55 protein-coding genes, 3 tRNA genes and 2 pseudogenes (1 of these 60 running past the window's edge) are annotated in these 57,671 nt (G+C 36.1%); 27 read left to right on the top strand and 33 right to left on the bottom strand.

The window, feature by feature from the left end:
- Both ACZ2M0_RS05800 and ACZ2M0_RS05795 read left to right on the top strand, forming a co-directional pair.
- Window positions 1-226, top strand: partial view of an ATP-binding cassette domain-containing protein gene (locus tag ACZ2M0_RS05800; RefSeq protein WP_490058828.1) — the 3' end only. 1,133 nt of this gene lie to the left of the window's left edge; 226 of the gene's 1,359 nt are visible here — the last part of the coding sequence; the start codon falls outside the window, past its left edge; the stop codon is at window positions 224-226.
- 9 nt (window positions 227-235) lie between these two features.
- On the top strand, window positions 236-889 hold the full coding sequence (locus tag ACZ2M0_RS05795) for an energy-coupling factor transporter transmembrane component T family protein (RefSeq protein WP_265893523.1): 654 nt from the start codon (window positions 236-238) through the stop codon (window positions 887-889).
- Window positions 890-928: 39 nt separating this feature from the next.
- Here the strand turns inward: ACZ2M0_RS05795 and ACZ2M0_RS05790 are convergent, their stop codons facing one another.
- The 12 genes and pseudogenes from ACZ2M0_RS05790 to yycF all read right to left on the bottom strand — a co-directional run bounded on the left by ACZ2M0_RS05790 (window position 929) and on the right by yycF (window position 14,724).
- Complete coding sequence (locus ACZ2M0_RS05790) at window positions 929-2,344, bottom strand: glycoside hydrolase family 32 protein (RefSeq protein ID WP_490058827.1); 1,416 nt, start codon at window positions 2,342-2,344, stop codon at window positions 929-931.
- Window positions 2,345-2,381: 37 nt separating this feature from the next.
- Window positions 2,382-2,813, bottom strand: a pseudogene (locus ACZ2M0_RS05785) (PTS sugar transporter subunit IIA); the annotation flags it as partial.
- Between the two features lie 57 nt (window positions 2,814-2,870).
- Window positions 2,871-4,289, bottom strand: a pseudogene (locus tag ACZ2M0_RS05780) (PTS transporter subunit EIIC); the annotation flags it as partial.
- A 19-nt stretch (window positions 4,290-4,308) separates the two neighbouring features.
- A complete protein-coding gene (locus ACZ2M0_RS05775; protein WP_223902753.1) occupies window positions 4,309-5,721 on the bottom strand; it encodes a family 43 glycosylhydrolase in 1,413 nt (470 codons plus the stop codon).
- A gap of 115 nt (window positions 5,722-5,836) precedes the next feature.
- Window positions 5,837-6,817: a LacI family DNA-binding transcriptional regulator gene (locus ACZ2M0_RS05770; RefSeq protein WP_490058826.1), complete on the bottom strand. Its 981-nt coding sequence runs from the start codon at window positions 6,815-6,817 to the stop codon at window positions 5,837-5,839.
- Between the two features lie 67 nt (window positions 6,818-6,884).
- Entirely contained in the window at window positions 6,885-7,364 is a 480-nt protein-coding gene (gene rlmH / locus ACZ2M0_RS05765; protein WP_223902751.1) for a 23S rRNA (pseudouridine(1915)-N(3))-methyltransferase RlmH, read from the bottom strand.
- 491 nt (window positions 7,365-7,855) lie between these two features.
- Window positions 7,856-9,064 (bottom strand): S1C family serine protease, encoded by a 1,209-nt coding sequence (locus ACZ2M0_RS05760; RefSeq protein ID WP_198180153.1) that lies wholly within the window; start codon window positions 9,062-9,064, stop codon window positions 7,856-7,858.
- Between the two features lie 63 nt (window positions 9,065-9,127).
- Window positions 9,128-9,925 carry an MBL fold metallo-hydrolase gene (locus ACZ2M0_RS05755; RefSeq protein WP_223902749.1) on the bottom strand — a complete coding sequence of 266 codons (798 nt, stop codon included), beginning with the start codon at window positions 9,923-9,925 and terminating at the stop codon, window positions 9,128-9,130.
- A 14-nt stretch (window positions 9,926-9,939) separates the two neighbouring features.
- Window positions 9,940-10,767, bottom strand: a complete 828-nt coding sequence (locus ACZ2M0_RS05750; RefSeq protein ID WP_223902748.1) for a two-component system regulatory protein YycI — start codon at window positions 10,765-10,767, stop codon at window positions 9,940-9,942.
- A 1-nt stretch (window position 10,768) separates the two neighbouring features.
- Window positions 10,769-12,103: a hypothetical protein gene (locus ACZ2M0_RS05745; protein ID WP_373868657.1), complete on the bottom strand. Its 1,335-nt coding sequence runs from the start codon at window positions 12,101-12,103 to the stop codon at window positions 10,769-10,771.
- Window positions 12,093-13,946: a cell wall metabolism sensor histidine kinase WalK gene (gene walK, locus ACZ2M0_RS05740; RefSeq protein WP_490058825.1), complete on the bottom strand. Its 1,854-nt coding sequence runs from the start codon at window positions 13,944-13,946 to the stop codon at window positions 12,093-12,095. The genes ACZ2M0_RS05745 and walK overlap by 11 nt, the downstream gene beginning before the upstream one ends.
- Before the next feature lie 61 nt (window positions 13,947-14,007).
- Window positions 14,008-14,724, bottom strand: a complete 717-nt coding sequence (gene yycF, locus ACZ2M0_RS05735; RefSeq protein ID WP_045927377.1) for a response regulator YycF — start codon at window positions 14,722-14,724, stop codon at window positions 14,008-14,010.
- A gap of 140 nt (window positions 14,725-14,864) precedes the next feature.
- Here yycF and ACZ2M0_RS05730 point away from each other — a divergent pair.
- Window positions 14,865-14,937: transfer RNA gene (locus ACZ2M0_RS05730), tRNA-Lys, on the top strand.
- Between the two features lie 360 nt (window positions 14,938-15,297).
- Window positions 15,298-15,373: transfer RNA gene (locus ACZ2M0_RS05725), tRNA-Lys, on the top strand.
- 73 nt (window positions 15,374-15,446) lie between these two features.
- Here ACZ2M0_RS05725 and ACZ2M0_RS05720 read toward each other — a convergent pair.
- Window positions 15,447-15,956, bottom strand: coding sequence for a zeta toxin family protein (locus tag ACZ2M0_RS05720; RefSeq protein WP_122051780.1), 510 nt, complete (start codon window positions 15,954-15,956; stop codon window positions 15,447-15,449).
- Window positions 15,957-16,099: 143 nt separating this feature from the next.
- On the opposite strand from ACZ2M0_RS05720, the gene ACZ2M0_RS05715 reads away from it, so the two are divergent.
- The 7 genes from ACZ2M0_RS05715 (at window position 16,100) to ACZ2M0_RS05685 (ending at window position 21,994) form a co-directional block, all read left to right on the top strand.
- A complete protein-coding gene (locus ACZ2M0_RS05715; RefSeq protein WP_223896765.1) occupies window positions 16,100-16,978 on the top strand; it encodes an alpha/beta hydrolase in 879 nt (292 codons plus the stop codon).
- 94 nt (window positions 16,979-17,072) lie between these two features.
- Window positions 17,073-18,158 carry a DUF4097 family beta strand repeat-containing protein gene (locus tag ACZ2M0_RS05710; RefSeq protein ID WP_490058824.1) on the top strand — a complete coding sequence of 362 codons (1,086 nt, stop codon included), beginning with the start codon at window positions 17,073-17,075 and terminating at the stop codon, window positions 18,156-18,158.
- Between the two features lie 154 nt (window positions 18,159-18,312).
- Complete coding sequence (locus ACZ2M0_RS05705; protein WP_122051777.1) at window positions 18,313-18,636, top strand: PadR family transcriptional regulator; 324 nt, start codon at window positions 18,313-18,315, stop codon at window positions 18,634-18,636.
- Complete coding sequence (locus ACZ2M0_RS05700; RefSeq protein WP_490058823.1) at window positions 18,620-19,264, top strand: DUF1700 domain-containing protein; 645 nt, start codon at window positions 18,620-18,622, stop codon at window positions 19,262-19,264. Before ACZ2M0_RS05705 ends, ACZ2M0_RS05700 begins: the two co-directional genes overlap by 17 nt.
- A gap of 2 nt (window positions 19,265-19,266) precedes the next feature.
- Window positions 19,267-20,076 (top strand): DUF4097 family beta strand repeat-containing protein, encoded by an 810-nt coding sequence (locus tag ACZ2M0_RS05695; protein ID WP_490058822.1) that lies wholly within the window; start codon window positions 19,267-19,269, stop codon window positions 20,074-20,076.
- Window positions 20,077-20,163: 87 nt separating this feature from the next.
- Window positions 20,164-21,054: a DUF4097 family beta strand repeat-containing protein gene (locus tag ACZ2M0_RS05690; protein ID WP_490058821.1), complete on the top strand. Its 891-nt coding sequence runs from the start codon at window positions 20,164-20,166 to the stop codon at window positions 21,052-21,054.
- 205 nt (window positions 21,055-21,259) lie between these two features.
- Window positions 21,260-21,994 (top strand): DUF4097 family beta strand repeat-containing protein, encoded by a 735-nt coding sequence (locus tag ACZ2M0_RS05685; protein WP_490058820.1) that lies wholly within the window; start codon window positions 21,260-21,262, stop codon window positions 21,992-21,994.
- A gap of 55 nt (window positions 21,995-22,049) precedes the next feature.
- Here the strand turns inward: ACZ2M0_RS05685 and ACZ2M0_RS05680 are convergent, their stop codons facing one another.
- Together ACZ2M0_RS05680 and deoC are read right to left on the bottom strand one after the other, a co-directional pair.
- Entirely contained in the window at window positions 22,050-22,769 is a 720-nt protein-coding gene (locus ACZ2M0_RS05680) for a GntR family transcriptional regulator (RefSeq protein ID WP_122051772.1), read from the bottom strand.
- A gap of 128 nt (window positions 22,770-22,897) precedes the next feature.
- Entirely contained in the window at window positions 22,898-23,605 is a 708-nt protein-coding gene (gene deoC / locus ACZ2M0_RS05675) for a deoxyribose-phosphate aldolase (protein WP_045927370.1), read from the bottom strand.
- A 160-nt stretch (window positions 23,606-23,765) separates the two neighbouring features.
- Here deoC and ACZ2M0_RS05670 point away from each other — a divergent pair, with 160 nt between their 5' ends.
- The 9 genes from ACZ2M0_RS05670 (at window position 23,766) to ACZ2M0_RS05630 (ending at window position 30,412) form a co-directional block, all read left to right on the top strand.
- Window positions 23,766-24,179 (top strand): PTS sugar transporter subunit IIA, encoded by a 414-nt coding sequence (locus tag ACZ2M0_RS05670; RefSeq protein ID WP_490058819.1) that lies wholly within the window; start codon window positions 23,766-23,768, stop codon window positions 24,177-24,179.
- Window positions 24,180-24,203: 24 nt separating this feature from the next.
- Complete coding sequence (locus ACZ2M0_RS05665; RefSeq protein WP_490058818.1) at window positions 24,204-24,698, top strand: PTS sugar transporter subunit IIB; 495 nt, start codon at window positions 24,204-24,206, stop codon at window positions 24,696-24,698.
- A gap of 18 nt (window positions 24,699-24,716) precedes the next feature.
- Window positions 24,717-25,562 (top strand): PTS mannose/fructose/sorbose/N-acetylgalactosamine transporter subunit IIC, encoded by an 846-nt coding sequence (locus tag ACZ2M0_RS05660; RefSeq protein WP_490058817.1) that lies wholly within the window; start codon window positions 24,717-24,719, stop codon window positions 25,560-25,562.
- A 15-nt stretch (window positions 25,563-25,577) separates the two neighbouring features.
- The gene (locus ACZ2M0_RS05655) at window positions 25,578-26,414 is read left to right on the top strand and encodes a PTS system mannose/fructose/sorbose family transporter subunit IID (protein WP_198180124.1); all 837 of its coding nucleotides are present in this window, start codon (window positions 25,578-25,580) and stop codon (window positions 26,412-26,414) included.
- 229 nt (window positions 26,415-26,643) lie between these two features.
- Entirely contained in the window at window positions 26,644-27,408 is a 765-nt protein-coding gene (locus ACZ2M0_RS05650) for a lysophospholipid acyltransferase family protein (protein ID WP_490058816.1), read from the top strand.
- 10 nt (window positions 27,409-27,418) lie between these two features.
- Entirely contained in the window at window positions 27,419-28,258 is an 840-nt protein-coding gene (locus ACZ2M0_RS05645; protein ID WP_490058815.1) for a glycosyltransferase, read from the top strand.
- A gap of 20 nt (window positions 28,259-28,278) precedes the next feature.
- Window positions 28,279-29,226, top strand: a complete 948-nt coding sequence (locus tag ACZ2M0_RS05640) for a glycosyltransferase family 8 protein (protein WP_490058814.1) — start codon at window positions 28,279-28,281, stop codon at window positions 29,224-29,226.
- Complete coding sequence (locus ACZ2M0_RS05635) at window positions 29,223-30,104, top strand: lysophospholipid acyltransferase family protein (RefSeq protein WP_490058813.1); 882 nt, start codon at window positions 29,223-29,225, stop codon at window positions 30,102-30,104. Before ACZ2M0_RS05640 ends, ACZ2M0_RS05635 begins: the two co-directional genes overlap by 4 nt.
- A 77-nt stretch (window positions 30,105-30,181) precedes the next feature.
- Complete coding sequence (locus ACZ2M0_RS05630; RefSeq protein WP_034981697.1) at window positions 30,182-30,412, top strand: cytochrome b5 domain-containing protein; 231 nt, start codon at window positions 30,182-30,184, stop codon at window positions 30,410-30,412.
- Between the two features lie 60 nt (window positions 30,413-30,472).
- Here ACZ2M0_RS05630 and ACZ2M0_RS05625 read toward each other — a convergent pair whose 3' ends face one another.
- The 4 genes from ACZ2M0_RS05625 to ACZ2M0_RS05610 are packed head-to-tail and all read right to left on the bottom strand — an operon-like array spanning window position 30,473 to window position 35,636.
- Window positions 30,473-31,936, bottom strand: coding sequence for a glycoside hydrolase family 1 protein (locus tag ACZ2M0_RS05625; RefSeq protein WP_490058812.1), 1,464 nt, complete (start codon window positions 31,934-31,936; stop codon window positions 30,473-30,475).
- Window positions 31,926-32,840, bottom strand: coding sequence for an ROK family protein (locus tag ACZ2M0_RS05620; RefSeq protein ID WP_490058811.1), 915 nt, complete (start codon window positions 32,838-32,840; stop codon window positions 31,926-31,928). Before ACZ2M0_RS05620 ends, ACZ2M0_RS05625 begins: the two co-directional genes overlap by 11 nt.
- 21 nt (window positions 32,841-32,861) lie before the next feature.
- The gene (locus tag ACZ2M0_RS05615) at window positions 32,862-34,430 is read right to left on the bottom strand and encodes an alpha-L-rhamnosidase-related protein (protein WP_490058810.1); all 1,569 of its coding nucleotides are present in this window, start codon (window positions 34,428-34,430) and stop codon (window positions 32,862-32,864) included.
- Window positions 34,431-34,448: 18 nt separating this feature from the next.
- Window positions 34,449-35,636, bottom strand: a complete 1,188-nt coding sequence (locus ACZ2M0_RS05610; protein WP_490058864.1) for an MFS transporter — start codon at window positions 35,634-35,636, stop codon at window positions 34,449-34,451.
- A 138-nt stretch (window positions 35,637-35,774) separates the two neighbouring features.
- On the opposite strand from ACZ2M0_RS05610, the gene ACZ2M0_RS05605 reads away from it, so the two are divergent.
- From ACZ2M0_RS05605 to ACZ2M0_RS05595, 3 genes are all read left to right on the top strand, one after another.
- Complete coding sequence (locus ACZ2M0_RS05605) at window positions 35,775-36,902, top strand: AraC family transcriptional regulator (protein WP_490058809.1); 1,128 nt, start codon at window positions 35,775-35,777, stop codon at window positions 36,900-36,902.
- 187 nt (window positions 36,903-37,089) lie between these two features.
- Window positions 37,090-37,323 (top strand): type II toxin-antitoxin system prevent-host-death family antitoxin, encoded by a 234-nt coding sequence (locus ACZ2M0_RS05600; protein ID WP_490058808.1) that lies wholly within the window; start codon window positions 37,090-37,092, stop codon window positions 37,321-37,323.
- A gap of 96 nt (window positions 37,324-37,419) precedes the next feature.
- A complete protein-coding gene (locus ACZ2M0_RS05595) occupies window positions 37,420-37,641 on the top strand; it encodes a hypothetical protein (protein WP_490058807.1) in 222 nt (73 codons plus the stop codon).
- A gap of 108 nt (window positions 37,642-37,749) precedes the next feature.
- Here ACZ2M0_RS05595 and ACZ2M0_RS05590 read toward each other — a convergent pair whose 3' ends face one another.
- From ACZ2M0_RS05590 to ACZ2M0_RS05535, 12 genes are all read right to left on the bottom strand, one after another.
- The gene (locus tag ACZ2M0_RS05590; RefSeq protein ID WP_490058806.1) at window positions 37,750-38,775 is read right to left on the bottom strand and encodes an alpha-L-fucosidase; all 1,026 of its coding nucleotides are present in this window, start codon (window positions 38,773-38,775) and stop codon (window positions 37,750-37,752) included.
- Between the two features lie 150 nt (window positions 38,776-38,925).
- Complete coding sequence (aroD, locus tag ACZ2M0_RS05585; protein ID WP_490058805.1) at window positions 38,926-39,684, bottom strand: type I 3-dehydroquinate dehydratase; 759 nt, start codon at window positions 39,682-39,684, stop codon at window positions 38,926-38,928.
- A 15-nt stretch (window positions 39,685-39,699) separates the two neighbouring features.
- The gene (locus ACZ2M0_RS05580) at window positions 39,700-40,614 is read right to left on the bottom strand and encodes a shikimate dehydrogenase (RefSeq protein WP_490058804.1); all 915 of its coding nucleotides are present in this window, start codon (window positions 40,612-40,614) and stop codon (window positions 39,700-39,702) included.
- 46 nt (window positions 40,615-40,660) lie between these two features.
- On the bottom strand, window positions 40,661-42,430 hold the full coding sequence (locus ACZ2M0_RS05575) for an FAD-dependent oxidoreductase (RefSeq protein WP_490058803.1): 1,770 nt from the start codon (window positions 42,428-42,430) through the stop codon (window positions 40,661-40,663).
- A 21-nt stretch (window positions 42,431-42,451) separates the two neighbouring features.
- Window positions 42,452-43,651, bottom strand: coding sequence for an MFS transporter (locus ACZ2M0_RS05570; RefSeq protein WP_490058802.1), 1,200 nt, complete (start codon window positions 43,649-43,651; stop codon window positions 42,452-42,454).
- Window positions 43,652-43,951: 300 nt separating this feature from the next.
- Window positions 43,952-44,401 (bottom strand): acyl-CoA thioesterase, encoded by a 450-nt coding sequence (locus ACZ2M0_RS05565; RefSeq protein WP_122051762.1) that lies wholly within the window; start codon window positions 44,399-44,401, stop codon window positions 43,952-43,954.
- Complete coding sequence (locus ACZ2M0_RS05560; protein WP_490058801.1) at window positions 44,391-45,920, bottom strand: AMP-binding protein; 1,530 nt, start codon at window positions 45,918-45,920, stop codon at window positions 44,391-44,393. Before ACZ2M0_RS05560 ends, ACZ2M0_RS05565 begins: the two co-directional genes overlap by 11 nt.
- Window positions 45,921-45,930: 10 nt before the next feature.
- The gene (locus ACZ2M0_RS05555; protein WP_490058800.1) at window positions 45,931-46,854 is read right to left on the bottom strand and encodes an electron transfer flavoprotein subunit alpha/FixB family protein; all 924 of its coding nucleotides are present in this window, start codon (window positions 46,852-46,854) and stop codon (window positions 45,931-45,933) included.
- A 4-nt stretch (window positions 46,855-46,858) separates the two neighbouring features.
- Window positions 46,859-47,599, bottom strand: a complete 741-nt coding sequence (locus ACZ2M0_RS05550; RefSeq protein WP_490058799.1) for an adenine nucleotide alpha hydrolase family protein — start codon at window positions 47,597-47,599, stop codon at window positions 46,859-46,861.
- A gap of 12 nt (window positions 47,600-47,611) precedes the next feature.
- The gene (locus ACZ2M0_RS05545; protein ID WP_187160793.1) at window positions 47,612-48,757 is read right to left on the bottom strand and encodes an acyl-CoA dehydrogenase family protein; all 1,146 of its coding nucleotides are present in this window, start codon (window positions 48,755-48,757) and stop codon (window positions 47,612-47,614) included.
- 8 nt (window positions 48,758-48,765) lie between these two features.
- Window positions 48,766-50,010, bottom strand: coding sequence for a CaiB/BaiF CoA transferase family protein (locus tag ACZ2M0_RS05540; RefSeq protein WP_122051757.1), 1,245 nt, complete (start codon window positions 50,008-50,010; stop codon window positions 48,766-48,768).
- Window positions 50,011-50,112: 102 nt separating this feature from the next.
- Window positions 50,113-51,363: an acyl-CoA dehydrogenase family protein gene (locus ACZ2M0_RS05535; protein WP_490058798.1), complete on the bottom strand. Its 1,251-nt coding sequence runs from the start codon at window positions 51,361-51,363 to the stop codon at window positions 50,113-50,115.
- A 361-nt stretch (window positions 51,364-51,724) separates the two neighbouring features.
- Here ACZ2M0_RS05535 and ACZ2M0_RS05530 point away from each other — a divergent pair, with 361 nt between their 5' ends.
- Genes ACZ2M0_RS05530 through ACZ2M0_RS05520 form a run of 3 tightly spaced genes read left to right on the top strand, consistent with a single transcriptional unit; the run spans window position 51,725 to window position 54,490 of the window.
- Window positions 51,725-52,639 carry a LysR family transcriptional regulator gene (locus tag ACZ2M0_RS05530; RefSeq protein WP_490058797.1) on the top strand — a complete coding sequence of 305 codons (915 nt, stop codon included), beginning with the start codon at window positions 51,725-51,727 and terminating at the stop codon, window positions 52,637-52,639.
- Window positions 52,640-52,662: 23 nt separating this feature from the next.
- Window positions 52,663-53,658: a nitronate monooxygenase gene (locus ACZ2M0_RS05525; protein ID WP_490058796.1), complete on the top strand. Its 996-nt coding sequence runs from the start codon at window positions 52,663-52,665 to the stop codon at window positions 53,656-53,658.
- A gap of 10 nt (window positions 53,659-53,668) precedes the next feature.
- A complete protein-coding gene (locus ACZ2M0_RS05520; RefSeq protein WP_490058795.1) occupies window positions 53,669-54,490 on the top strand; it encodes a triphosphoribosyl-dephospho-CoA synthase in 822 nt (273 codons plus the stop codon).
- A 43-nt stretch (window positions 54,491-54,533) separates the two neighbouring features.
- Here the strand turns inward: ACZ2M0_RS05520 and ACZ2M0_RS05515 are convergent, their stop codons facing one another.
- Window positions 54,534-56,414, bottom strand: a complete 1,881-nt coding sequence (locus ACZ2M0_RS05515; protein WP_490058863.1) for a flavocytochrome c — start codon at window positions 56,412-56,414, stop codon at window positions 54,534-54,536.
- A gap of 118 nt (window positions 56,415-56,532) precedes the next feature.
- Between ACZ2M0_RS05515 and ACZ2M0_RS05510 the strand changes: the two genes are divergently transcribed.
- Complete coding sequence (locus tag ACZ2M0_RS05510) at window positions 56,533-57,459, top strand: LysR family transcriptional regulator (RefSeq protein ID WP_490058794.1); 927 nt, start codon at window positions 56,533-56,535, stop codon at window positions 57,457-57,459.
- Between the two features lie 54 nt (window positions 57,460-57,513).
- Here ACZ2M0_RS05510 and ACZ2M0_RS05505 read toward each other — a convergent pair.
- Window positions 57,514-57,586: transfer RNA gene (locus ACZ2M0_RS05505), tRNA-Asn, on the bottom strand.
- Window positions 57,587-57,671 lie beyond the last annotated feature (85 nt).

Genomic DNA, 57,671 nt, shown 5'->3' with positions numbered 1-57,671 from the left:
AATCTTACTAATGTTAATCTCTGATCAGGATGTATTGCTAATTGATGAGCCCCTTAATGGCTTAGATGCAGATTCCGCTAAGAAGGTAATGGCTTTATTAAAAGAAAGTCAGATAGCACGCAGTCAAACGCTCTTAATTATTAGTCATGAACTAAGGAATCTGGCAGATTGGTGTGACTACCATCTCATCTTTAAAGACCAGCATTTAACCTATGTGAATAAATGAGGTGTGATCATGAATCCCAGTTTTAAATTTTTTCTAGCACTGATTATTTCGATAGAAATATCTCTTAAATCTAGCTTGTTAACTAATCTGTTAATCATCTTTTTTACCATAATTTATCTAATCTACAAACATATCAAAGTAAAGAACCTGCTTTTAACTTTATTAATGCCCTTAATTGCTGCATTTACGGTTTTTGCTACTTTATATTGGTTTGCACCTCAGCCTAATTTGCAAAATGCACTGAGTTTATCCAGTCGTATTTACGTCTATACGTTGACTATCTACTGTGTATCAATAGGAACTACTGCCACGGAATTAGCACGTTCTTTTGAGCAGAATTTTCATTTACCCAGTAAGTTTGCCTATGGAGTTTTAGCAGCTCTTAATATCGTTCCCAGAATGAAGGAAGCAGTTAAACAAATACGCACTGCCGGCATGATGAGGGGTGTTTATTTAAGCTTTTGGTCACCTGTTTTATATTTTAAAGCTATTCTTGTTGCGCTTAATTCGGCAGAAAATTTAGCACAGGGCATGGCTTCTCACGGATACCGTGAGAACGCTCGACGCTCAGTTATCGTGCCTGTTCCTGTTCAAAAAAGTGATTGGCTTAAATTGATTGTTATTCTGTTTTTAGTTAACCTGGCATTATTTACCTTAAAATAAAAAAGCGGACCTGCAGGTCCACTTTTTCTTTAGCCTAATTTATTTTGCCATAGTATAGCCTGTGACATTTATTTTGACTGACTGATCTGCATTGACGAAAATCTGAGGTTTTTCAGAAGTATAATACCGTTCTGAAAATACCAGCTCACCGTCATTTAAGAAAAATTCAATTGAACTGGTATCAATAAATACCCGGATTTTCAGATTGGACTTTGGTCTTAATCTACCATAGCGTCGAGAATCATCTGCCGGCTTATCAGCTCGAGTTAAAACTACTTCGTTATTCCTTTTGTTCCAAGTTAGTGTTACCAAATTTTCCTGCTCATTTTTGAGTACAAAATTAATATCACTGCCAGACCAATTTTCAGTTTCAGCTGTCAAAAGCAATTCCAAATGCTGCGAATCGGAAACATTAATCTGCTTTACCGAAGTCATCAACTTTTCATCAATTACTTTTTCTTGCCGCAGCTGTTTTAATTCTTTAACCGGCTTCATATATAGCTGATTATTCTTTAAAGTTAGTTCTCTGGGCAAGGTTAAAGCACCACACCAGCCATCAGCCTGTTCAGGAAAGTCAGCATGCCACATATCAAGCCAGCCAAAGACAATGCGCCGATTATCAGGTGATAACATCGTTTGCGCCGCGTAAAAGTCGTGGCCATGATCAAGTTCTTGAAACACTCCGTGTTCAAACTGATTTTGGTGATAATCCATCTTGCCGATGAAATATCCCGTTTGGTAAAGATTAAGATACTTTTTACCCTTTGCTGCAATTCCCTGTGGCGAACATAAGAGAACATCTTGCCCATTTAGTGAAAAAAGATCTGGACACTCCCACGTATATCCTTCATTATCTCTTTCCTGAGAAACCGCAATTGGTCCTAAATATTTCCAGTGCAATAAATCAGTTGACTTATAAGTAATTGCACGACCCAAACCTGCTTTATCTTGACTGCCAACAATAATATAATATGAATCCCCATGTTGCCATACTTTCGGATCACGAAAGTGCTGTGAGTTATCAGCCGGTGGTAAGGCAATTACTGGATTACCACTGTATTTTGTAAAATGAATACCATCATCACTGTATGCAACATTTTGCGTTTGGCAAAAACGGCTGTGATCATTCACATCATAATAATGATTGCCAGTATAGATCAGATATAAACGACCATCTTTTGCAATCGCACTGCCGGAATAACAACCATTGTCATCTTCAGGACTGTCTGGTGCCAGCGCTATTGGCAGTTCTTCCCAGTGAATCAAATCTTGACTGCGATAGTGTCCCCAATGCATCGGTCCTCTTTCAGATGAATAGGGATAATACTGGTAAAAAATATGATAGTAGCCTTGATAATACGAAAAGCCATTAGGATCATTCATCCATCCGGAAGGCGTTGAAACGTGATAATTAAGACGATAACGCTCATTAGTAATTTTTGCTGGAACTCGCATTTTTGTTTCTTCCTTATTTTGATAAATTTTAGTTCGCTTACTTGTTTAATTGCAAAATTAAATTGCCGTGATTTACTTCTGTATCCTTATTCTTGGTGGTAAAGCCATTTTTATATTCAGGGAATAATACCATGACTGTAGTTTGTTTACCAGCTGATTGAATAGCTTTTAAATCCATCTTAGCCAATGGATCGCCTGCTGCAATTTCTTGACCATCTTTTACTAAAATTGTGAAACCTTTGCCACCTAAATCAACAGTATCAATCCCCATATGCAATAATATTTGTACACCATTTTCACTCTTTAAGGTAATTGCATGCTTGGTCGGGAAAACAGATACCACTTTTCCATTAACGGGCGCAAAAATGTCGCCGGTAGTCGGCTGAATAGCAAAACCATCTCCAACTAATTTTTTGGAAAAAGTTTCATCATTAACTTTTTCAAGAGGTAAATACTCACCATCAACAGGTGCTAAGACGGAATTATCATCGGTAGCAACTAGTATTTTGCTTTCTTTGTGGTCCACTCTTCTCTTGTTTTCCGGTAATATCGGCCTAAATTTATTCCAAACCAGAATAAAAATAATTGGCAAAATAAATGCAATTAGGTTACCAATAACATACGGTCCAATTGGTCTGGCAACCGTTAAACCGGGAAGTACAGTAAGACCCTGCGCTAAACCTTTAACATTTAGCAGCTTCATGTAAACTCCACCAAATCCGGCTCCCAGAAACGAACATACGAAAGGTACAATACTGTATTTAAGATTAACAGCAAAGATAGCGGGTTCAGTAATTCCGACTAACGTAGGAATAAAACTTGAAATAGCAATATCACGATCTTTGGATTTTTGCTTTAAAATCAAGTACATCCCAATACAGCCACCGCCTTGGGCAATAATGGAAACTGACCAAATAGGTTGAATATAATCAAATCCTGTCTGCACAATTAAATTAGCTTCAATTCCCTGGATAGCTTGATGCGTTCCAGTTACCACTAAAGGTTGCAATCCTGCAGCAAAGACAAAGGCACCAAAAGCGCTCATTTTCATATAAAGGAAATTAATGATGCCGCCCAAAATATTCCCAATCCAGAGACCAAGAGGTCCAAAAATTAGAAATAGTGATAAATTGGCCGCCAGCAAAGTAACAGCAGGCACGAGTATATACGAAACAACTTGAGGTATATATTTAGTAGCTATTTTTTCAACCTTGGCCTGAAACCACGCAGTTAAAATTGCCGCAAAGACACCACCTTGGAAACCCACAGCAGCTATTTTTAGACCAAATAAATTCCAATACGCTGGATGAACTTGTCCCAGCACAAAAGCATTTCTATCAGCCAAATCAGGTGAAATCATGACAAAGCCGACTAATATCCCCAAAATTGGATTACCACCAAAGCGCTTAGTGGCTGAATACATTACTAATACGGGCAAGATTTTAAATGTAGTGGCGATAACATTTAAAAATTTACAAAAATCGCCCACATACACACTCTGCTGAGCCAGTGACTTGGTCATACCAAACATGCCCGGAGTAGCAAGCAGTGATCTTAAGCCTAAGATCATAGCAGCACCAATAAAAGCTGGAATTATAGGAATAAAGATATCACCAAAAACTTTAAAGGCTTGCTGAAATTTATTTTTGTTTTTGATACCGTAATCTTTAATTTGGTCAACTGATACTTCTTTAGTCCCAGAGATTTTAACAAAAGCATCATAAGCTTGTTCTACTGCTCCTGGACCAAATACTATTTGCAGTTGCCCGCTGTTGTAAATTACTCCTTTAGTGCCCTCAATGTTATTAAGTGCATCTTGGTCGGCCTTATTAGCATCTTTTAAGACAAGCCTTAATCTGGTAACACAATGAGTGGCACTAACAACATTATCTGCACCACCAACATTTTTTAAAACTTCTTGTGCAATTTTATTATAATCTGCCATTTATTTTGTTCCTCTTTTATCATTTACGATAATCATTGGAAAATTCAATTTGATCAAGTTGAAGAGTTCCGTTAGTCACGGTCACACTTAAAGTATGACCAAACTTATGGTAAACGCGGGCATTTAACGCAGTACCATCTAGGTAAATCGTTAGGATATTATCATCCACAATTACTTTTAGATCATATTCTTTACCAGCCTTTAAATTGATTGGTCTGTTAAGTCCCTTGTTCATTATTTGGTACCACCTGTAACAAGGATTTTTATCCAAAGTTAAGCAGTTCTCATCTAAATTAAATCTAAATTCATAAGATTCATCTGTTGCAGGATTTCGGTAAAGTCGAATAGAAAAATCACTAACAGATTTGCTAAAACTGATTTTAGTATGGAAATAGAAGTGTTCCCCCGTATCCTTAATAAGTTCTTTTTCTTCAAGAGTGTCTGTAGTTTGCAATTGCTGCGGTGGAATCTCTCTTTTATTTGCAAAGGCTGCACAAATTTCTGCAACAGGACGTACACCCAGCGTATTATCTGCTCGCTGGTAAATTTCTTGTGGCACAAAAGTACCGCCCCATTCATAATTGTTCATATCATTCAGACCAACTTTAGTGGGAACCCAGCCAAAGAGTACTCGGCGCTTGCCATCAAAAGCTGTTCTGGCAGCATAATAAGCTCGACCGTCAAAGGCTTCATCTTTAGGTTTGAGCCACGGACCATTCAGGCTTTTACTCATCCTGTAAAAAACCTTGTTTTTGACGCTATATTCTGAATAAATCAGATACCACCAATCACCCATTTTAAAAAGCTGAGGCATTTCAAACATGGTATATAAATTCGGAGCCCAGAAGTCACCCTCAAATTGCCAGTTCTCTAGATCTTTTGAAGTGTATTTGACAAGTCTTCCAGTCAACCGATGCTTATCTTGACCTTTGCGCGCTCCTAAAATCAGCAGGTATTCCTTTTTGGTATCATCCCAAATGACCGATGGATCACGCCAATTACGGTTATCATAACCAGGCTGTGGTTCGAGCTTTAAAGCATTCTTTGATTTCGTCCAGTGAATAAAGTCCTTACTGGTGGCGTGCAATAAGATTTGCGATGTCTTTCCTTCTTTTAAAAATTCCTTATTAAAACCTGTATAAAAGGCATGAATGGTGTCTTTAGTTTTAAAAACAGACCCAGCATAAACAAATTGGTCCCAGTCTTGAGCGCTGCCCCGCTTTAATACTTCTCCATAATCTTGGTAGTGCACAAAGTCTGTAGTGGTTGCTAGCGACCAGCCAAAAGGATCAGTAATAGGTCCATGAACTCGTTTATCTCGTTGATGGTAAATATAAAACTTACCATCCTGAGCGTAAGGCATAATATCTCCTACCCAAACGTCTTTAGGTTGATAATAAATTTGTTGATTATTAGTTGACTTTGAATCCATCGTTTCCTCCTTGTTAGCACTTACATTTACTATTGAATATACTGCAACCCGTTACATATGTCAACCGGTTACATATGTAAAATTAAAAAAAGCCAGTTAAAAAAACTGGTAATTATTAGACTGTATGCCCTATATAAAGGCTTACAGGAAGATTAAGGCGATCTGTTTCTTTTTTGCCGTTAATTTTATTTATTAATTTTTCCGTTGCTACTTGTGCTATTTGACCAATTGGTTGTCTGATTGTTGTTAATCTGGGATTATATAACAAAGTTTGCTTTGCCCCATCAAAGCCGATAACTTTGACATCTTCTGGTACTCTTTTACCATGCATCTCTAGATAAAAAATAGCTAATGAAGCTAATAAGTCATCTCCCGCAAAAATGCCATCAATTTGGGGATGATTCTGCAAATAATTTTCAATAGTCTCTTTCTTTTTAGCAGCACTCCACACAAATGGGACTTCCAGAACATTTTCAGGCAAATTATTCTTTTTCATTAAGTCTAAGTAAGCAGTTGAGCGATCGTTAGCCGGCAATTTGACAGAACTATCACCCCTAATATCCAGTATTTGCTGGCAACCACGGTCAATTAACAATTGCACCGCCATTTTGCCACCAGCATAATTATCACAGGCAACAGTTGTAGTATTTTCACCCAAATCACGATCAATTGCAACTATGGGCAACTTTGAATTTTGATAGCCGGACACATACTTATTATGCGTGCCAACAATAATGCCGTCTACTTGATTTTTACGGAGCATTGTCAAATAATCAATTTCTTTTTGGGGATTATTTAGACTGTTACAAAGAAGCATCTTGTACCCTTTTTGGGACAATAAATATTCTATGTCCTGTATTAATTCAGCCTGGAAAGGATGGACATTTGACGGGAAAATAACACCGACTGTATATGTTCTTTTTTGGTAAAGCGCACGAGCCAAATCGTTGGGATAATACTCTAATTTTTTCATAGCTACCTGGACTTTATCACGAGTTTCTTTGCTAATATAGCCCCTATTATTTAAAACTCGCGAAACTGTAGCTGTGGAAACATGGGCTTCCTCAGCAACTTCACGGATTCCAATTTTTTTCATACTAAAATTCCACCCTAAATATAATTTTAAAAATCAATCCTATGCATTTTTTAAAATGCCATTTGGTCTACTTATGATACGGGCTGCCACTATTAATCATAAATGCCCGATAGATTTGTTCAATTAAAACGACCCGCATCAACTGGTGTGGCAAAGTCAGTTCGCCAAAACTTAGCAGATCATCGGCCCGTTTGTTTACTTCCGGGCTGGTACCCAAACTGCCTCCAATTACAAAAGTTAAATCCGAATGTCCGTAGGTGGCCAGATCCTTTAGCTTGCGAGCGAATTCTTCACTGCTTCTCTGCTTACCCTTTATTGCAGTCACAAAAACATATTCTTTATCCTTGATTTTACTCAGGATTCTTTTTCCTTCTGTTTCCTTGACGCTTTTTTGTTCTGCTTGACTGAACTTTTCCGGTGCCTTCTCATCGGGCACTTCAGTTACTTCTACCTTGGCAAAACGGCTCAGCCTTTTTTGATATTCAGCGATTGCGTCTTTAAAATATTTTTCTTTTAACTTGCCTACACAAACAATTTTAATATTCATAATTGCTATTTTATCCCCCAATTCCCAAAGTTTCCACTTACTTTTTCCACAACTGTGTAAAGTTAAAAACTACATTTTGTGGTTTTGACCTTTAGTAAGCGAACAAATTGTGTTTTAAAAATTTTTTGGTATTTATCATCCTTGATTTACCCACATACAGATTTTTCATAGTTGCTTTTCACAAACTTTTGGGCCTAAAATACTGCTGTTAAGCCTTGAACTACTGTTTGTACTAATTAATTTTCACTATTATTTACACACAATTCACAGGTTGTCCACAATTTATCCCAACCGTTTTTGCGCATTTTATGCACAATCCACAAAGTTATCCACAATTGTCAACAAGATTTTTAGCTATGTTTTTTGCTTGACAATAATAGTTAACGAACTTTTATATGTTTCCCAACGTTAATGTTAAGAAAAAGGCTATACTTATGTTTAAAATCGCATAGTATAGCCTTTTTATCACTTAATTCTAGAATATTATTTGCTTAATCAGATTGTAATTTTACGCGTAAATTAATCTCTTTGCCGTTACGATTAATCGTCAAATTAATGGTATCTCCGACTTTGTGATTATACAAAATGCTGTGTAACGAAGCAACATCTGATACAGATTTGTTGTCAACTTTGATAATTACATCACCAGTCTTAATTCCGGCCGCAGACGCAGCACTGTGCTTAGAAACCGAAGCAATGTAAATACCGTTTTTCAGATTAGACTTAATGTTAAGTTGCTTTCTGTTGCTAGAAGGTATGCCTTGCAAAGCAATCACTTTAACTCCTAATTGCGGACGGACAATCTTGCCTTTTTTAACCAATTGATTAACTATAGTTACTACTTCATTGGACGGGATAGCAAAACCCATGCCCTCAACTGATGTGCCATCACTTGACTGCGAAAGCTTCATTGAGTTGATGCCAATGACTTGACCAGCAGAATTGACTAGTGCACCACCCGAATTACCCGGGTTAATAGCGGCATCCGTTTGAATAACTGTCTGCTGATTAGCAGAAGAAGTAGTGATACTTCGTGCCGGAGCCGAAACTATTCCTTGAGTAACTGTAGAAGCGTATTCGCTGCCAAGTGGCGAACCAACCGCAATTACCGTTTGACCAGCCTGTAAACTCTTAGAATCGCCAAATTCAGCTGTTTGAGTTACATAGCTGCTATCAATGGAAAGAACAGCCAAGTCCGTTGTAGCATCCGTACCTACAATACGTGCATTAACTGTTTTGCCATTGGACAGCATGACTTGCACTTTGTCACTGCCAGAAACAACGTGATTATTAGTTACAATATAGCCTTTATTGCCAGATCTCTGGTAGATTACGCCTGAACCCTCGCTATAGGTCTGCAATTTCCCCTTGCCTTTATTGTCATTATCGTCATCGCCAAAAATATCGAAAATCGAGTTGCTGCTACTTGATTGCCGTTTCATATTAATAACTGAAACCACAGCACCTTTGACATCATTATAAGCCGGCGTCATTGTGCCGCTGGTTTTGGCACTATTTCTGGAAGTCTTGGCACTATTTGAACTAATACTAGTTTCAGCATTATTATTCATATTAGCGTTATTAATTTGATCCAAGGCCACATATGAAGCACCACCACCGATTAATCCGGCAACAACACCAACAATAGCAGTTTTCATAAAACCATGCTGCTGATGACCAGAGTTTTGATTATTCATCATTTAATCTCCTTTACACATCTTTTTACTATACTAACAAATCTTGAAAAAAGATAAAAAGTTTCTTTAAATTTGTACTAAATTAGTTGGTTGAGCAGGATCAGTCAAAATAATTTTAACATCACTCGGCAAATCAGCATCCCCATCAACCATTATTTTTTTAGCAGCATTATAAGCCAATTTTGCCGTATTATTATGCTGGCTTCTGTGTGCTAAAAAAATGTGTTCAGTTTTACTTGTCACTACATCCAGTAGTGCCTGACCGGCATCATCATTTGATAAGTGTCCGACATCTGACAGAATGCGTTGCTTTAAGCCCCAGGAATACGGGCCATTACGCAACATCATGTCGTCATAATTAAATTCCATGAGATAGGCATCCGCATCCTCGATCACGCTTTTTACTTTACGAGAGACATAGCCGGTATCTGTCAAAAAAGCGATGCGCTTACCGCCACTGGTAAAAACGTAATATTGCGGCTGGGCCGCATCGTGACTGGTCGCAAATGCTGTCACATCCAAATCGCCAAAAGTCTTGGTTTGCCCTGGCTCAATAATATTAATTTGTTCAACCGGTATTTGCCCAATTTTTTGTGTTTCAGTTAAATATTCCCAAGTACCACTGTTGGCAAAAGCCGCAATTTGAGGGTAACGCCGCATTAAAACTCCTAGTCCTTTGCTGTGATCTGAATGGTCATGGCTTAAAAAGACCATGTCAATGTCTTTAATGTCAACGCCAACTTCACTCAATAAAGTCTTGATTTTTTTACCTGATAAACCTGCATCCATTAAAATTTTATGCTGACCAGTTTCAATTAAGCTGGTGTTACCAGTCGAACCGCTGGCTAAAACAGAAACCTGCACCGCATTATCCCTTCCTAGTTTTTCTGTACATTAACATTATATGAGCTGCCCTGCAAGATTTGTGCTGTAAATGCATTAACTCTTTTAACAGTGATATTCTTAGTAGTTTTATTTTCAACTTGAATTAACCATGTAGGCAATAAAATTGTGCTGCCGCGAACATCTGTCAATTTAGAATAGCCTAAAATAACCCGCATTACCCGTGAATTGTTGGCAATTTCCCTATCAGTATACATGGCTTTAACTGCATGCCACGCACTGATAATTAACTGTGGTTCTCGAACTGCTTTAATAGGACCCATATAATAAATAGTATAGTTAGTAATTTGATTATTGCGCACATTAATTGTTAACTGCGCGTCACTGTCATAAATACGACCATAATCAGTATTCTGTACATAACAATAGGTATTGTCACCAGACATGCTGGGTTCAAACTTAAATGTTTTACCATAAGGAACATTTTTAGGATCATTTTTAAAATCCTCCAGCTGCTGCATATTATTTTTACGATTGCCACTGAGCAAAATCATGGACTTTGGTGTACCAGTTAAAGAATTGTCACTTTTGGAATAATGTGTAGTAACTTGTGTAAGGCCACTGCTTTTACCAGAAAGATAATCACGATTTTTAACGGCTAAATAATAACCGGACTGTTGTTTATGTGAAATATGCAGTGGCACATCAATACCATCCGCACGCATCTCAGCACGAATGCTCGTTGCAGTAGAACCGGAAGTATTGCTTAAACTAATAGGCGAACGCCAAATTTCAATTCCTAAATAAATATCGATTAACAAGAAAATAATGAAAAACAACCATTCTATTCTTTTACGGTCCATCTTATTTCCCTTCTTCCGTTAATGTCTGCCTATATTTATTCAGGGCAAGAAAATCTACTTTCTCCCATTCGGCTAAACTCTTCCACTCATCATATGCTTTGACATAATATCCTGGTACCAGGTTAACCAAGTGGTCGTGTGATTTGTCCTTTTCAACCTTAAAGGCTACTATTATACGTTGAATTTCATTTTTTCTCATACCGGCATTTACTAATCTTTGCATCACTGCTGTACTTGTCGGCAAAGTTTTCGTTTGCCCATCAAAAGGTATTGGAATTTGCAAATCTGTATTATTAAAATCAACTTTTACAGCATCTTCAGTGAAAGTGGTTGCAACTTGTGGGTTATTTTTATCCCAAAAGACTGGTATGCCTTCAATATAGTTAATGTAGCTTATAGAATCATTTATAGTATCAAAGTAACGCAAATCCTGCTCGCTTAAACCTAATTTATGAACAAAATCTACGCTCTCTAAAAGCTGCTCATTAAGTGATATGTCTTTACGTTTCTCATAACGGGTATAGTGAAAATCATGTCGTTCAGTTTTAGCCTTAGGAACGCGCAAATTGGTATAGTAATTTAGCGAGTACGTAGTCCAGCCTTTTTTATTAGAGCGAGTTGTCACGTTAGTAGTACCTAGGAGCCGAGAGACAAAATACGAATCAGTTTGGGTATTAGTAAGATAGCTATATATTTTCCAATGGTCTTGCTTAGTAAAGAATACCTCATAACAATTTTTTAGACGTACAAATTCTACTGGAACTCTGCCTTGAGCTCTGCTGGCATAATTGCGTAGTTTAGAAAAATTGCCTTTAATTAAATGAACCCGGTAAACTGTATAAGTCTTATCATTTCCAAGGTAAAGATAATTATTGCTGTCTGTCACAAAGACACGTCGAAATTGTACATCATCTTTTTTAACGCTTTTCCTAGTAAACAAGTTGATGCTAACCTCTTTAGGAAAGCTTAGCTGAATACAATTTTCATCATGCAGCATTTTTTCATACTGCTTTTTCCCCGTGCTGATTTTATTAATACTACGGTATCTCACTCCTTTCACTTCTTTGACAAATTCCAGTGGCAAATTCTTTTTAGCATCATATAAACGATATAATTGACCATTTCTAAAGCCATAAGAATTAGTAGGAATATACAGGTTGGAAGCAATGCGGTCACGCCTGTTTTTTGTTTGTTCAGTTACTCTGTTTGTTTGATTAATATGATTAAAATACTGGTCATTAGTCATGATAAAAATCCAGAGAACGATCGAGAGAACGAAAACAGCCACTGTTCCCAGTAAAAGCAGCGCATCGCCGAGCTTAAATTTAGACTTCATCCCAATCATCCCCTTCACTCATTGGTTCATAAGGTAGTGCAATATAAAAAATAGAGCCGTTGCCTTCACTACTATTGGCCCAAATATGACCGTGATGTTCCTCCACAATCTCTTTAGCAATCGCAAGACCCAGACCGGTGCCGCCTTGAGCCCGAGAACGAGCTTTGTCAACACGGTAAAAGCGATCAAATATTTTAGTCAGATCTTCACGTGGAATGCCTAAACCTTGATCAGCAATACTGAGAACAATCCGCTTTTGTTCAGAATGAAGTTTAACTGTGATTGTCCCGCCATTAGGTGAATACTTAATTGCATTATTCATGATATTATCAATTACTTGCGCAAACTTATCTGTATCAATTTCTACCCACAATGCCTGCGTACCTAATTCACGCTTAATAGTATATTTTTTGTTTTCTTTTTTATCCGTTTTGACAATCATGTCAAAGCGATCAAGGATATGAGCTACAAAGTCATTAAAGTTAACCCATTCCACATCAACTTTAGAAACTCCTCTGTCCATGCGCGACAAGCTGAGAAGTTCACTAATCATTCGGATCATGCGCTCGGTTTCTTCTTGCGTTACCTGTAAAAATTTAGGAGCAACATTGGGATCTTTCCAGGCCCCTTCATTTAAAGTTTCAATGTACGCGTGCAGACTAGTAAGCGGGGTACGCAACTCATGAGAGACATTAGAGACAAACTGCTTTTGTGAATTTTCATTTTTCTGTTGTTCAGTAATATCGTGCAAAACACAAACACTACCGGAAACAAAACCTGTCACCCTTTTAATAAGAGAAAAGCTGGCATGTAAAATGACTTCGTCGCGTGTTCCCTGACCGATTGTAATCACAATTCCCTTTTGGCTGCCAATCAGATCCTGCGAAGATTCTTTCAGACCTAGAACTTCAGCAATTGGCTTATTAATAATTTTATCTTCTGTTTGATTCAAAAAGTTGAGCGCCATCTGGTTAACAACGTTAACATTACCGTGCCTGTCAGTAGCAAGGACACCATCACTCATATGGGACAAGACGCTGTCCAGTCTGCGCTGCTCACTTTCAGATTCTTCTTGTGAACGTTCAATTCTAACAGATAATGTGTTAAAAGCCTGCCCCAATTGACCCAACTCATCATTTGAATAGATCTTTACTTGGCTTGAATAGTCACCGTCAGCAATACTAAGAGCCTGCTTTTGCATTTCCTCAATCGGTTTAGTAATCGCATGGGAAACAACTAGCGATAAAATGGCACCCATTACCGCCGCAATTAAAGAAGTAACTAAGAACATCAGTGAAATATTACGCAAGTCATTGAAAACTCCCTGCATCGACGCGCGCACATAAATCGCACCAACTGTATTAGCGGAACCGTTGCCAGCATTCAAAGGGGTAACCTGCACCATATAATCGCCGTGATTATTAACTACTTTAGTTGCCTGCCTGCCAGTGGAAGTTACCTGCTTTACCAGCGTATTATTGACTCGCTGACCAATCCGGTTTTTATCATTTAAATTTGAAACCGCACGAATGATATCCTTATTGTCTACAACAATAATTTCACTAATTGTGCCAATACCATTGCTATAATCATTGACAATCCTGTTTAAATTACTGTCAGTATGCTTATTGTCTTTCAATAATTGTGTTGACAATTGGTTTGATACAATGGGCAAAACCTGAATTGAAGATTGAAAATTTTCAATACTGTTTTGCTCTAATTGGCGGGTAAAATAAGCACCAATAACCTCAATTGTGGCAATGATCATGGCCATAAATACAATGGCTAAAGTAGTATTAATAGAAATAGTTAAATGTTTAAACTTATTCTTGATTTTTTTCATAATTTTACAAAATTAAATAAAAAGAAAGCCGCGCTTGCTAAACATTGCGGGGCTTTCTTTGCTAGTCTTCATTAGGCTGTTTTACGTAATAGCCAACACCACGCCGAGTTACTAAAATCTGTGGCTGGATTGGATTATCTTCAATTTTTTCACGCAAACGGTGTACAGTAACATCGACTGTCCGGACATCACCAAAGTAGTCATAGCCCCAAACAGTCTGTAAAAGATGCTCCCTGGTCATTACCTGATCCATATGCTGTGCTAAATAATAGAGCAACTCAAATTCACGGTGAGTCAGCTCAATCTTTTTGCCTTCTTTTTCAACAATATAAGCGTCTGGCATAATAACTAGATTGCCGATGGTAATATTTTTCGTGGAACTGCCATCACTAGCACTTTCATCTTTTTTGACGATATTGCGCCGACGCAAATTAGCCTTCACCCGCGCTACTAATTCACGGTTAGAAAAAGGCTTAGTCACATAATCGTCTGCGCCCATTTCCAGACCTAAAACTTTATCAATTTCAGTGTCTTTTGCTGTCACCATGATGATAGGCATATCATGAGTTTGTCTTACTTCACGTGCTACATCTAAACCGTCTTTTTTGGGTAGCATCAAGTCTAAAATCATTAAGTCAGGATTATATTCGTCAACTTTCTTGATAGCCTCTTCGCCATCATACGCAGTGTCGACGTCAAACCCTTCTTTTGTCAAATTAAATTTAATAATATCAGAAATTGGTTTTTCATCATCAACAACGAGAATTCTCTTTGACATCGAAAAGCCCCCTTTTGTGATCATTATACTGGTTTTTAGTTTATTAGCCAAAAAAGTCACCAAAATTTAATAAAAAAACTTGCATTTCAGTGAAAATAATAGCATAATAGTCTCCGTTGGTTATTTGTAATAACGCTTATGGGTGGCTAGCTCAGCTGGCAGAGCAACGGACTCTTAATCCGTGGGTCCAGGGTTCGAACCCCTGGCCACCCATTGATAATTAAAGGTAGTAATCACTTGGTTGCTGCCTTTTTTGTTTGTCAAAAGACATTAAACCTTTATATAATATCAGATCAGTTTCATTTGTCAATTCTATTGTATTTGTTATTGTTTTAAACAATTAATCCAGCACTTTTTCAGCAAAAGCATTGATTCAACAGTATTTTATCTACTCACTTTACTTTTGCAAAACCTCATGAAATTAACAAATAAAAGCAACAAACTATAGCTTCATAACTACAAATTCTGCCCTAAGCAAATGTTAAGCAGAATTCTTTATACTTTTTTATCTAAAAGCCTTGTCAAAAGCCGAATTAATTGTTATCATAATTAACTGTCAACAGAAATGGTGACGGGTGGCTAGCTCAGTTGGCAGAGCAACGGACTCTTAATCCGTGGGTCCAGGGTTCGAGCCCCTGGCCACCCACCATAATAAAAATAGCACTGCAAGTAGTCGGTGCTTTTTTTATTGCTTTTAAAAAATTCAGTTTGAAGGAGACTTTCTAGTCCCCTTTTTTGTTTTCATAATCTGCAATATCCGTTAGAACTTGTTCTGCCAGTTCTTTGACAGTGGCACTTGTCAGCTTGCGCTCTTTTTCGCCAAGTGTATCTTGTTCAAGCCACCATTTTTCGAGAGTCTCAAGCGGAAAAGGACTTTCTTTTTCTTCATTATTTTTTACGGTTTGCGCAAAAGAAATATCTAAGTAATAAACGAATGCTCCTGCACTAAATTCATGAATTATTTTAGTTAAAGTTGTGCCATAAATCCTTTTGGGCAGTATCCCTTCCAATATAATTATAGGGTAGTATTGTTTGCCCCATTCAATCATTAATTCTATTAGACTGGCAGTTGGTGCCGTCTCCTTTTCCTTAACATGCAAAATATCAAGGCGCAATAAATCTTCATGTAAAAGCAAACATCTTTGGTAGCCGAAATGATTTTGTAAACAATTGGCTAGGACAGTTTTGCCACTGCCAGAATTTCCTCTAATTAAAATAAAAATTGGTGTCATTGAATATTTTTCCTTTCAATACCGGTGACTAAAGAATTAACGTTACTATTTAAATTATATTATTAAGCTTTTATATTTTTAATATTAGAATAATGCACATAAGATATAATTAATACATTAAATTATCAAAGTAGGCAATATTAATGAAGAAAAAATGGTTAATAGGAGTAAGCAGCATTTTAGGCTTGCTCTTAGTTACAATTGTCCTGTTTCACACTTATGAACAAAAAAGTTCGCATACGGATACGGAAGAAGTCAATTCTGGCAATACGAAAAAAGCTCATTTTAAAGCTACGCCTACCATTTATTTGCATGGCTATGGTGCTGGTGCTCGCTCGAGTGCAGGAATGATTGCATATGCAGAACAGCATAATGATGCACACAAGGTATTAACAGCTAAAATTTCTCCTGCAGGTAAGGTTGAATTACAGGGAAATTGGCCCCGCAAAACTAAAAGACCGCTTATTCAAGTAATTTTGCAAGATAATAAAAACAGCAACTATTACACAACGCGAGAGTGGTTTCACAACTTGATAATATGTTTAAAACAAAAATACCATATTAAGCAATATAATACCGTAGCTCATTCTATGGGAAATATCATGACTCTCTCTTATCAGTTAAAATACGGACAGGATCGCAATTTGCCTCGATTAAAAAAGCAGGTCAATCTTGGTGCGCCATTTAATGGTATTATTGGTTTAGATGAGAAGCCCAATCACAATTATCTGCTTAAAAATGGGAAACCAAAATATATGACCCAATCCTATCAGTATTTTTTAACGCATCGTCATAACTTTCCAAACAATGTATCAGTGTTGAATATTTTTGGCAATAAAGAAAATGGTACCAATTCTGATGATGACGTCAGTTGCGTTTCAGCCCAGTCTTTACGATATTTGTTGCGTGGCAAAGTAAATTACCATGAAATTGAAATTAAAGGTGCAGGTGGACAACACAGTAAGTTGCACGATAATTCCAAAGTAGATCAGATTATCGGTCAGTTTCTGTGGGCTAATTAACTATTAATTCTATAAATTATTTTAATATTTTTTTCATAAATTATAGAGTATAATAAAAAGAAAAAGGATATTTTATAGTGACAGGAGAAGAATGATGACTCCACTAATTGAAAACTTCATCTCAAAATTGGCTCTGAATTTAACATCTTTATCTAAATTAGAGCAAAAATATACGCTCGCTTTCTACCGTGATTTTCTGCTGGACGGTGATTTTCAAACAAAAGAAGAAATAGTTAAAGAACTAGGTACGCCAGATGACCTGGCAAAAGAAATCAAGCAGGATTATGTTAAATTTTTAACAGCAGTTACTGCCTCTGCTAATGACCCCCATGCCAGTGATAATTACTTTAATGGCTTGCGTGTCAAAAGATATCCCCGCAGAAAGCGTACCATTGCCCTTGAAAACTTCAATCAAGTAAAATTGGCAGTTAAGACTACAGACGTAATTATTCATCAAGGCAGTCAATTTCAAATAACCGTAGCAGATTACAGTAGCAGACCCATAGAAACTAATTTAGTCAAGCAAACGTTGGTTGTTAAAGAGACTCCTATCGAGCTAAAAAACGGTGTAATCATGTTCAACAGGCTCACCGCTGTCAGTCGCGTGGAAATCACTGTTCCTAAATTAGATTCTTTAACTAAAATTAGCGGACAAAGTCACAATGGTGACATCATGTTGCAAAATCTAAAACTTAAAAGCATCGTACTTAACCTTCATAATGGTGACATATACATCAATAATGTCAGAGTTTCAGATGAATTTATTTTTGCCGGCCAGAACGCTGATTGCTTTGTTACTCAGTCAAAAATTGCTCAGTTATCCAGTAAAGTTCAAAACGGAGACGGCGGTTTTAAACGCAGCATCCTTAAGCAAATAATTACCCAAACAGATGATGGAGATATAGAAATTAACCAATGCCATGCTAACATCAGTTTACAAGCACAGGATGGAGATGTTCTGATCAGGAAAAGCCAGCTAACCGATCAAAATATTGTTAAGAGTACGAATGGCGATTTGAAGTTAGGTCAACTTGCCCATGACATCAGTGTGCAGCTTAAAGTAAACGGTGGCGACATTATTTATCGTAATTCCAGTATTGGCAATAGTTTTAACAGTCAAAGTATGCAAAGTGACTCGTTAATAGCAACCTTAAGGGATGGAGATATAATCATTAAATAAAAGTAGGACGCAGCTGATGTGACCCCCGAGATTAAGACAATTTCGGGGGTCTTATTTTTTGTATTATTTATGGAAAATTTAGGTTCAGTACTTGCTAATTTCCTAAACCTAAATTAAAATATTATATATCATATAATATTAGGGGAGGCAAAGCATGGCAATCCAAATACCAACTCGTTTGCTAGATGGTGCGGTTTTAGCTTTTCTAAAACAAGATGATCTGTATGGCTACGCTTTGACACAAAATGTGCAAAAGATTTTTTCTATCTCCGAGTCAACTATCTATCCTGTTTTACGCAGATTAAAAAAGAATAACTGCTTAACAACTTATGATGAGCCTTATCAGGGACGCAACCGGCGCTATTATCATATTACTGACGAAGGGATAAAGTTGCTAAATACAATTCAAGATGAATGGCAAGATTTTAGTGCAAGAGTTAATCAAGTATTAGGAGGGCAAAATGACCAAAGTAATTGATGATTATATTTCCGAACTAGAACAAAACTTAGATGATTTGCCTGAAAAAGATCGCGAAGACGTTGTCGAATTTTACCACGAATTTTTATTGGACGGTGACTTCATCAGACGTTCTACCATCGAAGCTGAACTAGGAACGCCCAAACAATTAGCAATCAATATTTTAGCCGATTATTCAAGCAAAGATGATTCTGTTTCTCTAGCAAAGAAGACTCCGAAGTCAAACCTAAAGGCCAGCTGGTACATTTTATTAGGAATTTGTGCTGCTCCAATTGGCATCCCACTCGTTTTAGCAATTTTATTCGTGCTCTTCTTTATACTCGCAGTTTTCTTTGGCTTATTTTTTGCGATAATAGCCTTTTTGTTTAAATTCTTTGTCGGTGGCGGCCTAAACTTTCTTAAATCTTTATCCCTGCTATTCACTAACAACTGGCCAGTCGGCTGTCTTTACTTGGGTAAATCTTTAATTTGCATTGGCATTATTCTTTTATTACTCCCATTCATTATCAAATTAGGCAAAATTTTAATTGCCAAGTGTACCCAGTTTATGCGTAACCTTGGTAAAAATATTTTAAAGAAAAATTATTTTCAAACTAATACCGGAAAAAATACAGATAAGGAAAAATAAAAATGAAAAAGTTTTATAAAATTTGTGGGCTAATCTTTGGACTGCTATTACTTATTGGGCTGATCCTACTAGTCGTATTTAGATTAAATGATAACCCGTCACATGATTATAATGGTAAACACGCTCATTATAATGAAAGCAAAACTTTTTACGTGAACAAGTTCGACAATATTAAGTTAGCCTGTTACAGACCTGATATCCGAATTTCACTTAAGGATATTAACAAGTTTAAAGTGGTTGTTAGAGGGGGGCACGGTGCAGACATCAAAAAAATAAAAACTAAAGTTGATCATAATATGCTCACTATTTCGGATCAGCCTGAACATGATTATAACGATGGTTATTATAGCGTTGATGTTTATGTTCCTGCTAAAAGCGCCATAAAAAAGATAACTGGTTTTTGTGCAGAAGGCGATTTTTATATCAATAGTTTAAACGTTCCCCGCATCAATTTGACAATAGATGATGGCGACGTTTTGATTAATAAGCTTACTGCGAAAAGCCTTGACCTAAATTCAAATGACGGTGACCTCAAAGTAAACCAGTCGACTTTTTCACGTAGTTCACTAAAACTAAATGATGGCGATGTTAAGATTAGCGACTCTCAAATACTAAATAACAGCTCAATTATATTGAATGACGGCGACTTTTCAATGTCAAACGCGCCTAAGATCAACTATGTATTGACAAATCACTCGGATGATAAAATCATTTTTAAAGGTTCTTACCATTCCAATCATTTTGCAAAAAAAGTTAAAAATAAACCCGTATTAAAAGTTACTAGTATGGATGGCGATATTCTAATTAATTAGTGGGCAAGTAAACTTTACTTAGATGTTTTCTTGGTTAGTAATACCCATTTTAAAATTAAAAACTTATCTAAAACAAGGAGAATCAAAATGAAAAAGTTTTACCTAATCAGTGTTGCCATCATTACTATCGGTATAATTTTGCTTGGTATTGGTGAAACTAACGGTGGCAGAGAAGATATCAATAATATCCATTCAGGCATAACAACCAATATTGAAAACTTTTTTAATCGTAATCAAACTCACGCATACTCACATCATGTACCAGCAAAATCCCGTACTTTCAACGTAGGCAAGTTCTCTAAAATTAATATTGACGCTGAAGAACCCAACTTCCAAATTGCTAAAGGAGGCAACTTCCAAATTAAAGTTAGTGGTCCTAATGTAAAAAAGATCAGTGCCAAGGTTCATGGCGAGAAACTGACCATTTCAGACAACGGTGCTTATGAGGATGGTACTTATAAGGTAATTGTCACTGTTCCAGAAGCAGACTCGCTAAAAGAAATAACTGGATCATGTTCTGAGGGTAATATTCATTTAGCAGACTTAGCTGTTGCTGACCTCAATTTACAGCTTGAAGATGGTAATGTTAGCGTTGAAAATGTGACAACTCACAAAGCCAATTTTGACCTTGCTGACGGTGACTTAAAAATTACTAATTCAACTTTAACCAGTGGTATCTTAAACTTGAGTGATGGTGATTTAACTGTTACAAATAGTCAATTTAAAATTAAGGCAACTTTGGGTGACGGTGATGTCAGAGTCAATGATTCCAAGTTAATGGCTGACAGCTCCTTTAATTTGAGTGAAGGAGATTTCCAAATGAGCAGACCGCCTAAGATCAGTTACCAGTTGGCAACTTCTTCAGAGGATGAGCTTATATTTCACGGTAATAACTATCACAGACATTTTGCTAGAAAATTAAGGGATGCGCCTCTACTCAAAGTTTCTTGTGGTGATGGTGACATTCTCATAAATTAACTTCTATACATCTTGCAACTGATTAACCCACATAAAGCAAAAGACTGGGATTGATTTTTAAAATTAATCCCAGTCTTTTTAAATGGTTATTTTAGCTGACTAAATCTAATACTTTATTTTTTTATTGCTTCACTTAAGCTAGCGTGATATCATAAGATAAAGAAAAAATTAAATTCATGTTAAAAAGATAAGAGACAGCTTAATCATGAAAATATATATTGACGGAGACTTCGACAAAGAATTTGAAGCTCATGATGAAAAAGTAGAATCGCAAGAAATTGATTTAGAAAATTTTATTAACATAGGTGCCGAAATAGCCACCGCTAGTGTCACTATTCAAGTGGGCGCTGGTTTTCATATATCAACTCATGACATTAATCCTAATCGAATAAAAATTCGTGTGGCAGAGCAAACCCTTTTTATTCGTGAACGAAAGCCTCATTTTCACAAAAAAGTTTATATTAGCAGAATTAAACCTAAAATAACAATTACAGTACCGCAAGCTGCAGAACTCAATGAAGTCCAGCTAAATAATTTTGCTGGCAGCATTGATCTAGCTGGACTTAACATGCAGCAACTTGAAGTCAGAGCAAATGCCGGTTCCTTAAAATTACAGGACGTCACGATCCAAAATAAAGCCGAAATGGTGCTAGATGCTGGCAGTTTATCCATCAATCACTGTAAGATGAATTCCCATGCAAATTTGGCTGCCGGAACTGTCAGGGTCACAAGCTTGCAAGGGAAAAACCACTTTAAACTAGCCGCTGGTTCACTAAAAATGATAGATGATGAAGAGCATAAGACAGATTACGATTTATTCGCCACTTTAGGCTCGATCTACTTTCACGGCAGTAGAATGGGCAAGCATTTTTACAAGCATGAAGGCAGTGCCAACCAATTAACTGCTATCAGCTCGGTTGGCTCAATTAAAATTCAATAAAAGAAGTCTTACTTCGACTTGCACAGGCAAAGTAAGACTTTTTTTATATATAAAATTAGCGCTGAACATCAATTATAAATGAGTTAATATCTCCCCGATATTTGGCAATCGAATATTCAATTGGCCGTTCATCCCTTGTCAGTCCTTGAGTGTGAAAGTAGAACACCGGCTTATGGACTGCAATGTTTAATAAGTTGGCGGTAGTTTCCTCAGCTTCCATTACTTCCAATTTTCTAATTACCCGGGTGACTTTTAAATGGTATTTTTCAAGTGTGCTGTATAAAGAATCTTGGGCAAAATTATAATTAATCAACTCAGGTATCCTCTGTTTAGGCACATAAGTTGTAACTAAAACAATCGGTTGATCATTAGCATAGCGCAGCCGCACTAATTTAAAAACTGGTGCTTTCTCAGGCAGCTGTAAATTTTTGCATACTTCGGGTGTAGCTTTTTCTTCATCAAAATAAAGCAGATTGGTTTTAGGGTAGATGCCTTTGGCACTCATTTCTGCGCTATAGCTTTCAATCAAATGGGTAAATTCCTGCTCGATTTTAACTTTTTTAACCAAGGTGCCCCTTTTACGACGCCGCTCTAAATAACCTTGATTGACCAGCAATGAGATCGCTTGCCTCATTGTTGGTCGACTTACCTGATATTTATCCGCTAATTCAGTTTCTGGAGGAATAATTGTATTTTGCGCATAAATGCCAGTTTGAATTTTATTCAAAAGATCGTTGGCAATTACTTGATATTTAGGGAGTTCTTTTTTTACCAATTAGTTCCACCACTTTCATCTTGTTAATTATACCATTATAAGAATACTATACCATGCAAAAAACCGGTGTAAAGAGCTAAATAATCCCTACTTACACCGGCTTTTTTGACACTATTTTTTATTTACACTTAAATTTCAATTGAGTTAATGCCATCTTTTTCAAACCGCTGCTTAAGAGTTTCAATGATTTTTACACCAGAGCTCGTGCCTATCCGTTCTGCTCCGGCTGCAATCATTGCTAAAAAATCATCGGTATTGCGAATTCCACCTGCAGCTTTGACTTTAACATTCGAACCAACATTTTCTTTCATCAGTTTTACATCTTCTACTTTTGCGCCAGCGGTGCCAAAGCCAGTTGAAGTTTTGACAAAATCTGGTTTCACCTTTTTAGCAATCAAGGCCAGCTGTTTAATTTCAGCTTTAGTCAAGTAGCATGTTTCAAAAATGACCTTACATGGCACATCGTGATCATGGCAAAGTTTAACCATTTGAGTCATTTCATCTTCAATATAAGACCAATTATGAACCCGCACTTGCGTTAAATTAACAACATAATCGATTTCATTAGCACCGTTTTGTAACGCATCTTTAGTTTCTGCCAATTTGCAAGTTATTGTAGTTTGTCCCAAAGGAAAACTAATTGCTGCTCCTGTATCAATATCTGTCCCCTTTAGTTGCTGGGCACAAAATTCAGATTGAACCTCATTAATTGCTACCATCTTAAAATGATATTTTTTAGCTTCATCACAAAGCTTTTTCATGTCTTCTTCAGTCGCATCCGCATGTAAGTTAGTATGATCAATTAGTCGTGCAAAGTCATCTATTGTATATTTCATTGTTATTCTCCTTTTTGTATTTACATAAACTGATTTTAACCACAGAAAGTTATAATGTCAACCGCTTGCTTTTTATTTAAAAATAGTGTTTGACTTATATAAAGCGATTACATATAATTGTGTTGTAAATTAATATGTATTTACAAAAAGAGTGATTTTAGTGAAAATATTATTAACTTCACACGGACATTTAGCACAAGGCATCGCTTCTGGCTTTGAATTTATTGCCGGCAAATCAGACCATATCATGACACTTGAATTAGATGAAAAAGGAATTGGTTCATATTGCGACCGTCTACAAGAGCTGCTTGACGGTAAGACAGAACCAGTCTTAATTCTGGCAGATTTAAAAGGTGGAACTCCATACAATGAGTCCTATAAGTACTACTTGGCTCATACAGAAAAAACCCGGGTAGTCAGTGGTCTGAACCTACCAATGCTTTTAGAACTTGTCCCTCAGTTATCTGACAATACAACGCTTGATGAAGCCGTACAGACCGTTCTACAGGCAGGAACCAATGGTATTGAAGTTGCTCAAGACCAGCAAGATGATGATGACGATATTGAATTTTAAAAAAATAAGAAAGGTGTATTAATAATGAGTATTTCAGTAGTAAGAATTGATGATCGGGTAATCCACGGCCAAACTATGACCCGTTGGACAAAAGCACGTCCTGTGGACGGCATTTTAGTTGTCGGTGATAATATTGCCCATGACAAGTTACGCCGCAAGGTCTTAAAAGCTGCTGCTAACGATTTAAAAGTTGGTATTTATACGGTTGCTGAAGCTGGCGACAAAATCAAAAAGGGTATTGAATCCAAAAAGAAATTTTTCTTAATCAGTGACTCCCCCAAGACTTTTGCGCAAATGGCAGACTTGGGAATTGATTTTGGCAAAGTACTGAATGTTGGACCGATGAATACTCGCCCAGGAACTAAGGTGCTTGGACGAACAGTAGCCATTGATCAAGATGACTACAATGCTTTTGAAGATATTGCAAAACATGGCATTGACATTCAATTTCAGTTATTACCTGATGATGAAATTAAACCTTGGTCAACTATGAAAAAGAAATATGATTCTATGTCTTAATTTTTGGAGGCAATAAAAATGAATAATTTATTTTTTCCCGCACTTTTAACAGGAATTTTCTGTTATCTGGGAGCGATTGAAACGCCCTGGCTATTTGGTATGTCTGGAGGTTTCTATATTGTTGGCAGACCCTTAGTAGCCGGTTTACTGGTCGGCCTTGCTTTTGGCGACATTAAAAATGGTATTTTGTGTGGCCTGGCTGTGCAAGCGGTTTTTATCGCTAACTTGTCAACTGGAGGTGCCACTAATAGTGAAATTACCTATGCAGCATATGGTGGAATAGGTTTGGCCATGGCGACCACTAAAAATCCTGCAATTGCTGTTACCCTGGCAATTCTAATTGGTCAGACATTTGGCTTAATTTTCTATAATGGCAGAATGGCTCTTTACTCTTTCTGGAATACTCAAGCTGAAAATGCCGCACATAATAATGATGATCGTGGTATAGTCCTGAGCCATCTAGTTTATCCGCAAATCACTACCTTCCTTTTACGTGCTGTACCAGTTTTTCTAGCAATTTATTATGGCAAAGGTTTAGTCAATTGGCTAATCGACAGCATTCCCGCTACTGTAACCCATATTATTCAAGTTTTAGGCGGCGTTTTGCCAGCCTTGGGTATTGCTATGTTAATGAGCATAGTAATCAAAAATAAATCGCACTTTATTTTCTTCTTTGCCGGTTTTGTTTTACTTGCTTTTGCCAAATTAAGCATGATTGCAATTGTCTTTATTTCTGCGTTAGTCGCATATCTGTATTACATGTCAACTGGTAAAAGCAGTACTCCGACTGCTACTAGCTCTGCCAATAATGCAGAACAGGCGGTTGATAATGATGACGAATATGAAGATGAAGATCTATTTTAATGAGAGGTGTTAAAGATGGCTACAAAGGAAAATAATACTGAACCACAAAAGCTGCTATCAAAGCATGAACTTAATCAAATTTGGTACCGGTGGGGTTTTACACACCTCAGTTCAATGAGTTATGAAAAGTTGCAGGGACATGCCTGGGCATATTCTTACTTACCTTTTGCACGCAAATATTATAAAAATGATCCCGAGAAAAAAAGACGCCTGCTTGAACGTCATTCCATGTTTTACAATACCGAACCGCAAACAGGTCAAATTATTAATGGGATTGTTGCTTCGCTTGAAGAGCAAATTGCTTTGGGCAACGATGTTTCAGAAGAAATGCCCGTTAACATTAAAGCTACTTTAATGGGTCCTTTAGCTGGCATTGGGGATTCAATCATTCAAGGCATTATTGTTCCTATTTTGTTATCAATTGCAATGAGCTTAGCTAAAGGCGGCAGTCCCGTCGGACCATTATTTTACATTATTGCTTATGGCATAATTGGACCTACAATTTCCTACATTGCCTTTCACAGCGGTTATAAATTAGGTGTTGGCGCAATCGACACTATTGTAGGAGAAAATTCCAAGAGAATTACTGATGCATTTAACATCTTAGGCGTAATGGTTGTGGGAGCTTTGGCAGCAAATACAATTGTTCTTAAAACTGTAGCTAAAATTCCTTTAGGAGGCAAATCGCAACCTTTACAAACAGTTCTAGACGGTATCTTTCCTGGACTCTTACCACTAGCTATGGTTATTTTAGGCTGGTGGCTTGTTTCCAGTAAACAAATGACAGCTACTAAAGTAATTATCATTATGGTTGTAATTGTAACTATCGGCTGTTTGATTGGGTTATTTTAATAAAAGTTCATTTTTACACTGCTTTTTGGCAGATAATAGAGTACACTTTGATTAGTGTGCTCTTTTTATATATAATTACTTAAAATTACGAAAAATAATTTTTTATTTCTATATATTTTGATAGATTAAATAGTGGTTTATACTATTTTGACAAGCTTTTTAGCAACCTTTTTAATCTTAAGCAATTCATGATAAAATTACTTATTGACTTTATTGAAAGAAGGGTTCGATGGGCAAGCGAAAATTCTTCTATCATCATTTAACAGATGATTTAGTGGTTAGCCTGAACCAAGATTATCATTTACCAAATAGTTATGCTATTTTTCCGAAGTCATTAAGTGGGAAAATCTGGTCCAAGTTTGTACGCCCTTTAGGATATCTAATTAGTATGGTCTATATTAATTTAATCCTGAGAGTACGAATAATTGGTAAGGAAAAGTTGCAAGCTACAAACGATCAGGGGTATTTTATCTATGGTAATCATACTCAAACTTTTGGCGATGTGGTTCTGCCGCTCAGCATTGTTCCTGCAAAAAACTATTATGCTATTGCCGCACAATCAAATTGGGGCATTCCTATTTTAGGAAAACTGGTTTTACCATATTTTGGACTTCCTGTTGGTGAAAACATAGAACAATCCGCAAAATTGATTAAAGCAATCACTACTGTTATTAAAGCCAAAAAAGTAGTCGTCATTTATCCTGAATCACATGTTTGGCCTTATTACACTAAAATCAGGCCTTTTCCAGTGAACAGCATGCATTTCCCTGTTGCACTTGACTCTGCCAGCTTTACTATGACTACAACTTACTCTAGGCCCAAGTGGGGTAAGAAACCGCAAATAACGGTCTACATAGATGGGCCCTTCTACCCAGATAAATGTCTCACTAAAAAACAGGCGCAAGAAAAACTACATCAGCAAGTTTATCAGACAATGCAAAAACGAGCCTTAACAAGTGATTTCGAATATTGCATGTATCAAAAAATAAATTAAGGAGTTCTCAATGAATATTCTTTTTTGTGGTGATCATAACGCAGAAGATGGCATTCTTATCGCTACGCTTTCATTAATAAAAAATAGTGGCGCAAAGGAACTCCATATCTACATTCTAACAATGTACACTCAAAGCTATCACAAGAAATTTAAGCCTTTCAGCAAACATGCAGCAGACTATTTAAAAGGCCTTTTGTTGAAGCAAAATCCGCATAATACGTTAAAATTAATGGACTGCACGGGGCTATTTGTCAGAGAGCCGCTAATTGCTAACATGAGTACCCATTTTACTCCTTACGCTATGCTCAGGCTCTTCGCTGACGAAATACCACAGCTGCCAAATAAAATACTATACCTTGACGCTGATGTAATAGTCAGGCGAAGCCTCGTTAGCTTTTACCAACAAGATCTAACTAATTACGAATTCGCTGGCGTTCTTGATTACTGGGGACGGTTCTTTTTTCACAATCTGCATGAGCATAAAGTTTTTGATTACATTAATTCCGGCGTTTTGTTACTTAACCTGCCAGAAATTAGAAAAACAAAATTATTCGCTAGAATTAGGCACCTTCTGCAGACTAGAACCGTGTTAATGCCTGATCAAACTGCAATTAACCGTTATGCCAGAAATAAGAAAATTGCTCCGCGTCGTTATAATGAACAGTATAAATTACAGTCGGACACCGTAATTCAGCATTTTACTACCAGTTTCCGCTTTTGGCCCGTGTTTCATACCTTGACAGTTAAGCCCTGGGATGTTAAGCGGGTACATACAGTACTAAAATTGCACGAATATGATGACATTCTGAATTACTATCTCAATGTGAAAGGTAATTTAGTACAAAAATAATGTTTGGAGAAAATAAATATATGACAATTCCAGTTTTTTATGCAATTAGTGATGATTTTACAAAATACGCAGCAGTTTCACTGAACTCTTTAGTAAAAAATGCTGCTGATGATAAAGATTATACTATCTATTTTTTAAGTCAGGACTTATCACCGCAGCACAAACAAGATCTATTAGAAATAGGCTCTGCTAATGTTCACGTTAAATTCTTTAAGATTAACGATGAAATAGTTGCACCAATTCAAAACCGTACGGAAAACTATTTACGAGCTGATTTCTTTACAATGTCCATTTTTTACCGCTTATTTATTCCTGATCTGTTTCCCCAATATGATAAGGCAATTTATATCGACAGTGACACAATCGTAAATGATGATATTGGTAAATTGTATGATACAGAACTTGGCAATAATCTCTTTGCAGCTTGTACTGATTCCTCCATTCAATTTGTAACAAAAATGGTTGCCTATATTAAAGAAGTATTAGTTCTTGATCCTAAAAAATACATTAATTCCGGCATGCTGGTTTTAAACTGTAAAGCTTTTCGCGATGAGAATTTTATTGATCATTTCATGCGTTTACTCAGTAAATATCATTTTGACTGTATTGCTCCAGATCAAGATTATTTAAACGAAATTGGCGATAAAAGAATTTTACATTTAGATCCTAAATGGGATGCCATGCCAAATGATAATACAGAGCCTTTAACTAATCCCAGCTTGATTCATTACAATCTTTTCTTTAAACCCTGGCATTTTAAAAACGTTCAATATGAAGAATATTTCTGGAAGAGCGCAAAGGAAACTAAGTTTTATAATGATCTGTTGACTGAACTAAATACATACACTGATAAGCAACGCGCTGAAGACCGGCATAAATTAGATCATATGCTGGCTAAAGAAGATAAAACTATTAATGACCCACACAACTGGGCTAATGTGAAAAAACAAGGACCTGTCAGTTTATGATTATAGGCGACAATCGTGAACAAGTAATTCAAAATATTAAAGAAGCAGTTAATAAGGGCAAATGGGATGCTAAAGTTGAAGTTGGTGATCCTGTTCTTTCTATAAATGAAAGCAAAGAACTTGTTAATGCTTTTTGGCGAGAGCAAAAAACTATTAAGGGAAAATTTAATAATCGAATTGGTCATTTAATTTTCAATTCTTTGATGCACGTTCTTACATCTTCCACTACATTTACCGGACTGGAAAATTTGGCTAATTTGCCACAAGGCGGAGCGATTATTACTGCTAATCATTTTAACCAAATTGACTCTTTACCCATTAAGCATTTAGCAAACAAAACCCACCATTCCCTAACTATTGCTATTGAGGACACCAACTTAAAACTACCCGGAATATTGTGCTACCTAATGAACTATGTGGGCACAATTCCTTTAATAGAAACCCCTAGCTATGTCGGTAATGAATTTCCACGTCACCTGCATGATGCGTTAGAGAAAAATAGCTGGGTTTTAATTTATCCTGAACAGGAAATGTGGTGGAATTACCGCAAGCCCCGCGAATTAAAACGAGGCGCCTATTACTTTGCTGCCAAGCAAAATGTGCCGGTTATTTCAACTTTTATTGAAATTCAAACAACTGACAAATTAGAAAAAGACCACCCTGATTTTTACCAAACTAAATATGTAGTTCACGTTTTGCCGCCTATTTTCCCTGATGTTAAACTGAACGCCAATGAAAATTCTAAGCAGATGATGAAACGCGATTACCAGCAAAAAGTAGCAGCCTATGAAAAGGCTTACCAGCGTATGTTGGATCCAGCTTTTACCCCCTGGGATATTGCTGGGTGGCGTTTTAACTATCAAAAAAAATCAAAGTAAAAGTTAGACTTGTTGATTCTTTGAGCTATAATATAGGTGACAATAAGTAAGTGTATTTGGAAAGGGGATATTTTCCAATGGAGAAGTTTACAAAAGAATCTTTAGCAAAATATGATGGTAAAAATGGTAATCCAGCTTATGTTGCTATTAAAGGTGTTGTTTATGATGTCACTGGCAATCCACACTGGACTGATGGCGAACACCATGGCAATTTAGCTGGTCGTGACCTGACTGTTGCAATAGGACAATCACCTCATGGTGAAAGTGTCTTAGGCAACCTGAAAAAAGTCGGTACCTACGAAGATTAATTAGATAATAAAATAATAAAACAGGCATATCAATGTGACGATATGCCTGTTTTATTATGATTAATAATTTAAGTCTTTTTCTGATAAATTATTGCCATTACTTTGTATCACCCTCTTATACCAATAAAATGATTTCTTTTTTAATCTTTTGCATGAACCACTGCCATCATCATGCAGATCAACATAAATAAGTCCATATCGTTTACTCATTTCTCCTGTTGATGAGCTCACTAGATCAATACAGCCCCAAGGGGTATAACCAATTACTTGAGCACCGTCATAAATAGCACCACTAATTGCTTCAATATGCTTTTTGAGATAATCGATTCTGTAATCGTCATAAATTTTATTTTGGGCAGTTACTTTATCTTTAGCTCCGACACCATTTTCAACGATAAAGAGCGGTTTTTGGTACCGGTCATATAATTTGTCTAAAATTACGCGCAAGCCTATTGGATCTATTTGCCAGCCCCATTGAGTAACAGTTAAAAACGGGTTTTTAACACTTTGAGTTAGATTTCCTGGCACAATTTCTCGCTTGTTAATCTTATCAATAGTATTAGACTGGTAGTAGCTTAAAGAAATAAAATCAACAGTTCCCTCAGCAATTTCTTTAAATTCAGCTTTTGTCCAGTCAATACTTTTCTCTGTCAAACCATAATCCTGTAAAAACCTGTGCGTATAACTAGGATAATACCCTCTTACCTGAACATCTGAACAAAAGAAATTAAAGTCTTGCTCTCTGTGTAAAGTTGCCAGCTGATTTTCTGGATTGCAGTCATAAGAATAATTAGCGGTAGAAAGAATCATGCAGCCCATTTTAATTTCTGGAGCCAATTGGTGTGCAAACTTAACTATTCTGGCACTTGCTACAAATTGATTATGCCATGCTTGAAAAACATTCTTAAAGTTTTTAGACCCAGTACGAGGTATTAAAGCCTGAGAAAGAACTGGAAAATGCAATGCAGAATTAATTTCATTAAATGTAATAAAATACTTTACCTTATTTGCGTACCTGGACAAAATCACCTGTGCAAACTTGACAAAATAGTCAATCATCTTTTTGTTTGCCCAGCTATTTAGCTTCTTAATTAAGTTTAAAGGAACCTCATAATGAGAAAGTGTAATAACCGGCTCAATCTGATATTTTAAACATTCATCTATTAAATTATCATAGAACTGCAACCCTGCTTTATTAGGTTTTTCTTCATCACCATTAGGAAAAACGCGACTCCATGAAATAGAAAAACGGTAACATCTAAAGCCCATTTCTTTAAATAGACGAATGTCTTCTTGATATCTGTGATAATGGTCAATACCAAAATGATTGGGATATTGATACTTCTTTTCATCTATTTGCCAGTTAAAATCGTTACGATTAACTATTTTTAATCTATCTTTTCCTCCAGGCATTGCATCAACCGTTGAAGGCTTTCTGCCATCCTCTAAATATGCACCTTCAATCTGAGATGCTGCAGTAGCACCGCCCCAAAGAAAATTTTCAGGAAAGTTGTTATAATTCATTATCTTTATACTCCGTTTGTTGATTCAAAAAATTATATAATCCTCCATATAAGTTAGCATCGCTCAAAAAAGTAGTAGTTACTATTTCCGGCAGTTCGATGTTTTTAGCGATTTTAGGAGATTTTTCAACAGCAGTGAATAATTCCACTTTTATTTGCCTAAGCAAAACTGGCTGATTACTAATACCGCCACCAATTGCTACTCTTTGAATATCAATCACACTATGTATATTTAAGATGGTAGTCGCAATTGCAGCACAATAGTCTTTAAATATTGTCCAAATCGCTGGATCCTCGTTATTGATAACCTCAAAAACTTTTTTACCATCATCAATATTGGATAAATTTTTATGTTTTGCACATTTTTCAATCATATTTAAAGCAGAACATAACTTACCGACAATATTATTTTGGTCAATAGTTCTTCCTAAAGTGATAAAACTAATTTCTCCAGCCTGATCATGAAAGCCACGCAAAATTTTACCATTTACTATTATTCCGCCACCTACGCCAGTGCCTAGAATAATTACTGCACCATTAGCAATATTATGCATACTACCGCGCCATATTTCAGCTAAAGTTGCAGCTCTACCATCGTTTTCTACTTCAACTGGAACATGATATTTATTTCCTAATATGTGTTTAAAATTAAATTGATCAAGATAGTGTAGCGAGCCCCCGTGATATACAATTCCAGTTTTAGAATCAACTTTACCTGGGACACTGACGGCAATTCCTTTTATATTAACCAAATATTTTTTTACGATCTTATCAATCGTTTTGACAAAATCAGAAATATTATTAGGTGTACTAGTATAATCTTTTGTTATTAAGTTTCCTGACTTATCAAATAAGCCAAATTTAATATTCGTGCCGCCTATATCTATACTAAGATATTTACACATATTTCTTTCCCATCTTTTATCTTACTTATAATACTTCTTTAACAAGTAAATTGGTGTGCAACTCCACGCATGACAATAACTATTTATTGCTAAATTATTATATGGTGAAAAGTCTAGATCATCTGGCTTAAAGGCTTCCCAAAAAGTATCAGCACCTAAGTCAAGCATGCTACCCCAATATTTTTTAATTAATTTTATAGCCAGCTCATTATTACCCGATTCAAAAAGCGCTGCGGCAATATGATGATACATATATGGTGTAGTAATATCTTTAAACGGATAAAACTTTTTCATACTTGCAGCCATAAGTTGCTGGTTTTCTTCATCTGTTAAAATGTGGGCTAACACCATCCAAACTTGGCTTGCTACGTTAATTTCTTTGTTTTTTCCACTAACAAAAAAGCCAGTTTTTTTATCATATAAATTATTAAGAGCAGCTTCTACGATATCTTGTAGTTTATTAGTATAATCTGTCATATCTTCATTAACAACCTGGCCCAAAGAAATGAACTGCTTAAGTGCATAAATTAAAATAGCAGTTGCACAAGTTGATTTATCAAAGTTATTGCCAGAATCAACATATATTGGCCAATCTGATTTTAGCTCAACTAAATTTTGCTCATTTAAATAAAGCAGTGCTTGTGCCAATTCGCGTTTAGCTGGAAGAAACAAATCTTTTACAGTTTCTTTGTCATGGTATTGTTGATAATAATCATACAAAGTTGAAATGAAAAATAAACCATAATCATATAAGAAAGTATCATCAGGAATAGGTTCTGAACCTGTAAATAAATTACTGGTAATTCTGCCACTAGTGGTCGGCAAAGCTCCAAATAAATATAAACACCGCTTTACTAAGTTCTGATCATTAAAGGAAGCGTAATTTGCTAATGCCTGCAGGCGCAAATCACCTAGCCATAGTCTTCGATCTCTTTTTGGGCCATCTTCAAAAACATCTTGCATACAGTCCTGCAAAGTTTTTGCACTTACTGCAATAATTTTATTTAATTGATCATCATCTGTTTTAAAAGTTGCTACATTAGCCAACGAAACTGCACTCTTAGCTTCAAAAGTGGGATTATGGAATACAACTTTCCATTTAGGCGAAGTATCGATTACTTCTAGTTTGATGTACCTGCATGAATATCTTCTATTTAATTTTAAAACTGTAGGGAGTTGGTCAACATGAACGTAGTCTTCTTGAAGCCAAGACCTACTGAGTGCACCATCATATGGCTCTGTTATTTTTACAAACTCAACTGGTTGTTCAGCAAAAACCAAGTGTAAAAATAAAGGTGCATCCATTGGCGAACCCACAGAAGAAATTTCAATACTGAAATAGCCCACATGATGATTGCCTAAATCTAGAATAATAGAATCGCCTTTACCCAATTTAATATGACTAAGATTCTTCAACTTTTGATTTGAAGCTTTAATAGTTATATCGTCTATTCCCTTGCCCTTAGTAACGGTTACCAGTTTTTGCGGCACCACTGTTTCTGTTAACAAAGGTTTTTGTGCATCTTTAGCTTTTTCCAAAAACTTGTTATTTCTGTCAAAATCTATTTTTTTACCTGTTTGAAAATGCATGAAATTACCTCCTTATACTTAATTTGCAGTTCTTACTTTTCTAAAAGCTGCTACTAATGTAATTACTGCCAAAATAACTAATATTATTCCAGCGTTAATAATAGCGAACTTGCCAGTTTTACCAATGAAACTACCGGCATATGGCGAAATGAATGAGCCAAAATTAGATCCAACTAAAGCTAAGGATGTATAAAATGGCGCATTTTGTGGTAAAGCAACTTCACTTATACGGTTAAAAATATACGGAGTTACATTAGAAGCAGCAAAACCAGTTAAAATATTTAACAAATAAATTACACCCATTACCTTAGTAAAACCAATCATTATGAAACCCAGTCCTACTAATGCTAAACCGGCTGGTAATAAATATTGCCTTAAATGTTTGTATAAATAACCAAAACACATTCCACCTAATAATCCGGCTAAATTATGGATACTCCAAGCTGTTGCTGCTTGAGGAGCAGTACCAATTTTGTTTTGAACTAGAAAAGTTGGTAATTTGACTGAAAGAATCATAAAGCAAACCATTGCCATAAACATGAGGAACATTAAAGTAATAAGTAGTCCTTTCCCTGTTTGACTTTGACCTGATTTCTTACCATCTGTTTCAGTATTACTTTTTTCATCTATGTAACCTTCCTTTTCAGGAACAGGTACGAAAATGACAAACAGAATAACGGCTGGAATAAATAATAAATAAACTAAATACGAAGCATGCCAACTAATTTTTAACAATTGTCCAGCAAAATAAGTCATAAGTGAGGTACCGACACCGGCAATGGCTGAACGCCAGCCCATTAATTTTGCTCGTTCATCACCTTTGAAAAAGGTCCCGATTAAACTAATTGCTAAAGGGTTAGCTAAACCAATACCTATACCCAAAACTGCACGAGAAATTAAAACTACCATGTATGAATTAGAAAAAGCAGGAACAATTGAGCTCACAGCTGCTATTACCATCCCTAACAGAGCTGTTTGCTTCTGACCTATTTTTTTAACAATTACGCCACTGACTAGTACAAATACTGTCACAAACATTGAGACAATAGTCGTTAACATTTCTACGTTTGTTAGAGAAACATTACTAAAAGTCTTCGCCATACCTGGTATGGTAGCAGTAATAACACTAGCTGCTTGTTCAACAATATTTAAAAACAATAATGCAATAATCAACATTATTTTTCTTGTTTTACTCAATATCTTCACCTTCCAATAAATATTAATTCTGATCAATCCTAGTGCACTTAGATTCTGCAATAACTATAGTCAAAATTTTACATAAATATTTGCTCAATATTAATATTTTTTGTATTATATTATTATTAAAGAAGGCGCTTTCAAAAAATGGATGATTTAAAGTACATATTAAAGCATTTTAGTTCTGCTTTTAAACTGCCAATACTCTTATTTGACAGCAAAAAGCATATCATTAAAAAATTTCAAAATAGTTTGACCCCAGTTGTTCCGATGTTATATTTGAATCGCATTAATCCGTTAGGTCAAACAAATACTATTTATTTATATGTTACACAAGAGCAGGACAGCTTCAGCGTCATTTATCTGGATAATCCCCAAAACAATATAATTGTGCTTTGGTCTAGTTCTCACAACTTAAACAACATGAAAACACCTACTTCTAACTTCACGGAAGTAAATATCGAATTATTGATCGAGTATAGTACCATACTTTATTTCAGTATTTATCAGAAGAGGCCTATTATTAACCAGCCAATAAGCATCTTGAAACATGCGTATCTTAGTAGCAATAAAAACAATAAAATAGTGCAAAATGAAATTAATACTGATCATGGAAACTATTTAAAAGAGCAGTCAATGATGAATGCTATTAAACTGGGCAATCCTGCTTTATTTGAAAGACAATTAAAAACTTTTATTCCGAGCGGATCACCTGGAAAAATGATTAAAGGTAATGATTTACGGGAAAAGAAAGACTTATTGATAGTATCAATAACTCTATTTACCAGAGCTGCAATTCAAGGAGGGATGCGCCCTGAAGCCGCATATGACTTAAGTGACTTATGTATTCAAAAAGTAGAGGCTTTAAGTACAATTGGAAATCATTATGAAATAATGCTTGATATAGGAAAACTTTTTATCAAACATATTAGAATTAACCAAGGCTATCCGCACTTTAAGCTAATATACAGCATTCAAGATTTTGTATACCATCATTTAAATTCCAGAACCAACTTAACGGACTTGGCCCTACAATTAAATTATTCCAAAAATTATTTATGTGCGACTTTTAAAAAAGAAACTGGTAAAACCATTGTTCAATATATAAACGAATTAAGAATCACTGAAGCACAAAATCAGATTATTTTTTCAAAAAAGAACTTATCTGATATTGCTAATTCATTAGGTTTTACCAGTCAAAGCTATTTTTCTAAAACGTTCAAAAAATATACGCAATTATCCCCTAAACAATATCGTAGTAAATTTCAAGCATAAAAAAACTCCGAAGTATATCTAAGAGCGTTCTATATTTCAATATTATACAAATTACAAAATCCTATACCCTAAAAACTAGTTAGTGTTTCTACCATAAAGTAGTAAGAAATTAAAAAACAACATTATTGTTTATGCTGTAAATTTTTATAAAAATAATGTACGATATTTGTCAAAGGAAGTGATGCTCATGTTACAAATTCGACCTGTTTCAGAGTTAAGAAATTACAATAAAGTCTTTGACAAAGTTAAAAAAGATAATCCAGTTTTTCTTACCAAAAACGGCTATGGCAAATTTGCTCTCATAGATATTGGGGACTATGATGAATTTACTACTGCTCTTGAGCTGGTAACTAAGCTGAAAAAAGCTGAAAAGTCAAAGCATTATAATTTTGATGAAATTAAAGGAAAACTATTCAGCTAATGTTCTCATTAAAATTATCTAGCCCTTCTAAAGAATATTTTGAAAACCTAAAACCTACTTATTGGCTAAGTTTGGTGAAAAAGTAAAAAAGAAGTTTTGGCTAGGGAAGAAGAAAAACTGGATAATTTAAAGTCATTTCTATATCTGGGCATTAAAGTAGCTAAGTTTTCTGAATTACTTAATGGTTATTATGTTCTAATTGATAAATATGAATATATCTTCTACCGTGTAGATGAAAAAGAGAAAATAATTTATATCGGACTTATATTAAGTACCAAAGAAGACCTCATTAAAAAAATCCAAAATTACTTTCATTAATTAAGGCGCATCCATTTACGATGCGCCTCTTTTGTAGTGTTAAACCACAATATTCCAATTTCTATTTAGTAAAAGCCAAAAAATCAATGATGAATTATTGAATTTTTATTATTTCTCAGCCAATTTCGCTGCAGCTGCAATACTTTGCTGTGCGGGCAAGGGAATCCTTCCTAAACCATCAAGCCCAATATTTAATAAATAATTTATTCCTAAGCTATTTAAATATTTGCGGTTGTGATAAATAGTTGCAGGAGATTTCCAATTTTGATCGCGGTAAGAAAAGCCCCATGAGTCATTGGTGGTACCGGCTGACTCATATAACCCATATGGTGAAGGTTTAAGGCCATTGAGTGAGTTAAAATTATTATTTTTAGTTACCTTTTCTTTTTCACTTGGAATTTCATTATCGCCCAGGGAAACATAATCATATTTGCCGTTACCAAGACGTGAATTTATTAGGCAATTTGGCTGCAATTTTTTCACTGTCTCATAAATTTCCTGACTCTGGCTTGCAGTTAATGTCATCGGTACATCAAACCAGGCAACAGCTATCTCCCCATAATTACTCATTATTTCTTTAATCTGGGACAGAATTTTGTCTGTAAAGCATTGATTATAATTCTTATTTTTTTGAGGAAAGTCCCAGCTATTGTCCCAAGTAGTGCCAGAGGATTCAATATCATTTGAAAGGTAGCCTCCCCCATTTGGTTCATGCCAATCTAAGTCTTGGGAATAATAAAGACCCAGCTTTAAGTCGAATTTTTGGCAAGCTGCTGCAAGTTCACCGATTACATCCCGCTGAAATGGTGTTGCATCATACACATTATATGAATCCACTTGTGAATGGTACATTGCAAAGCCATCATGGTGTTTAGTTGTAACTACCAGATATTTCATACCACATTTTTTAGCAAATGCTACGATTTTGTCGGCATCAAAATATATTGGGTTAAAAGCGGTAGCAAGCTGGCGATACTTTGCAACAGGTATTTGCAATTTAGACTGAATCCATTCAGCGTAATTGCTTGCAGATTTTCCTTCATACTCACCAGCAAGAAGTGAATATAAACCCCAGTGAATCATCATGCCGTATTTAGCATTTTTAAACCATTCAATATTCTCGTTTGCAGTCATATTTTTCTCCATTACTAAACATACCCTAGAAATACATAGTGTTGTCATTAAAAGTTTAACACGTATTTTTCGTATAAATTTGATTTCATCAAAAAAGAGTTAGCCTTAATACTTAAAGCTAACTCAAAATATCTATTATCTTAATAAAATTTACTGTATTGCCAAGTAGTTTTCCGCATTACGCAGATCCTCAATTGATAACTGACCAGGTGCAGAAGTTTGACCAACAGCGCCAAAGGACAGACTTGAGCCGAAAACCTGGCCTGCTACTCTAGTGACTTTACCGATATCGCCCATGGCCATAGTAATCAGGGGATTAGCAATCTCTTTGTTCATTTCTGTCGTTGCTGTTAAAAGAGTTAAAACGTCAGAGGCACTGTGAGGCATGCAAGCTAACTTTGGCACATCAGCACCAAGTTGTGCCATTTTTCGTAAACGAAATTCAATTACATCTTTAGCTGGCACCTTTTCAAAGTCATGGTTACTCATGATTACAACAACATTATAATTATGAGCTAAAGTCACCAAAGACTTTATTCTTTTTTCATCATGAAAAAGTTCAATATCAACAGCATCACCGAGCCTGTTAGTAACTACATATTCTACTAAATTTAAATACTGATCCTCATCAAGTTGACAAACTCCACCTTCATTTTTAGTGCGAAAGGTAACTAAAACTGGTAACTCGTCCACTTCTCGGCGCAATTTTTTGGCAGTAGTATTTAGTGTATTAAAATCCTTAATCCCTGCAGCATAATAATCAATGCGCCATTCCATTAAATCCGGTTTAGCAGCCTTAATCTTCTTAGCTGAATCCATAATCTCTTTTTCAGTTGAACCGACATTAGGCACAGCAATTTTAGGTAGACCTGCACCTAAAACAATATTTCTAATCTTGACAGTAGCCATTATTCAATACCTCAACTAATTATTATCATCTGAAAACATAATTTCACGGATATAATCAGTTGGCATATCTTTACCTGTCCATAATTTGAATGAGGCCGCCCCCTGATCAATCATCATGCCAATGCCATCAAAAACATGCTTGACTCCTGCTTTTTGAGCCACTTTCATTAATTTGGTAGTTCTAGGAGCATAAACTGTGTCAAACACCACCATATCTTCATGGAACCAGGAAGGATCTGAAACTAGCGTCTTATCTTCAAGCGGCTTCATACCAACGCTGGTCGCATCACAATAAATATCGCTTTCTGCAATTGATTGCTTAAATGCTTCCTGATCAGTCAGCTCAGTTAAAGAAACCTGGCAATCAGTTTTTTCTTGAATAGTTTTGACGTTCTTTTCAGCCTGAGCCCACTTGTCATCTTTAATATTAAAAATTCTGATTTCTTTAGCACCATCTAAAGCCGATTGAACAGCTATTGGGGTTGCGGCACCGCCGGCACCAGTCAAAGTCATCACTTTGCCTTTAATGTCAATGCCTTCATCCTTAAGCGATTGGACAAAGCCAATGCCGTCAGTAGTGTAGCCAGTCAAAACACCATGATCGTTCACAATAGTATTAACCGCATCACACATTTCAGAAGCTGGCGATAATTTATCAAGGTACTGGATTACCTCTTTTTTATTGGGCATCGAAACGTTTGAGCCACGCATATCTAAAGTGCGGATAGCGTCAACTGCACCTTTTAGTTTATCATTGCCAATTTCAAAACAGAGATAAGTATAATTCAAGCCCAACTTAGCAAAGGCATTGTTGTGCATTGTAGGTGACATTGAATGCCGAATAGGATATGCCATTAAGCCAATTAAGTAGGTATGACCATCTAGCCAGCCAGTAATCGGACCATTAACACCAGTAATTTTATTAGCCATCATTTTTCTCCTTTATTAAATTTAAAAATAAAATAATTAATCAACGTTAACTTTTAGAAGCACCGGACACTGCATCAGTTGAATCAGATGCAGTCTTTGCCAGTTTTTGGTAGTTAGCATTATCAGCAGCCTCAGTTCCGGCCACAAAACCTGAAGCATAGGACCAAGAATTCATCATACTTGGCATTGAATCATGACCATTAGCACCACCAACAATCTCCCCGGCGGCATAGAAATTGTCTAGTGCTTCGAAATCTTCGTCTAATAGCTGCATATGCCGGTTAGTTTCATAGCCACCAAGAGTAGTACAAAAGCGTAATTTCTGTTCAATCACAAAATATGTATCGCCTTCATATTTATGCATAAACTGAGAAGGGCGATCAAACTCAGGATCATTACCTGAGGCGACATATTTATCGTAGTCAGTTAAAGTTTTCTTCAGGTTTTCATAATCAATGCCAGCTTTTTGAGCCACTGTTTGCAAGTCTCCGCTTACTAAAATCGGACTCTTCTTGCCGTCAAGATCGAAGAAGCCTTGCACTTCATCTTTGCTAAAACCATATTTAAGCAGCAATTCATAGAATCTGCTCCATGTTCTTTCATCCATCACTACAAAGGCAATTTTATCCTTTTGTTCTGCAATAGCATCTCGAAAATGAGTATACGGAGCTGATTCATTTACAATTCGCTTACCACTAGTATTAACAAAAATAGCACCCATGTCTGTTGCTTCTTTTGTTGAATAAGTTGTTAATTTGGCAATGCCAGGTTCAACTTCTAAACCATGGGGGTAAACTTTATACCAATCAAGATTGCGTGTAGCCAGATTCATATTTTTAGCAAAATCGAAATAATCACCAGTAGAAGTCATTGGACCGTAATAAGGAATATTGGTCTTATGCTGCCGGTAATCACGAGCGCCCCAGCCACCAGCTGCCATAACTAAGGACTTAAAGTTTACGGTAACTGTTTCATGTTTACTTTCAGCAACTAATGAGACAAGCTGGCCCCGTTTATTTTTATTAAGTTGTTCCACCCGAGTTTCAAGTAAAATTTTGCCACCCTTTTTGGTAAACGCATTTGCCACTTTAGTTATCAATTCATAAGAACTTTCAGTTGGCATTTCAATTTGCCGATCAACAGAATGCTCAATAGTTTGTGTTTCAGCCTTTTGATAAGTTAGGTCTGCAAATTCAGTAATGAAATCAACTGCTTTACCAACATTTTGCGCCAGTATATTTGAAAGTAAAGGATAATTAGTCCCCCGGCATTCACGGGTAATATCTTGAACTAAGAGCCGCGAAGAATCTTTTTTTGCTTCCTTACCAAACAAAGCAGCTGCTAATTTTGAACCAGTGCCAACTACGTTTGACCCATTTAAAATTGTAGCCCCACCGAGATAGCCATTCTTTTCAAGTAAAAGAACATTTTTACCCATTGATAGTGCCCGAGAGGCTGCCATCAAGCCAGCCATACCCGAACCAATTACAGCTACATCCACATCATAAGTTATATCTTGATGTGACTGCTCGCTAGGCTGAGAAATAATATTTACACCATTTGCTTTTAAGGCTTTCTTTCCAGAATCAAGCATGGCTTGTGTCATAATGGAGGCACCAGAAATGGCATCGACATCAAAACTTTGATTATTAATAATATTCTTTTTTAACTTACCTACCACCTGGTTAAAAATACCTGGGGTTTCTGCAGTTTTTGTTACATTAATATCTGCAATTTGATTATTTTCAACTTTGATATCAAAGTCGATTTGACCATTTCTTCCTTCTGCCGTTGCTTTAATTATTTTTTCTGACATAACTCCACCTTCTGCTTTATATTAATTTTTGATGTTGAAATTTTTTCCACGACTAATTAAGACAACACACAGAACTACAGAAATAATCGTTATCACTGTAGTTATCCAAAATACCATTAATGTACTTGTAGCATTGGCCTTTAACACAAATGCAGCTACAAGTGGTGCTACGAAGTAAACTACTGCTGGTGCAAAACTGTAGTATGATGTAATCTTTCCGTGACTTTGGGGAAAATAAGAAGTTAAAACTGAAAGTCCAACTTGCCATACTCCTCCTGCAGTAAAGAAGCCAACAGCTAATGCGCCTATTTCCCCAGCTAATAGGGATGGCTTTAAGACCATAAACAGCAGACCAAGAGCAGTAATAGCTGAATATACCATTATTAAATTCAATCTCTTTACCTTAGTAACTAAAGCTGATGTCACAAACACAGATATTAAGGAAGCAATTGAATACCACGATACAAGCTGATTGGCATTAGCAGCAGATTCATTTAAAACATACTGTCCATAGTAAGGAGCATAGAGTGAAAAAATATAAAATGTGAAGCAAAGCGTAAAGCCCAACCCAATGATCATTAGACCATCAACAGCCAATTTAGGTTGGTTTTGACTACTTACGCTGGTTTCTGGTTCTTCTACTGTTTCAGTAGTCTCTTTTGCTTCAGCTTGAGGAGCAAAGGCCGTCTTCATTGTGTATACAACGTCTAGTAAAATGATAATGACTAATATAAACGCTGTAATCTTTGGATTTTTAATTAGTTTTACACAAAAAGGAAACAGCATCTGCATTACCTGCATTGCGGCTTTAACAAATGAATTCATTGTAGCAGTTTTATCTGGAAAAGCATCTGCAAGCGCAGGATAACCAGCTGTATCACCAAATGAATTAGTTGCCCCGAAAAACATTGCCGCTAAGCCGGCAACCCAGACATTGTTAGCAAAAACAGCGCCAAGAAGGAAAATTGCGTCACTTAGCAATGCAATTAACAAAGTCCTTTTACGACCAATCTTATCTGAAATAGCGCCAGCAAATAAAATTGTAATAATTCTACCCAAGCCTACCATTGCAATTACCAGTGAAACTTGGGTCGCACTGGCATTCCAGGAATGTGCCAGAATTTCTCTATACTGACTAATAAATAAGGTAGCTGCTCCTACAACCGCAAAATGGATGTACACAGAGGCAGCAACGCCAACATAACTTTTTTCTTTTTTCATAGCTTTACCTTTCAAAATTAAGATTTGCTAATAATTTCATAAATAAATATATCTTATTAAAATAAATATTAATAATTATTTATGATTATCCAATTATAAATAATAACTATAATTACAAGCATTGGTATATCAGTACTTTCTTGCTTTATAAAAAAGTTAGAGTCTTGATTTTAGTGTTTTATGGGTAATTAGCCCCTACACATCAATCTATCATCTATTAAAATATTTAATACTTAAATAGTTAAAAGTAATAGTTTTACTAATAAACGAATTAATCCAGGACCTTAACTCAAAGCAACTCTATTTAATGCCAAATCTCTTTTTGACTGACTCAATATATTCTTTTTCTTCTGCATCAGTAACACGGTACTGCTCAATAGAACCTGAGATCGGTTCCAAGTTTGCATTAACTGCAACATAGGTAAATACCGCTTCACCGATTAATTCCGAACTTGAATTATCAAGAGAAATTCTATTCACTTCCGCATAAATAGTCATTGTCTTTGCTGTCGTTTTTAATAAAGTTACGCAAAAGCAAATATGATCACCGGCATAACTTTTTTTGTGAAAAATAAATTTATCTATTCGACCAGTTAACGTACGTGTATGACAATATGAATTTGCAAACAAGCCCATTGCCGAGTCTGCATTATCCAAGAGCGTACCACCATGAGTAATTTCCATATGGTTAAGCATCCTTGGAGTTACAAAATAATCTGCCATTTGACGTTTAAAAAATTTATTCTTCATTTACTTTTTTACCTTCCAGCCAATTTTTTAAAAGATACTTTTTTATTTTGCCATTTGACGTTTTTGGTAATGAATCAACAACCCATAACTTTTCAGGCCATAATTTCTTATCAACGTGCTGCTTTTCTAATTCTGAAATCAACTCAGCTTTGGTTAATACTTTTTGACCATGATTTAGAACAATAAAGGCACCAATTCTCTGCCCTAAACGGACGTCTGGGACTCCTAAAACGGCTACTTCCTCAATATTTTGGCAACCTTTGATCTTGTCTTCAACCATATGAGCGGAAATATTTTCACCACCACGAATAATTTTATCGCTATTGCGTCCATCTATTTCCAAAAAGTTATCTTCATTATAATGGCCAACATCTCCAGTAACAAACCAGTCACCGTCAAATGCTTTAGCTGTTTTTTCAGGATCATCCAGATAACATTTAAAAATGATTGGTCCAGAAACTTCAATTTGTCCTTGTTTGTTGCTATCTGTAATTATATTTTTGTTCTTCACAAGTCTAACTTTAATATTGGCCATTGGCTTGACTGCCGTGGTCATTGCACCTTTACTTAAATAATAATCTTGAGGAGTATAACTAAATGGAACTGCTTCTGTCAGACCATAACAGTTGTAAAGGGGAATATTTCTTTTTTTAGCCTGAACTAAAATACTTTCTTTAATTTTGTCACCACCACAAATGAGCATCCGCAGCTTACCCAAATTTTGAACTTTAAATAGCAGATCATACATAATTGTAGGCAAACTATCAATATATGTAATTGGTTCTTCTTCAAGCATTTTTGCCACTTGTTCAATATTATAATGTTTAATTATTGCCAAGTGACTTCCTGCCATAATCGTTGAAATTAAGCCATGATGAAATCCAATTGCATGATACATCCCCGAAAGAATTAAAGTCATATCATTTTTAGTGATGCCAAAAGCATCATTATATGCACTTTCTGCACTAATAATATTTTTATTAGTTAAAACTACACCTTTATAAAGTCCACTAGTACCCGAAGTATTGAGAACCAGTGCAGGAGTATCTGATCCGTCACCTCCAATAAATTCAGATGGTAAATGCTTTTTTCTGGTAAAGAATACTAGGTCCGCGATTTTTTTAGTCTGATAATTATCCAAATTAGCAATATTACTAATAGTGTCACGACCACGCACAGATTTTTGCGAAATGATAGCATATGGCTTAAACCTATTAATCATGCTATTAATCTCATCAATATCAAAATGCGGGTTTAGTGGATTAATAACCACTCCCATTTTGATACATGCAATAATCGTTACAATATTTGCTAGATCCAGTTCGAACTGAATTGCAATTAAATCACCTTTCTTGATGCCATTATTCCGAAGCAACTCCATCTGCTTATTGGCTAAAAAATCTATTTCTTGATAACTGTATTTACGACCATCTTCAGTGACAAAAGTACTTTGAGCACTTTGCTTTAAACGCTCCTGCCATAAATCATTTAAGGTTTGCACCTTTTTAATAGAAGTCATTTTTTATACCTTACAAAAGCTCATTTAATTGCTTTATTACTTGGTTAGCATCCCCAACAATACCGTAATTTGCTAATTTAAAAATTGGTGCTGCTTCATCAGTATTGATAGCAATGACACATTTTGATTTAGTCATACCCGCAGTGTGCTGGACTGCTCCCGAAATGCCAAAAGCATAGTAAACATCTGGTGCAACAGACAAATTCGATATTCCAATCATGCGGTTTTTATCAATCCAGCCTTGATCTGTAACTGCCTTAGTTGCCCCCACGCTAGCATTTAATTTTTGGGCTAAAGTAGCTAACGGTTTAAATTTATCTGGGGAACCCAGGCCTTTGCCTCCGGCTACGATCACCTTTGCATAAGCCAAATCATTGCTAGAGTTAGCTTCTGGTACATATGCGGCTACATTAGTTTCTGCACATTCCCAGTCAATTATGTCAACTTCATTCTTACTATGGCTCAAGACCCCATTACAAGAAAGCGATATTATCTCCTTATCATTCAGTGTGATTTTTCTTAAGGCCTGTGTTTTGCCGATATCCTGGTTAACTATTATATGATCTTGATCACAGCAAATATCTTTGGCATTATAAATAAATGGGACATTTAGTACGGCAGCTAATTGACCGCCAAGACTATTACCTAAATTGCTCTTATCAAATACTATTAAACTATTTGCTTTATCGAAAAAAATTTTCTCAAGAGCATTAGTCACAGCTGGCAAGTTTGTCACACTAAAGTTTTCATTTTGGTATATGGTAGTCTTGACTCCTGAAGAAGCATATTTATCCTTAATTTCACTAGCATGATTACTGAAAACCAGTACTTCTTTTTTACCTTCGAAATTGCTGGCAAGACCTGCTAAGTTATTACTGTTATGACCTTCATCAATATTCTTATCTTCTAATTGAATATAATAAATTGGTACCATTTTTCTACCTCAACATCCCGTTTTGCTTAAGTATTTCAACCAGTTTTTGCGTAGCTTTAGGATCTTGATCCAGATTGAAAATAGTTTTCTCATTTTTAACTGGTTTAGCTACAATTTCACTTGTAACGCCTTCATCACTAGTTTTAAAACTTACGTTATTAATACTTGAATTAATTGCTGTACTTAACGACGTAAAACTAGCAAGGCGCGGCACATTGATTGAATCTAACGTGGCAATTACAGCTGGTAAGACACATTGCCCGGTAATTTTGCCTTTTTCAAGTTTCATTTCATAATTGAGGGAAGTATCAATCATAGAAACATAGTCATAAAATGATATTCCCAGTCTTGCAGCAATAGCAGCTGAAAAAGCTGAAGATGTTGTTTTTCCTGTTAAAATCAAGTCGTAATTTTCATTATTTTCTTTTAAGTAATGGACAAATTCACTTGCAATTTGATTTTGCAGTAAAGGATCATTGATATTACCCGCTGAAACTTTAGTAGCTGTTGTTGCTCCCATAGCCAGTGCTTCATGCAAAATCCGTTCAGCTGCTTCATTTTGCTCAAACGTAAAGACATCAATAGTACCTTTTTTTAACTCTGTTAATTGCAGGGCAAATTCTAGGGCACTTTTGTCTTCCTCACTCAGAAATAAATTTTCTGGATGATAAGTTACTTTGTTCTTATGAGAAGTATAAGTTTTAGGATTATCTGCCTCAGCCTTAGCAATTAATGCGATTTTCATTATAGTACCCTCCTAGTCCTGATATTTTTTGCTAACTTCACGTGCAATTGTCATTCTCTGAATTTCATTAGTTCCTTCCAGAATTTGAAATCCTTTGACATCACGCATTAGCTTTTCAACCGGATAAGCTCGGGTATAGCCATAACCACCAAGAATCTGGACTGCATCAGAAGTTACTTTTTGTGCTACATCAGTAACATAAAGCTTGGTCATTGCACCTTCTTGACGTACAGACAAATCTTTATCCATCATTTTCATTGTGTTGTTAACTAATAAGCGCGCTGTTTCAACTGCCGTTGCCATATTAGCAAGCATATTTTGCACAGATTCAAATTGAGAAATTGGTTGATTAAATTGTTCACGCTGATTGGCATACTTGGCAGCTTCATTAAGTGCCCGTTGCATAACACCAACGGTCAAAGTAGAAACATACGCACGTGAAAGGTTAAGGCTGTTTAACGCAATATTAATCCCTCTTCCTTCTTGGCCAATCAGATTTTCGGCTGGCACGTGTACATTTTTAAATCCTAACGGTACTGTATTTGATAAACGCAGTCCCATTTTATCTTCATGCCTTCCTACCCAAATACCTGGCGTATTTTTATCAATCATGAAAGCAGATAAGCCATGATTACCATTATTAGAAGTTCTAAAAATTCCAATAAAAATATCTGCAATTCCACCATTAGTAGCAAAAGCTTTATTTCCGTTTAAAATATATTCATTGCCTTGTCGAACAGCTGTTGCTTTCACAGAACCTGCGTCAGAACCTGCATCTGCTTCTGACATTGTAAAGGCAGCAAAACGTCCCGGTCTGATCACATCGGCAAATCTTTGTGCTTGTTCTTCAGTACCAGCTAGCATTACGCACCGCAGTGCAACAAATGAGGTAATTAAAGTAAGTGCATAACCTGCATCATATTCCGCCAGTTTTTCAAAAACGAGGGCAGAATCTTCATAAGAAAGGCCAGCACCACCATATTCTCGAGGTATCTCAAGCATATGAAGGCCAATTTTAATTGCAGGCTCAAACAAGCTGGAAGGACAATCACCTTTTAAATCGTATTTCTTAATAATTTCAGGGGTTAGATACCGATTACCAAATTCTTGTGCTAAATGAATATATTCTTTTTGTGCTTGTGTATAAAGTAATGTCATTTTAATACCTATTTAATTGGGTCTCCTATATGACGCAGGCCACTGGCAGCACCACTGGCAAACATCTCACTTATTTTTTCATCGCTGTAGCCTAACTCATCTTTGAGTACTTCGCGTGTATCAGATCCTTGAGCACGAGAAGGAGTTAGCGTAGGCTTGCCTTGAGACGAAAAACGTACTGGATTAGTAGGAATAAATCTCTTATTTCCAGATGGAAATTCCATTAGTCTAATTTCGTCATTATCCAAAGCCTCAGGATCCTGGTATATTTCCGTCGGTATCTGACAAGCTTCAAGCGGTAAGTCTTCCTTATTAAAGAGGTCTATCCAATACTGCAACGGTTTTTTCTTAAAAGCGTCTTCTAAAATGGCAATCACTTCATTGCTGGTACCATTAGCATTCAAAGTGTCCATTTTGTTATATCTTTCATCGCCTTTGACATCATCACGACCAATGTCATGCATTACTTTGTCAAAATCACGGTCATATTCAGGAACACATAGTACGAACCAGCGATCATCAGAAGTTTTATAAGTGTCATTAAATGGATTAGTAACCTCTTTACGACTCTTAGGATAAACATTGCCGTATTGTGCAGAAACCATAGCGATATTTTGCATAAAAATCGCTGCGTGATTCAAGTTAACAACAACCTTATCACCCTTCCCGGTTCTTTGGGCTCTCAGTAAAGCTGCACAAATACCTGCTGCTAAGGTCATTGATACTTGGAAATCACCATAGCCATTTACTGGATTATATGGATTCCCTCCTTTATCTACCGTTGTTCCCTGAACTCCGCCACGTGCTTGATAAGCAGTTGCATCATAGCCAGCAGAATCTTTTTTAGGGCCAAATTCGCCATAGCCGCGATCTTGTGCAAACACTAATTTAGGAAATTCTTTATGCAGTCCTTCCCAAGTGATTCCCATATGAGCTAAGCTCTTTGTTCTCACTGAGGTTAAAAATACATCTGCGGTTTTTAATAGATCTTTAAAGGCTTGCATCCCTGCAGGAGTTTTCATGTTTAAAGTAATGAATCTTTTATTCATATTAGAAACATCAAAGCCCAAATTCTCATCATCTTCATACTTCATGCCAAAAACTGCACCTTGGGTCCTTCCAGCATCACCCTTAGGAGCTTCAACTTTAATTACATCAGCTCCCCATTCGCCAAGGACTCGTCCTACGGTTGGGGCTGCCAAAAATTGTGTGAGATCAATAACTCTTATTCCTGATAATATTTCGTTAGCCATCTTTTTCTCCAAAACTATATACAACAAAGAGGATTGAACCTTGCAAAGTAAGTTTTAGATTCAGCCCTCCTTGATTTACTCAAATTAATTTAATTAATTACCTTAAAGACTTGATATTGGTGTATTGCCACCGTCTTTAATTAATAAACGACCTGCAGTTAATCTTTGAACGGAACGAGGTCCTTCTTCTAACCACATAGCACGACAATCACGGTAAAGTCTTTCAGCAGGTCCATAAGGATTGTCCTGGAAGTAGCCAATGCCACCAAAAATTTCAAGCATGTAATCAGAAACTAATTTGACAGTATTGATGCTTTCCAATTTGGCTAGAGAAGCTTTCTTAGTAATATCCTTTCCTTCGTCATAATCTTTTGCCAAGTCCCACAGCATTAATCTAAGAGCATGAATGCGCGCCCCCATGTCAGCAATTTCAAAAATGATTGATTGCCGTTTACACAGTGGCTTACCAAAAGTTACACGATCCTTAGAATAAGCAATGGACATTTCTAACATCCGTTGCGCCATACCTAAGTTGGAGTCAGCAATATGAGCACGAGAAAGTGAAAGTGAAGAAATAGCTACTTTCATACCCTCTCCTCTCTTGCCAAGCATATACTTATCAGGTACTCTCATATTAGTGAACTTCAAATCAGCGTGTCCAGCACCACGACAGCCCATCATTAAAGGCATTTCGTTGGATTCAAATCCCGGTGTATTTGTTGGAACAAAGAAAGCTGATAATCTTTCATCTCCTTCTTTATCTGGGTCAGTAACTACAATTAAGTAGGTAAAGTCTGCAACATCTGCATGAGAAATCAACGTTTTTTCACCGTTGATTACCCAGTCATCGCCGTCCTTAACAGCTAAAGTATGAAGGTCTGCTCCAGTACCACCACTCTTTTCGGTTAAAGCAAAATTAGCATAGATTGATTTGTCTTGGAACTTGTTCATATACTTATCTTTAAGTTCTTGACTACCAAAATTATCCAAAATCCGCCAGTTCATATCTGAAGCATGGTGCAAGTGCATTCTAATTCCACCCTGAGTTCTTGAAAATTCTTCTTGAACTTGCAGAATTTGTTTTTCACTAAGACCCCAGCCGCCGTATTCTTTAGGTAGTGCAAAACGATATAAATCATGCTTAATTGCAATTGGGAAAAAGTCTTGCGGAAACTTGCGATTTTCTTCTATGTATGGGGTCATCCTGTCAAACTCGTTTTGTGCCAAGTGGCGAATTTCTTTTAAGTAGTTTTCAAAGTCTTCTTCAGGCATTGATTCACCCGGTTTAGTTTTGTGCATAATTGGAGTTTCTTCATATGCTGGTAATACATGCAACTTCTTTTGTTCTGTCATAATACAATCTCCTTTTTAACTTTTAGTAAATGCTTCTGAAAGCGTTTTTCTATCAACAGTTGTATTATGTTTTAAAAAGTTTAGATTGTAAAATTGATAACAAAGTCATAACTATTAATTTTATAAATACCTTTATGGCTAAATATATTAAAAAAGGCGGGATTCTTAGCATTATTAACTGTACAAATTAAAAAGACTCACCAAATATCGGGAGTCAAATCACTATAAAATCAACACTAATAAACTAATATTAATTTTATCAATATTATTATAAATAATTTTTGTAAGCGTTTTATAAAAAATAGGTATAGCATTTATTTATATAGGTATTGAATATTAAAATAATTTTTGAGGTAATATCATGAATCTAAATCAACTTTACTATTTTCGTGAATTGGCAGATCAAAAACAATACACTAAAGCAGCAGATAGCTTATTTATCAGTCAGCCTACCCTCTCAGTATCGATTAAACAACTTGAAAAAGAATTACACTGCAAACTGTTTAAACACAACGGTCATTACGTGCAATTAACTGAATATGGACGTATCTTTTACGATACTGTTACCAAATCTTTAGACTCTTTAGATCGTGGTAAAAAGAAAATTGAACAGCGTATCAGTCAGGATGAAGGCAATATACATATTGCTGGTATACCCACTGCAATTGGAACTATTTTGCCTAACTTAACTAAGGAATATCAACAAGAAAGTAATATTTCACCTCATTTTATATACCACGATAACCCTTCATATCAGATTTGCGAAGGTATCAAAAATGGCTGGTATGATATTGGAATTTCCTCATTCGTACCAGAATTTAGTTATTTTACTTATATTCCCCTTTACACTGAAGAAATCATTGCCATTGTTTCAAAGGAAAATGACCTGGCAAAAATAAATGAAATCTCTCCTGAAGAACTACAGGGTGAGTCAATTATTACCTACTCTAAAAAAATTCAGATTGGAAAAGACATCACTAATGCTTTACTGGCCAATGCCTCTGATCTGAATATTACGAACAGGCTTCATGATGAGCTGGCAATTGCAGGACAAGTTTTGACCAACGATATCGTTGGTGTAGTGGCAAAAACTATTTATTTGAGCGGTTTCGACATCCACATCATCAAGCTTGACTTGCCCAAAAATACTCGTCAGGTTTACCTGGTATATGATTCAAGTCAAAACTTTTCACCAGAAATAGTTGATTTTATTGACTTTCTTAAAAGTCATAAACCAGATATTCAGAAAATCGTCGACAATATTCCTGTCAAATAAGATTTTAAAAAGGTATAAAACTAATGAATAAAATTTGTCAATTATTGGGAACAAATTACCCTATTGTTCACGAGCCTATCCACACCTTAACAGATGGCAAACTAGTTGCTGCTATTTCAGAATCTGGTGCACTGGGCATTTTAGGTATTAATGCAGGCTATAAGGTTAGAAGTGACGCGACATCAAGCGCTTCTATTTCTAATTCAAATAAAATAGGTACTATTAGCAACAATTCTTTGCTTGATGCCATGACAGAAAGAAACTTGATGAATGAGCAAATTGATCAAACTCTATCTAATACCTTTAGACCTTTTGGAGTGGAAATTGCTAGCACCTCATCTAACCCAGAAGATGATCATAGAGCAACCGAATTAGTAGAATTAATGCGAAAAAGAAGGTTGACTATTGCACTGTTTGAAGGTTTCGGTAAAGTTGCATCTGAAAAATGGGTGAATTTGTTACATAATAGTGGCATTAAAATTATGCAAGTTATTAATAATATTAATAATATTCGTGCAGCTCAAAGTAATGGTATTGACATTTTAATCTGCAAAAGTAACATCGAGCTGGCAAATTTTGTTCATCAAGCAGGAAAAACACCAGTTTTAGCTGGGTATGATACTACTGACTCGCATGTTTTAAAAGACGCATTGACAAAAGGTGCACAAGGGGTTTTTCTTAAAACAGTTTTTGCACTTGCTAAAGAAGCTCCAACTTCACCAATAATCAAAGACAAGATTATAAATGCACAAAAACATGAACTAATTAGTTTTAAAATGAACTCGCGGACTATCTATTCTTTACCTGGAAAATTGCCCCAGAAACTGGCAAAATTAACACAGGATAACGAAGACGAAAAGCAAATTTTTACTGCTGCAGACGGTTATCAGGGATTAATAAACGGTATGGCAAAAGGTGATCTTGAAATGGGGTATACTGATATTGCAGCAGACAGTTATAACATCAAAACTATTAAAACTGCTCATGAAACTATTGCAGAATTAACTAATAACAATTAAATTTATACTTATGACTAATTCAATTACAAAAAACGCTCTACGCTCACTTTTATATGAAGTTGTTACCGCACCCAAACCTGGTTTAGTAGACCCCATCAGCCAAGGTCCTCATCCCGACATGAATATTTATACTTTTATTGACAGCAGTTTAAGCTTGGAAGCATATTTTGCTGCTGCTGTTGAAATTGGGCAAAACTTTCAGTCGACTGATTTAACGCAAATGTTTCAGCAATTAAGACAAAGAGGCATTACTGCTGAAAAAGAAATGTTTGTTGCAACGCACGGCGCTAATACACATAAAGGAGCAATTTTTGCTCTAGGCATTTTTGTCTGCGCTGAAAGCTACAGTATGACAAACAATACTGAACTATTTCTGACTATCAGCAAGATGTGTAAAGGACTTGTACAGCATGATCTGATTCAAAATAATGAGTTACAAACAGCAGGTGAAAAAGAATTTGAACAGTATCATATTGGTGGGGCTCGTGCTCAAGCGGAACAAGGCTATCCCATTGTACGTGAAGTAGCTTTACCTTTTTTAAAAAACACTAAGGGAACGCTCCAAACGAGACTCCTTGATACTTTAATGAAAATAGCAACAGTTACGGTTGACAGTAATTTGATTAAGCGAGCTGGAAATTATAATGTAACTAACTGGCTACATCAAATAGCCACAAAATACCTAGATTTAGGTGGTTATGCTACTCCAGCTGGTAAAAAATGTCTGCAAAAATTAAATGATGACTGTCTAGAACACAATTATAGTTTAGGCGGCTGTGCAGATTTATTAATTGTTACCATTTTTGTAGCTCTAGAACGTGGATACATATAAAAAAGGAAGGCACGAGCCTTCCTTTTTAAAATCAAAACAATTTTTATTCCTTTGATGCACCTGTCACTGCATCATTATCTGCAATTTCACTGCAAGCAGTATCAGCAGCAATACGACCAAAAGTAAAGATATCAGCTAGTGAATTACCACCAAGACGATTACCAGCATGTAATCCGCCAGCGACTTCCCCTGCTGCATAAAGACCGGTGATTACTTGACCATCTTTATTTATTACTTGTGCTTTCGGATTGATCTTCAAGCCACCCATTGTATGGTGAATAGCGGGCTTACGTGGAGTGGCATAAAACGGTGCAACTTCACACTTAAGGTTAAACGCACTTTTACCAAATTCTGGATCATTACCTGCGTCAACATATGAATTATATTTTTTAATAGTATTGACCAAAGCAGCTGGATCCATGCCAGCTTTTTCAGCTAATTCCTCTAAAGTGTCTGCCTTTAACAAAGTACCCGCTTTTACCTGAGCAGCAAGTGATTCTTCAGTCGTGTTATAAGCTGTTGCTTTTATTTTTTCATCAGCTATTAAGTAGAATAAAGTGCCATTGGCAATCGCGGCCTTAGCTAAAGTATCACGCTCAGCAAATTCATTAATGAAGCGCTCACCTTTTTGATTGACCATAATAAAGTTTTCGGGTGGGGTTTGAATACCAGTAAATAATTCACCTGTCTTAGGATCTGAAACAGGCATTAATTGAATAAATCCCATACCCACTAAATCAGCACCAGCCTCTTGACCTAAGTCAATACCGTCACCAGTAATTGCAGGCGAATTAGTAGTAGCAATATCATCATCAATGTGTTTCCAATAAGTGTTATACTTTTGCACCATTTTAGTGTTGGCACCAAAACCGCCAGAAGTTAAAATCACTTTTTGCGCATGAATGGTAACTTTACTGCCCTCACTAGTTTGGGCTACAACACCGGTAACTTTACCATTTTCAATAATTAAATGTTGGGCGCGGGTTTCAGTTAAAACTGTAGCACCATGGTCTTTTACCCAATCACCCAAAACGTGAATAAAGGCATAGCCCATAGGTTCAACTGGCTTGTGACCGCGGCGCCATAAAGCGCCAACCGGCATGGTAACATCAGAGCGATCAAACTTTACGCCTAAATCAGTCAACCATTTAACTGAATCAAGTACGTTATTGACAAGCTCAGTAACCAAGGCATAATTACCATGAATTTCATTACCGTCTAAATCAGTCCTTTTACCACCTAAATAAGTCTGTATTTCATGCAATAAGACTGAATCAAATAGATAATTTTTACCAGAATCTACATAAGCCCTAATTTGCTTTTGCAATTCTTTAAAGTCATCACGATATTCTGGATCAATTTCAGCAATTGGTGTAGCAGCTAATTTTTCCAAGCTTTCTTTTTCACCGGGTAAAGCTTTAAATTGATTTTGCCACTCAGGTTCAGCAGCGTTTAAAGGTCCACCCGCTCTGGTAGTATTACCACCAATTTGAGGGAATTTTTCCAGTACAATTACTTTTTTACCATTTTGAATCGTTCTCGCCGCTGCAGTGAGTCCAGCACCGCCTGCACCGATAACTACAACGTCAGTTTGATATTCTCTGTCTAATGTATTAGCAGTTTTCGGTTTAGGTCTGTTGAGCCATTCTTGTGCGTCACCACCAGCTTTTGTAATCGCCTGAGCCACACCATCTATCACGCCATGACTAGAAATTGTGGCGCCACTAACAGCATCAACATTTAAGGTTTGATTAGCAATAATTTGTTTGGGCAGACGTTTAAAGACTTCATCTGCTACTCCAGCAGTTTCACCGCTGGAATCAATATCTATTTTTTCAATTTTGTCTTCAGAAAGTGTCACCTTCATAGGCATAAAACTAGAACCATGACCCTTAGCTTTTACTTCATAAGTTCCTGATTTCATCATTAATATACTTCCTTTCTTTCAATACTCATTAGTTAAATTTTACTAACTTTTCTGATTAAAATGAAATAGTTTTCTAGTAAACGGGCTATAATAAAATTGTTATTGGAGGAAAAATATGAACGATTCTGAAACCGTCTTACATTTTATTGATGTACTTTTAAAAGAAAGTAATTTTACCAGAGCTGCGAGTGAATTATATATATCACAGCCATATTTGACTCAATTAATTAAGCGAATCGAACATAAATTGGGAACTGAAATAATTAACCGCAAGACAATACCATTTACGTTAACTCAGGCAGGAGTAATATACTATAACTACTTAGAAACTAAAATTACTAATAAACAAAAGCTAGAAGAGCGGCTAACTCCATATGTATTACCTGATCAAGAACTAATCAGAATCGGAGTATTGGAAAGCTTAGGAACATTTATATTGCCAGAGCTTTTGCCCAACTTTATGTTGGAAAATCCTAATATCAAAATTCAGCTTGCAGAAAACCCTCCTCGCGTGAGTGAAGCGCATCTTTTACATGAACAAATTGATTGTTATTTAGGGCAAACTCCCGAATCTCTTAACCAAGAATTGGATTTTTATGTTAATGGCGGAGAAAACTATTTTGTAATTATTTCGCCCAAATCAAAATTCTTTAAAAAAGGTAGATTCATTCTCAAGCCAAAAGAATATAATATTGAAGACATTTTACAAGAGCCGTTCGTTGTTAGTTCAAGCAATTCTGCAATCCGACATCAAGTTAATGGTGCATTTCAGAAATTTCATATCAAACCTAATATTATTTTAGAGAGCAGCAGCATTATCACTGCAACCAACTTGGCAATAAAAGGACTAGGCTTAACTATTTCAGCTGCGAGTATAATTAAGAGAATGGCGCAAACACCAATTAACTTGCTTCCAGTTGACCATAACCTGATTCAAATTAAATATTTCATTGCAGTTAAACATGGGCAAAAACTGAAACCCGGACTCAAGAATTTAATTTCAGCATTTAAGAAACTAAAGATTGAACCAAATATAAGTTAATTATTAAATTTAAACACAAAAAAGAGGACCGTTTGGTCCTCTTCTCTTTGCTCGCTCCGGCTGTCAGACTCGAACTGACGACATCTTGATTAACAGTCAAGCGCTCTACCAACTGAGCTAAGCCGGAATACTAAAAAGCACGGCAGCGTCCTACCCTCGCAGGCAGTCTCCCACCAACTACTCTCGGCGTGAAGAAGCTTAACTGCTGTGTT

This window comes from Lactobacillus sp. VURO6/B1 (VP7) (assembly GCF_058139575.1).
This window is presented reverse-complemented; position numbering and strand designations above follow the sequence as displayed.

Coding starts and splice junctions, on each gene's coding strand:
- rlmH (WP_223902751.1), bottom strand. CDS start 7,364: ATGAATATTAAAATTGTTTGTGTAGGCAAGTTAAAAGAAAAATATTTT.
- ACZ2M0_RS05650 (WP_490058816.1), top strand. CDS start 26,644: ATGGGCAAGCGAAAATTCTTCTATCATCATTTAACAGATGATTTAGTG.
- ACZ2M0_RS05700 (WP_490058823.1), top strand. CDS start 18,620: ATGACCAAAGTAATTGATGATTATATTTCCGAACTAGAACAAAACTTA.
- ACZ2M0_RS05600 (WP_490058808.1), top strand. CDS start 37,090: ATGTTACAAATTCGACCTGTTTCAGAGTTAAGAAATTACAATAAAGTC.
- ACZ2M0_RS05515 (WP_490058863.1), bottom strand. CDS start 56,414: ATGAAATCAGGAACTTATGAAGTAAAAGCTAAGGGTCATGGTTCTAGT.
- ACZ2M0_RS05630 (WP_034981697.1), top strand. CDS start 30,182: ATGGAGAAGTTTACAAAAGAATCTTTAGCAAAATATGATGGTAAAAAT.
- ACZ2M0_RS05710 (WP_490058824.1), top strand. CDS start 17,073: ATGACTCCACTAATTGAAAACTTCATCTCAAAATTGGCTCTGAATTTA.
- ACZ2M0_RS05660 (WP_490058817.1), top strand. CDS start 24,717: ATGAATAATTTATTTTTTCCCGCACTTTTAACAGGAATTTTCTGTTAT.
- ACZ2M0_RS05645 (WP_490058815.1), top strand. CDS start 27,419: ATGAATATTCTTTTTTGTGGTGATCATAACGCAGAAGATGGCATTCTT.
- ACZ2M0_RS05685 (WP_490058820.1), top strand. CDS start 21,260: ATGAAAATATATATTGACGGAGACTTCGACAAAGAATTTGAAGCTCAT.
- ACZ2M0_RS05690 (WP_490058821.1), top strand. CDS start 20,164: ATGAAAAAGTTTTACCTAATCAGTGTTGCCATCATTACTATCGGTATA.
- ACZ2M0_RS05535 (WP_490058798.1), bottom strand. CDS start 51,363: ATGACAGAACAAAAGAAGTTGCATGTATTACCAGCATATGAAGAAACT.
- ACZ2M0_RS05695 (WP_490058822.1), top strand. CDS start 19,267: ATGAAAAAGTTTTATAAAATTTGTGGGCTAATCTTTGGACTGCTATTA.
- ACZ2M0_RS05520 (WP_490058795.1), top strand. CDS start 53,669: ATGACTAATTCAATTACAAAAAACGCTCTACGCTCACTTTTATATGAA.
- ACZ2M0_RS05655 (WP_198180124.1), top strand. CDS start 25,578: ATGGCTACAAAGGAAAATAATACTGAACCACAAAAGCTGCTATCAAAG.
- ACZ2M0_RS05525 (WP_490058796.1), top strand. CDS start 52,663: ATGAATAAAATTTGTCAATTATTGGGAACAAATTACCCTATTGTTCAC.
- ACZ2M0_RS05720 (WP_122051780.1), bottom strand. CDS start 15,956: ATGACACCAATTTTTATTTTAATTAGAGGAAATTCTGGCAGTGGCAAA.
- ACZ2M0_RS05635 (WP_490058813.1), top strand. CDS start 29,223: ATGATTATAGGCGACAATCGTGAACAAGTAATTCAAAATATTAAAGAA.
- ACZ2M0_RS05590 (WP_490058806.1), bottom strand. CDS start 38,775: ATGACTGCAAACGAGAATATTGAATGGTTTAAAAATGCTAAATACGGC.
- ACZ2M0_RS05550 (WP_490058799.1), bottom strand. CDS start 47,599: ATGAAAATCGCATTAATTGCTAAGGCTGAGGCAGATAATCCTAAAACT.
- ACZ2M0_RS05715 (WP_223896765.1), top strand. CDS start 16,100: ATGAAGAAAAAATGGTTAATAGGAGTAAGCAGCATTTTAGGCTTGCTC.
- yycF (WP_045927377.1), bottom strand. CDS start 14,724: ATGTCAAAGAGAATTCTCGTTGTTGATGATGAAAAACCAATTTCTGAT.
- ACZ2M0_RS05640 (WP_490058814.1), top strand. CDS start 28,279: ATGACAATTCCAGTTTTTTATGCAATTAGTGATGATTTTACAAAATAC.
- deoC (WP_045927370.1), bottom strand. CDS start 23,605: ATGAAATATACAATAGATGACTTTGCACGACTAATTGATCATACTAAC.
- ACZ2M0_RS05745 (WP_373868657.1), bottom strand. CDS start 12,103: ATGAAGTCTAAATTTAAGCTCGGCGATGCGCTGCTTTTACTGGGAACA.
- ACZ2M0_RS05620 (WP_490058811.1), bottom strand. CDS start 32,840: ATGTGTAAATATCTTAGTATAGATATAGGCGGCACGAATATTAAATTT.
- walK (WP_490058825.1), bottom strand. CDS start 13,946: ATGAAAAAAATCAAGAATAAGTTTAAACATTTAACTATTTCTATTAAT.
- ACZ2M0_RS05795 (WP_265893523.1), top strand. CDS start 236: ATGAATCCCAGTTTTAAATTTTTTCTAGCACTGATTATTTCGATAGAA.
- ACZ2M0_RS05790 (WP_490058827.1), bottom strand. CDS start 2,344: ATGCGAGTTCCAGCAAAAATTACTAATGAGCGTTATCGTCTTAATTAT.
- ACZ2M0_RS05750 (WP_223902748.1), bottom strand. CDS start 10,767: ATGGACCGTAAAAGAATAGAATGGTTGTTTTTCATTATTTTCTTGTTA.
- ACZ2M0_RS05570 (WP_490058802.1), bottom strand. CDS start 43,651: ATGAAAAAAGAAAAAAGTTATGTTGGCGTTGCTGCCTCTGTGTACATC.
- ACZ2M0_RS05565 (WP_122051762.1), bottom strand. CDS start 44,401: ATGAAGAATAAATTTTTTAAACGTCAAATGGCAGATTATTTTGTAACT.
- ACZ2M0_RS05705 (WP_122051777.1), top strand. CDS start 18,313: ATGGCAATCCAAATACCAACTCGTTTGCTAGATGGTGCGGTTTTAGCT.
- ACZ2M0_RS05775 (WP_223902753.1), bottom strand. CDS start 5,721: ATGGATTCAAAGTCAACTAATAATCAACAAATTTATTATCAACCTAAA.
- aroD (WP_490058805.1), bottom strand. CDS start 39,684: ATGGCTACTGTCAAGATTAGAAATATTGTTTTAGGTGCAGGTCTACCT.
- ACZ2M0_RS05560 (WP_490058801.1), bottom strand. CDS start 45,920: ATGACTTCTATTAAAAAGGTGCAAACCTTAAATGATTTATGGCAGGAG.
- ACZ2M0_RS05545 (WP_187160793.1), bottom strand. CDS start 48,757: ATGACATTACTTTATACACAAGCACAAAAAGAATATATTCATTTAGCA.
- ACZ2M0_RS05665 (WP_490058818.1), top strand. CDS start 24,204: ATGAGTATTTCAGTAGTAAGAATTGATGATCGGGTAATCCACGGCCAA.
- ACZ2M0_RS05770 (WP_490058826.1), bottom strand. CDS start 6,817: ATGAAAAAAATTGGAATCCGTGAAGTTGCTGAGGAAGCCCATGTTTCC.
- ACZ2M0_RS05530 (WP_490058797.1), top strand. CDS start 51,725: ATGAATCTAAATCAACTTTACTATTTTCGTGAATTGGCAGATCAAAAA.
- ACZ2M0_RS05510 (WP_490058794.1), top strand. CDS start 56,533: ATGAACGATTCTGAAACCGTCTTACATTTTATTGATGTACTTTTAAAA.
- ACZ2M0_RS05605 (WP_490058809.1), top strand. CDS start 35,775: ATGGATGATTTAAAGTACATATTAAAGCATTTTAGTTCTGCTTTTAAA.
- ACZ2M0_RS05580 (WP_490058804.1), bottom strand. CDS start 40,614: ATGGCTAATAAAATTACTGGTGTTAATGGTCCGATTACTGGCTGGCTA.
- ACZ2M0_RS05555 (WP_490058800.1), bottom strand. CDS start 46,854: ATGGTACCAATTTATTATATTCAATTAGAAGATAAGAATATTGATGAA.
- ACZ2M0_RS05615 (WP_490058810.1), bottom strand. CDS start 34,430: ATGCATTTTCAAACAGGTAAAAAAATAGATTTTGACAGAAATAACAAG.
- ACZ2M0_RS05760 (WP_198180153.1), bottom strand. CDS start 9,064: ATGATGAATAATCAAAACTCTGGTCATCAGCAGCATGGTTTTATGAAA.
- ACZ2M0_RS05540 (WP_122051757.1), bottom strand. CDS start 50,010: ATGGCTAACGAAATATTATCAGGAATAAGAGTTATTGATCTCACACAA.
- ACZ2M0_RS05625 (WP_490058812.1), bottom strand. CDS start 31,936: ATGAATTATAACAACTTTCCTGAAAATTTTCTTTGGGGCGGTGCTACT.
- ACZ2M0_RS05575 (WP_490058803.1), bottom strand. CDS start 42,430: ATGTCAGAAAAAATAATTAAAGCAACGGCAGAAGGAAGAAATGGTCAA.